Consider the following 51,926-nt stretch of genomic DNA (forward strand, 5'->3'; position numbering starts at 1 on the left):
CAGTTTCGGCGAGCTGTGCCAGCGCATCCACGCCGGCGGTCGCAGCGCCACCACGCAGGGTATGCAAGGCGCGCTCCAGATCCTGATCCGCAACCACCTCGGCATTGTCATGTGCGCGCGCTGCGAGCATCTGAAGCTCACCGGCCGCATCGTCCTTGAAGATCGCCATGACCTCTGCAGCATCGTCGTCACTGGTTTCACCCAGCGCCGCGCGTGCTTTTTGCTGCATCGGCTGAACCAGTTCCAGTGCTGATTCGCCTTCGGCGAAACGCCGCACGATTTCCGGCAACAAGCCCACGGCGTCGCTGATCAGGCTGGAAATCTCGCCGCTCAGCGGCAAGGCTCCGTCCAGACAACGATTGAGCATGTCCTCAATCGACCAGGCAAATTCACCGATCTCACTGGCCCCAACCATGCGGCCACTGCCCTTGAGGGTATGGAACGCACGGCGCACGGTGGCAAGCACATCAGGATCAGACGGATTTTGTGCCCAGCGTGGCATGGCGGCATCCAGCTCGGCCATCACCTCACGCGATTCTTCAATGAAGATTTCGCGGAATTCAGGATCAATATCCTGTGCAACCGGTGCCGCGCTGACTTCCTCAATCGGCTCAGCCGCCACACCCTGGTTAAGGGTGTCCTCGAAGGCGCTCAGATAACCTTCAACCTCATCCAGCAAATGCTCGGCATTGGGTTGCTTTTCCTTGAGCGCCTCAAGGTAGTACTCCACGCCGGCAATCACGTCCGCGAGACGGTCAGCCAGCACGCCACGTTGGCGCGCCGGCGCAACACGCTCGGCCACCAGCAGGCTTTGAATGCTGCGGATCACGCGGGTCGGATGGTCGCTACCGATCAACTCGAAACCGGAGGCCATTTCAACTAGCATGTCTCGGGCACTGGCCAACGAGGACTCCTGTCCACGCGCGATGTACTGATCCAGTTCGCTCTTGATACGACTGATGTTGACCAGTGATTCGCGCAACACGGCGCTGACACCCTCACGCAAGTCCTGGTGAGCGCTTTCGTCCACCAGCGTGTCACGCCCAGGCGGCATCAATTCCGCCTCCAGGCCCTGTTCGATGCGGATCAGGGTTTCAGCCACATCCAGCCAGGCTGCCTCGTCATTGCTGCCTTGCAGCGCCGCGACGGTTTCAGCTTGTGAACGGGCCAGCTGGCCGAGCGCATCCAGCCCCAGAACCATCAAGGTCGATGAAACGGACTCCAAACGCCCGACCAGACTTTCGCTGACATCACCCAGGGTTTGCGAGCGCAAGGCCAGGTCAATGCTGTCTTTGATGTCACTGAGGTTGTGGCGAATCTCGCGCGTCACCGTTTGCAGCGAGTCAATGCTGGGCTGCGACAAGCGCTCCCGCAAAGCCTGCAACCGGGTGTAGGTCACATCCGCGCCACCCAGTGCGAATTCCTCTCGAATCCGCTCAACAATGAGATTCGGCTCTTCGGCCAGAGTGCCCAGATGCATACATTGCGCACCCAGCCGGCCTGCCGCTTTGGCAATGGCATCCTCACCATTGGCCGCCAAGGCTTTGGCGCATTGCCCGGCCTTGGAAATTAACTTGTGGACGTCCGGGTTGGCCAGCTCGGGTTCTGTGGCCAACACTTCGCACATCAGCGTCACGCCCTGCCAGCACAGGTAAACCTGCGAGTCGCGCGCCACACTGGCCAGCTGCCCGGCTGCCTTGCCCAGAACCTGCAAGGACTTTTCCCGCTGCACATCGCGGATCACACCGAGCACGGCCTTCTGCATCACCGGCGCAGTCTTGCGCGCCAGCGCCTGAGACATGCCGGGTTTGCGACGGGCGGGATCATCCGGCGGCAATACCGCCACACCACGTACATCCATGAAACGGCTGAACAGTACGGCCCTTGATTGGCCCTGAGCACCGCGTGCAACCCTCAGATCATTGATATTCGGCGCAAACACCAGGGGGTGGTCGGTTTCGCCGTGAGCCAGCAACTCGATGTAATCGGAGACCTGCAACGTCGCCGCCACCAGCGCGGCAAAGTTAGCCTCGCCATCCTCGACCGGCGTGTTGATGGCGAATTGCACCGTCTCGACCATTTCGCTGGCGAGCAGATACACGCTGTAGCACTGAATGACGGAAGCAATGTTGGCGATCTGACGCAGCTCGCTGACACATTGTTCGAGCAGCGCAACATGCTCCGGGCCATCTTCCAGATAGCTCTCTATCAGACCGCGCGCCCGCTGAAGGCCTTGTCCCAGATCTCCTTGAACCCAGAACAGCCCCCGATTGACGTCGCTTTGGGGTCCTTTCACATTCATACCCACCCCCTACTCACGCGCTCGCGTTCTGGAACACATCAGCCAAAGCCAGCTTCATGAAGCTGAACACCAGATACGCCTGCTGATCGCGCACGAAACTGCCCAGCAGGAATTCCTGCCAGTTGGCCGATTGCTTGGTTACCAGGTCGTTACGCTGTTCATGACTGGCAAATCGCCGGTAGCCGCTGACGCTGTCAACCAGAAAACCGGCCGGAATTTCCTCGGAATTGAGCACCATGAAACGGCTGCTACGCGAAACCACGCTGGGCTCGCCGTCGAGCAGCTGGCGCAGATCAATCAGCGGCAACAAACTGCCGCGCACGTTCGCGATACCCAACAGCCAGGATTTGGCATTCGGCACACGCGAATAGGCGGGCACGGTAATCACTTCACGAATTTCACGCTGCGGTGCAAGCAGGGAAAACTCACCCAGCCGAAACCCCAACCCGACCCAGGCATCGCTGGCATCCGTGCCGCCCACGTCGGTAAAGCGTGTTTGTAAACGCTGATCCAGCTCAACCAGGAGGCGGAACGGTTGATCAGCCAGCGCCCGGAGTTCTTGAACGTCGGAACTGAGCATGACGCTATCCCGCGCGACTGGGTTTATGTGACTCGACCGCAGCGATCAGTTCATCGCGCGTGAAGGGCTTGGTCAGATAGTGATCCGAGCCGACGATGCGCCCGCGCGCCCGGTCAAAGAGCCCATCCTTGGAAGACAGCATGATCACCGGCGTTTTGGCAAAGCGCGGATTGCCCTTGATCAGCGCGCATGTCTGATAACCATCCAGACGCGGCATCATGATGTCGACGAAAATAAGATCCGGTTTGAGCTCGGCAATCTTGGCCAGGGCCTCATACCCATCGGTCGCCGCAGACACCTCACACCCGGCCCGGGACAGCAGGCTTTCGGCTGTCTTTCTGATGGTTTTGGAATCGTCCACCACCATCACGCGTACACCCGCCAAATCGTCCACTTGACTGTCTGCCACCGAAGCTCCCCCTTAACTCTTCCGTGTACGCCGATGGGCTTCAAACAAAGGCGCAATCGCAATTCCAGATTGCCTGTTTTAGCACAGGCGGCAACGCTCTGTCGCTGCCGCCGCAGCGCCGGGTTTTCTGTGCGCCAAGCGGTGTCCCGGTAGAATGCGCGGCCATGTTCCATCACACGCCCAGAAGCGACCGCCGATGAACGTCGAAAACACCTCCCGCTTGCGCCGCCTTGGCATCGTCATGGACCCGATCAGCGCGATCAAACCGGCCAAGGACACCAGCCTTGCATTGCTGCTTGAGGCCCAGGCTCGCGGTTACGAGCTGCACTATCTGGAAATGGCCGATCTGTTTCTTGATGGGGGTCGAGCCGGCGGCTCATCGCGCCCACTGCGCGTGCGCGACTCGCTGGATGACTGGTACAGCCTGGAAGACCGCCAATCGATATGGCTGGACGAACTTGATGTCATCCTGATGCGCAAGGATCCACCCTTCGATCAGGAATTCCTCTACGCCACGCAAATTCTCGACGTGGCTCAACGGGCTGGGGCACGGGTGGTCAACGACCCGGGTGCGCTACGCGATTTCAACGAAAAACTGGCCCTGGCACGTTATCCGCAGTTCACCGCACCCACCCGGGTGGATCGCGACATGGGGCGCTTGAGAGCCTTCGTTGCCGAACACGACGACACGGTCATCAAGCCACTGGATGGCATGGGCGGGGCCTCCATTTTTCGCCTGCGCAGTGACGACCCCAATCTGGGCGTGGTGCTGGAAACGCTGACTCACCATGGGCAGCGCTACGCGATGATTCAAAAATATCTGCCGGCCATCCGTGAAGGTGACAAGCGCATACTGGTCATCAACGGAGAACCCTGGCCCTACGCTCTGGCGCGCATTCCGGCCGAGGGCGAATCACGCGGCAATCTCGCTGCCGGCGGGCGTGGCGTTGGCCGTGAGTTGTCGCCCCGTGATCGCGAGATCGCCGAAACGCTGGGCCCTGATCTTCGTGCGCGCGGCTTGTTGTTTGTTGGCCTGGATGTGATCGGCGATCACCTGACCGAGGTTAATGTCACCAGCCCAACCTGCGTACGTGAGTTGGACAAGCAGTACGGCAGCAATATCAGTGCACGCTTGTTTGATGCGCTTGAGGCTGATCTCGACAGCGCTTCGCGCGCATGAAGCAAACAATCATCGGGCTGGCCCTGTGCGCAGTTCTGGCGTGGGGCGTTTGGCAGCAACGTCCGGAGCCGGTTCACAATGACGTTGTGCACCGCGAACTGTTCGCACTCGGCACGCTGATTCAGATTTCAGTCGCTGGCCACATCGAACCCGCAGTGATGAATCAGGCGCAAGCGGCACTGACCGACCTTGAGACGCGCTGGTCGGTGCTCGGCGACGGCGATCTGGCGCAGCTCAATAAGACACTCCAAACTCAAACGAGCGCGCCTCTGCCATCCACACTTCAGGCTGGATTCGCAGCAGCACGTCAGCTGTGCCTGGACAGCGGCGGCCGCTTCGACCCGGGCGTCGGCGACCTGGTTCGGTTGTGGGGCTTCGATGACGAGGACCACTTCCGAACCACGCCACCGCCAGCGGATCAACTCAACGCCGCGCTACAGCAACGCAGCAGCCTATGCGACAGCCACATCGACCCACAGACGGTGGTGGTGGATCAGGTGCCCGCGCGCTTCGATTTCGGAGCCTCGGCCAAAGGACGCGCGGTCGATGAGGTCATTGCCTTGCTTCAGGCTGCCGGCATCCACAACGCCATCATCAACGCAGGTGGCGATATCAAAGTAATCGGTCGACGCGCACAACGGGCATGGCGTATCGGCATCCGGCACCCACGCCCGGTGGACGGGCGCACCATGCTGGCTTCACTCCAAGTTCACGACGGCGAAGCCATCTTCACCTCCGGCGACTACGAGCGCTTCTTTATCGATAACGGGGTGCGTTACCACCACATTCTTGATCCACGCACCGGCTTACCCGCCATGGGCAGCCAATCGGCCACCGTCCTGCACAGCAGTGCGGAACGCGCCGACGCCGCGGCAACAGCCCTGTTTGTGGCCGGCGCACAGGATGCTGCCAGCGTGATGCAACAGATGGGCGTGGACAGCTGGCTGCTGGTCGACGCCAACGGCCGCCTTCACGCCAGTGATGCCATGCGCGCCCGAATTCCGGATCTGGCGAGCCAGTGACCCACGCAGACCGCATACTGCTGTTGCTGCTGCTGGTCGCGGTCGGAGCCTTGTTCCGGGTGTACTGGACGCCGCCCAAACCCGCCACCCAGGCTGTGCTGACCGGACCACAGCAACGCCTGAACCTAAACCTGGATGAGAATACTCAGGTGCATATCCATGGCCCGTTAGGCGATAGCGTGCTGGAGGTGGTCGATGGCGGCGTCCGCTTCGTATCATCACCGTGCCGGCACCAGATCTGCGTGCGTTCAGGCTGGCACCGCAGTGCCGGCGCGGTCGCCGCCTGTGTGCCCAATCGCATCAGCCTGGTTTTGAGCGGCGGCGAGCGTGAGTTCGATGCAATCAGCTACTGACTCTCGCTTCGACGGGCTGGTTGCCGGCTACGCGGCGCTGGCTATCGTGATTCATATTCTTGAAGCCGGCCTGCCCTCGCCCATCCCTGGCATCAAACCCGGCTTGGCCAATGTCGTCACTCTTGTGGTGCTGTTACGCCATGGCTGGGCACTGGCCGCCTGGGTTGTGGTTTTGCGCGTGCTGGTCAGCGCACTGCTGCTGGGTACCTTCCTGACCCCAACCTTCATACTGAGTCTGTCCGGCGCATGTGCCAGTCTGACCGCGCTGGGTCTGGTTCATCTGGTACAGCAGCGCCTGCCGCTATTCAGCGCATATGGCTACGCCATGCCGTCAGCGTGTGCGCACATGCTCGGCCAATTCCTGGTCGCCTACGCCTTGTTTGTGCCGCATGAAGGACTGCTCAAATTGCTACCTGTACTGAGCAGCGCGGCCTTGCTGTTCGGGCTGTGCACCGGCTGGCTGGCGATGCGCATACTCGCGGCCATGAGCCCGCTGCCGCGGGCTCCGAGTGACGAGCCGACATGAACTTGCCAGAAGCCCGCTTGCGGCCAGACCCTGCAAACACGGATACTGTAGCCATGCCCGAGGAATCGTTGCGCAATCAGTTCCTTATCGCCATGCCCAGCTTGGCGGACAGCAATTTTGAACGCTCGGTCAGCTTGTTATGTGAACACGGCGATGACGGCGCCCTGGGCTTGATCATCAACCGCCCCACCGATCTGACCGTTGGCGGCATGTTCGAGCATCTGGATATCGACTGCAGCGGTTTGAACCCAGCACAAACCCAGGGGCCGGTCTACTGGGGTGGTCCGGTGCAGTCAGAGCGTGGGTTTGTCCTGCACAGCCCACTGGGCCAATGGGAATCCAGCATTTTGGTCAGCCCGACGCTGGCGGTCTCGACATCGCGGGACATTCTGGCGGCGATTGGCGCCGGCCAAGGCCCCGACAAATTCCTCATCACACTGGGCTATGCTGGCTGGGAAAGCGGGCAGCTGGAACGTGAAATTATGGAAAACAGCTGGCTCAACACCGAGGCCAGCCCGTCGATCATTTTCGACACGGCCAGTGACATGCGCTGGGATGCGGCCACCCGATTGCTCGGCATCGACCCGTCCAGCCTCAGTCATGGCGCAGGGCACGCGTGAGCGTGGTTGCCCTGGGATTCGACTTCGGCGAAAAGCGCATCGGCATGGCCATTGGCAATCAGACCACCGGCACCAGCCGCGCCCTGGGCTGGATCGCAACGCCCCACAACGATGATGGCTGGCGCGATATCGAAACCGCTGTGCACGACTGGCAACCACAGGTTCTGCTGGTCGGCGTGCCTCTGACCGAAGATGGCGGCAAACAACCCATGACCCGCAAAGCACGCCATTTCGGCCACCAACTGCGCGAGCGCTTCCATTTGCCAGTCTGTGAAATCGACGAGCGTTACTCCTCGACGGCAGCCGACGCCGCTTTGGTCGAGGCGCGTCGTGGTGGCCAAAGAACCAGAAAACTCCAGCGCGGCGATACCGACAGCGCCGCCGCATCTCTTATTGTTCAGCAGTGGCTGGATCAGGCATGAACCCGCAAATCGACGAACACGGTCAATTCCGCCACCTGCTCACCATGCAGGGTTTGAGCGCGGACAACATACACAGCATCCTGGATCGCGCCGAGAGCTTCGTCAGCAGCCCGGGCAGCGGCCCGCGAACCAGTGCGGAGCTCAAGGGCAGGACTATCGTCAACCTGTTCTTCGAGGCCAGCACCCGCACACGCTCGGCCTTCGAGCTGGCAGGCAAGCGTCTGAGCGCTGACGTGCTCAATATGGATGTCGCGACCTCCTCCACCAGCAAAGGTGAGACCCTGCTGGACACGCTGAAGACGCTCGAGGCGATGGATGTCGATATGTTCATCGTGCGTCACCACGCCAGCGGCGCCGCGCAATTTATAGCCAATCAGGTTCGCCCGGGTGTCGCGGTGCTCAACGCAGGCGACGGGCGCCATGCGCACCCGACCCAGGCCTTGCTGGATGTCTTCACCATTCGCCGCCACAAGCCGGATTTCGCATCACTGTCAGTGGCCATTGTTGGCGACATTCTGCACTCCCGCGTGGCCCGTTCAGAAATCCGAGCCTTGCGCGCGCTCGGGGTTCGCGATCTGCGCGTCATCGGCCCGAGCACGCTGTTACCGAGTGGTCTGGCCGAGCTTGGTGCTCAGCCAGAGACCGATATGGACCGCGGGATCGAAGGGGCCGACGTCATCATCATGCTGCGCTTGCAAAAAGAGCGCATGAGCGGCCACTTCCTACCCAGCGCCGACGAGTTCTACCAACGCTACGGGCTGACCCAGTCACGTTTGGCCGGGGCCAGGGCCGACGCCCTGGTCATGCATCCGGGCCCGATCAATCGCGGAGTGGAAATCGAATCGCGTGTGGCCGACGGCCCGCAATCGGTGATCCTGCAGCAAGTCAATCACGGGGTTGCCGTCCGCATGGCCATCATGTCCATGATTCTTGGCCAGTCCGGAGCGCGCCGATGAGCCTCACACGTATCAGCAATGTTCAGTGGTTCAACCCGCATGCCGATACAGGCACCCAAGCGGTGTCGGTTGATGCTGACGCACAAGGCTTGCGCCTGAGTGATCACGCGCAGGCGGACGTCACCATGGATGGCCAGGGTCTGTGGCTCATGCCGGCGATGTATGACCTCGGGCAACACCTGCCCCGCGCCGGACGCGCGGCCAGCGCCATTTCGCACGAATTGCAGGCCGCCTGGACCAACGGCTTCGGGGCCGTTTGCGCGGCTCCGGATACCGATCCTCTGGTCGACAACCCGGCTGCCATGGAGTGGATCATGCAGCGCGTCGGCCACGATGCGCAGCCGCGCGCCCAGCTGCATCTGATCGGCGCTTTGACGCAGGGCCTGCAGGGCACGCAACTCAGCAATATGGCCAGCCTGCAACAAGCCGGCTGCCATGCCGTAGGCCAGGGAGACGGCCCCATGCCTGAGGTCGGCCTGCTACGCCAAGCGCTGCGCTACGCCGCCGACCTCGACCTTGGTGTCCATCTCACACCACAGCTCAACACCACCTTTGCCGGCTGCGCGCACGATGGCGCGGTGGCCAGCCGGCTTGGGCTCAGCGGCATCCCTGGCGTCAGTGAAACCCTCGCTGTTGCGATGATTGTTGCGCTGGTTGAAGACACCGGCTGTCGTGTCCACCTGACCAGACTGTCCAGCGCGGGTGCTGTTACACGCTTGCGCCAAGCCCAGGCAGCGGGTCTGCCGATTACGGCCGGCGTCTCCCTGTGGAATCTGCTGTACACCGACCAGGCCATAGCGGATTACGACGCCCGCTTTCACCTCAACCCACCGCTGCGAGATGAAACCGACCAGCGCGCACTTGTGGACGGCGTGCGCGACGGCACCATCGGCGTGATCAGTAGCGATCACCGCCCGCTTGGGCAGGACGCCAAGCTGGGCCCGTTTGCCGACACCCAAGCGGGCGCCAACGGTATTGACGGCTTCATCGCCGGCTTGGTCAAACTTGTGCATGAGCACAAGCTTCCCCCGGCACGTCTGGCGCAGAGCACCAGTCAGACACCACGGCGTGTGATCGGTGAAGAGCCGGACACCAAAGACTGGCTGCTCATCGACCCCAATCAAGCCTGGACAATGCAAGCGGATAACGTGCACAGTGCAAGCCGGCATACGCCATGGATGGGGCAATCGATGCATGGCGCACTGGCCGGACGCATCACGGATGGAGTCTGTGAAATCCACCAAGGCTGGCAAGGCCGGCTTGGTGTATAGTTTTTTGAATTTACAACGCACGCTGCAGGGAGAGACTTGAACATGGCACGCGTTCTTATCGTCGACGATTCGCCGACGGAATTGATGAAGTTGCGCGGATTTCTTGAGGCGGAAGGGTTTCAAGTGGTCGAAGCCAGTTCAGGGGACGATGCCATCGCAAAGTCCAAGGCCCAGCGCCCGGACATCATCGTCATGGACGTGGTAATGCCCGGCATGAACGGTTTTCAAGCCACGCGCACGCTGAGCCGTGACCCGGACACCAAAGATGTCCCGATCATCGTCTGCTCAAGCAAGAGTCAGGAAACCGACAAACTGTGGGCCAAGCGTCAAGGCGCTGCCGACTACGTGGTCAAGCCAGTCAAAGGGCCTGATCTTCTGTCCAAGATCAAGGCGCTACTGAACTAGCCAGTCAAGCACCTGCCAATCTGCTTCGGGGGGAACCATGGCACAAGCGAAAGGCGCAGCAGGAAGTCGACGCGAGTTTTTGCTGCTTATTCTGGCCGTCGTCTTTCTGGCCGCGACTCTGGGGGTATACGTTTACACCCAGGAAACCGCCCGTCACGACCAGGAATACGTCAATCTTGCGCGCTCTGCGCAGCAGCAGGCGACCGATCTGGGCAAGTTGGGTGCCGACGCCTCGCGCGGCATCACGCCTGACTTTCGCCTGCTTGAAGGCGCTCAGGCCAACCTGACCGATGCGATCGACTTCATCCGCAACGGCGACGAGTTGATCGACCTGCCTCCCGCACCGAAGGCCGTGCATGAGTCTCTCGACTTCCTGGAGGAATCCTGGGCCGAGATGAACGACGGCGTGAACACCATGCTTGATGGTCGCAGCGCCTTCCTCACCGCCGATCAATACGTCTATCAGATCGATGACACGGCGATTCAGATTGCCGAAGCCACCGAGCAGCTGGTTGAACGCCTGGTCGATATTCGCGCTCCCGGTAACGTGATCAGCCTGGCTGCCGAGCAGGCCTTGCTGCTGGAGCGCCTGCGCACCCGCGCACGCCGCGTGATCGGTGCCGGCCGTGGCGCTGACATCACCGCCGAGCGTCTGGCCGAAGACACCCAGGCATTTGCCAGCAACAACAACCAGTTGCGCAACAGCGTGGCAAACCGCGATGCGCGTGCGGCTGAACTGATCAAGCAATCGAGCAACCTGTTTACCCGTGTCAATGAAGGGGTTGCAGGCATCCAGGGTGTGGCCTCCGATATCGCCGAGGTTCAGGAATCATCAGCCCTGCTTTCGCGCTTGGGCACAGAAGTGCTGGCCTCAGCCATCGACGTCGAAGATTCGCTCACACAGCTGCGTCAGAACCGTCCGATCAAGCCGGTCCTGATCTACGTCTTCGCCGGATTGTCCGCACTGTCTCTGCTGTTATTCGTTGCCATCTTCCTGTTCAACGTACGTCGTCGTCAGGTTGCGGCAGAAACCTCTGAGCGCAAACAGCAGGAAGCCATTCTGACCCTGCTGGATGACATCTCCAACCTGGCAGATGGTGACCTCACCACCTCAGTGACAGTGACCGAGGACTTCACCGGCGCAATCGCAGACTCGATCAACTTCACCATCGAAACCCTGCGCACCCTGGTCGGCACGATTAACAACACAGCACGCCAGGTGACGGACGCCGCATCCTCGACCCTGGACACGGCAACCTCGCTGAACCAGGCAAGCCGCTCGCAGAACGATCAGATCGGTTCAGCGGCAGAGTCGATTACTCGCATGACCGAGAGCATGCAGGACATGTCGCGTGAGGCTGAACAGCTCGCCCAGCAGGCTGAAACCTCACTGCAGACGGCCCGTTCGGGTGGTGAAACGGTGCGCTCAACGATCACCGGCATGGAAGCCCTGCGCGAGCAGATCCAGGACACCTCCAAGCGCATCAAGCGCCTGGGTGAATCCTCGCAGGAAATCGGCAACATCATCGAGTTCATTAACGACATTTCCGAGCAGACCAACACCCTGGCGCTGAACGCATCGATCCAGGCCGCCATGGCCGGGGAATCGGGCAAAGGCTTCGCGGTGGTCGCAGACGAAGTCCAGCGTCTGGCAGAACGTGCCAGTTCGGCAACCAAACAGATTGAAGCCCTGGTCAAAACCATTCAGGCCGATACCAACGAAGCCATCATCTCGATGGAGCGTTCAACCGCCAACGTGGTCGCCGGGTCGAAGTCGGCACAGACCGCAGGTGGCGCGCTGGAGCGTATCGAGAGCTTCGCATCCGAGCTGGCTCGACTGATTCAACAGATCGCCGGGACCTCAAGCGAGCAGGCCAAGGTTGCTTTCGGCCTGAACGAAACGATGACCCAGCTGCGCACCATCGCCAACCAAACGGCTGATTCGGCTGACCTGACGGCATCGCGTACGCGTGAGCTGACCACCCTGTCGGAGCAGATGCGTGAGTCGGTCTCCGGTTTCCGCCTGCCTGGCGACGACATCGAAGACGATTTCAGCGATATGGCCGAATTCGACGACATGGATACCGAACAAGCGGCGTAACAAAAGCATCCAAAAAAAAACCGCCATACGGCGGTTTTTTTTCGTCTGCGTGTCGCCCATGCGAGTCAAGTGAACGCGATTCGCGACTCTAGGTTTGCCGCCGAATCTGCATTGCCTAACGCTTCTTCTTTGCTGATGCGCCCTTCCTTGTACAGGGCGAACAATGCATCGTCGAAGGTCTGCATAGCCCGGTCCTGACTGTCCGCCATGGTTTCCTTGATGCCATCCACCTCACCACGCAGAATCAGCTCAGCGATGTACGGTGTGTTGATCATGACCTCGACGGCTGCACAGCGCTTGCCTTCCACCGTGCGCACCAGCCGCTGGGAAATAATCGCGCGCAGATTGATCGACAAATCCATGTACAGCTGTGCACGCAGATCTTCAGGGAACATATTGATGATGCGCTGCAGCGTCTGATACGCATTGTTGGCGTGCAGGGTGGAGATACACAGGTGACCTGTACCGGCCAGCTGAATCGCCGCCTCCATGGTTTCGCGGTCGCGAATCTCACCGACCAGAATCACGTCAGGCGCTTCACGCAATGAGCTCTTCAGCGCCGCCGCATAGCTGTGCGTGTCCTGCCCGATTTCACGTTGGTTAACGATCGACTTCTTGTTGGGATGCAGAAATTCGATCGGATCTTCGATCGTCAGGATATGCCCACCGGCACTTTCGTTGCGGTGGTCCAACATGGCCGCCAGGGTGGTCGACTTGCCCGAACCGGTTGCGCCCACCATGAGAAGCAGACCACGCTTACGCATGATCAGATCCCGCAGCGCATCCGGCATACCGAGTTCGTCAATGGTCGGCACCTTGGACTGCACATAGCGCAGCACCATGGACACGTTGCCTCGCTGGTTGAAAATGTTGACGCGAAAACGCCCCAAACCGCCGGCTTCGGTGGCCAGGTCGATCTCCAGATTCTGTTCAAAGGTGGCCTGCTGGTCCGGCGTCATGATGCTGTAGGCCAGTTCTTTGATCAGATCCTTGGTCATCAGCTGCTTGCCGATGGCAAACATGTTGCCGTCGACCTTGAGCATGGCCGGTGAGCTGGTGGTGAAGAAGATGTCCGAAGCGTTTTTCTCAACCGCCAGCTTCAGATAAGGAATGAGCTTCATCATGGCGTTATTGCCCCAACGGACGTGAAGGCGCACGCCGCGCGGCGATCTCTTCCTCGTCCTCCAGCATGGTCATCTTGCGCACGCTTTCGTCGTCCATCAGGTCCGTCGATGCGCGCTTGCTTTCCAGCTTGATGCGCAGGCGCAGCTCGTTCTTCGAGTCGGCATTGCGCATCGCTTCTTCGTAGTTAATCTGGCCGGATTCAAACAACTCAAACAGCGCCTGATCGAAGGTCTGCATGCCCTGATCTGCGGAACGTTTCATGACATCTTTGATCTGCCCGACCTCACCCTTGAAGATCAGGTCCTGAATCAGCGGTGAGTTGATCATCACCTCAACCGCCGGCACGCGCCCTCCACCGTCTTTGCGCAGCAGACGCTGGGCAAGAATGCCCTTGAGGTTCAGCGACAGGTCCATGAGCAACTGCTCGCGCTTTTCTTCAGGGAAAAAGTTGATGATGCGATCCAGCGCCTGGTTGGCGCTGTTGGCGTGCAGCGTGGCCAGGCACAAATGCCCGGTTTCAGCAAAATTGATGGCATGTTCCATGGTTTCACGCGCCCGGATTTCCCCGATCAGGATGACGTCCGGGGCCTGGCGCAGCGTGTTCTTGAGCGCGGCTTCCCAGGAATCGGTATCTACGCCGACCTCGCGCTGGGTCACCACACAGCCGCGGTGGGGGTGCACATACTCAACCGGGTCCTCAATGGTGATGATGTGACCTTTGGTGCGTTCATTACGCACCCCGATCATGCCAGCCAAAGAAGTCGACTTACCCGAGCCGGTGCCCCCCACCATGAGCAGCAGGCCGCGTTTTTCAAGAATCAGATCGGCCAATATCGGCGGCAGTCCCAGATTGTCGAACTTGGGGATCTCAGTCTCGATCGTACGCATGACCGCACCAGCTGCGCCCTGCTGAACAAAGACATTTACACGGAAGCGACCGATATCGCCGGGACTGATGGCGAAGTTGCATTCGTTGGTCGCCTCAAACTCCTTGAGCTGGCGGTCATTCATGATCGCCCGAACGATCATGGCCGAGGCCTCGGCGTTGAGCGGCTTGTCCATCATCGGGGTCATCTGCCCGTCGATTTTCATCGCCGGCGGAAAGCCCGACGTGATGAACAGGTCGGATGCATTTTTCTGTTTCATCAGGCGCAGCAACTGCTGCACCAGACGTATCGCTTGATCGCGTTCCATGGGCCTCTCCGCGTCTGTGGCCTAGAAGTCGTTGGGGTTCATGGCCTTCTGCTTGGCCGCGTCGCGTGTAATCTGGCCTTTGCGAACCAGATCCTTGAGGCACTGATCGAGGGTCTGCATACCATCACGCTGCCCGGTCTGGATCGCCGAATACATCTGGGCGATCTTGTTCTCGCGGATCAGATTTCGAATGGCCGGCGTACCAATCATGATTTCATGCGCAGCAATACGCCCACCACCATTGCGCTTGAGCAGCGACTGCGAAATGACCGAGCGCAACGATTCAGACAGCATCGCGCGGATCATGTCTTTCTCAGCGGCCGGGAACACATCGACGATACGGTCGATGGTCTTGGCCGCCGAGCTGGTGTGCAGGGTCCCGAACACCAAGTGCCCCGTTTCAGCAGCGGTAAGAGCGAGGCGGATCGTTTCCAGGTCACGCATTTCGCCGACCAGAATCACGTCCGGGTCTTCACGCAGCGCTGAACGCAGCGCTTCGTTGAAGCCCAACGTGTCACGGTGAACTTCACGCTGGTTGATCAGGCAGCGCTTGGATTGGTGCACGAACTCGATCGGATCCTCAACCGTGAGGATATGGCCGTAGTCGTTTTCGTTGATGTAGTTGACGATCGCCGCCAGCGTGGTCGATTTACCGGAACCGGTCGGCCCGGTCACCAGCACGATGCCGCGCGGCGTTTTGGCGATGTCCTGAAAGATCTTCGGTGCATTGAGATCTTCCAGCGTAAGAATTTTTGACGGAATCGTACGAAACACCCCGCCGGCACCACGATTGTGGTTGAACGCATTCACACGAAAACGAGCAACACCAGGAATTTCAAAGGAAAAATCGGTTTCCAGAAATTCGTCAAAATCCTTGCGCTGCTTGTCGTTCATGATGTCATAGAGCATGTCGTGAACTTCTTTATGCTCCATGATCGGAACGTTGATGCGACGCATGTCACCATCCACGCGAATCATCGGTTCCATGCCCGCCGACAGATGTAGGTCCGACGCCCCCTGCTTGACGCCGAACGTCAACAACTGCGCAATATCCATGCTGTTCCCCACCAAAGCTTGAATGACTTCCACAAAGCTATCGGCAAACGCCGACACTGGCAACCAGATCACGCCTCGTCTTTGCCAATTGCGCGAACGCATCGAACGCGCCTGCGATGCCAGTCACAGAAACCCCACCGAGATCAGCCTGCTTGCGGTCAGCAAAACACAGCCGGCAGACGCGCTGATGGCTGCTTACAACAGCGGCCAACGCGCATTCGGCGAGAATTATCTGCAGGAAGCTGAAGGCAAGATTGATGCCCTGCCCAAGGACTGTGAATGGCATTTCATCGGCCCTATTCAATCGAATAAAACGCGCACCATTGCGGAACGCTTTGACTGGGTGCACAGCGTCGACCGCCTGAAGATTGCGCGCCGCCTGAGTGAACAGCGCCCTCCATCTGCGCCACCGCTGAAGATCTGCCTGCAAGTCAACATCAGCGGCGAGGCCAGCAAATCCGGCGTCGAGCCCGACCAACTGGCCGCGCTGTATCAGGCCGTAGCTGCACTGCCACAGCTGCAGGTCATGGGCCTGATGAGCCTGCCCCGCCCGACCGACGATCCCGAACTGCAACGCCAGGGCTTTCGCCAGTTGCGCGAGTTGCGGGACAATATCTGTCCGCAGGCGCCGGTGCTCTCCATGGGCATGTCACAGGATCTGGAGGCGGCGGTCGCCGAAGGCAGCACCCTGCTGCGCATCGGCACCGCTTTGTTCGGTCCGCGCGCGTCAAACCAAACCGCTCAGGATTCCCGCGCATGAACCAGGATGAGATGAAACAGGCCGCTGCCGAGGCCGCCATTCAACATGTCGAAGACGACACCATCGTCGGTGTTGGCACCGGTTCCACCGTCAACTTCTTTATTGATGCGCTGGCCCGGATCAAGGGGCGCATCGAAGGCGCGGTGTCCAGCTCGCAAGCCTCAACCGAGCGCATGCGCGCACTGGGTATCCGGGTTCTGGATCTGAACGAGGCGGGGCCGCTGCCGCTGTATGTCGATGGCGCAGATGAAACCAATGCGCATCGCCAACTGATCAAAGGTGGTGGTGGCGCGCTGACACGGGAAAAAATTGTCGCCGCCGCCAGCGAAAAGTTCGTCTGCGTGGTCGACGCGAGCAAAAAGGTTGGTGTGCTCGGTGAATTCCCGCTGCCGCTGGAAGTGATCCCGATGGCACGCAGCTATGTCGCCCGCGAAGTCGCCAAACTCGGCGCGCGCCCGGTGCTGCGCAGTGGCTTCGTCACCGACAACGGCAACGACATCCTTGATCTGCACGGACTGTCCATCGTCAATCCGCCGGAACTGGAAGAACGCATCAATCAGATCGTGGGTGTGGTGTGTTGCGGCCTGTTCGCCCAGCGCCCAGCCGACGAGGTGATCATGGCCACGCCCGACGGCCTGCAGGTTTTCTAGGGCCCCAGACGCTGGCGCAGCTGTTCGAGACGCTCAAGCGTTCCGACATCGGTCCACAGGCCGGTGTGATGTTCACCGCTAATCCGTCCTGATTGCATGGCCGCGCGCAGCAGCGGGGCCAGGGCAAAGCGCCCTGGTTGGCAGCCTTCAAACAGCCCCGGATCGAGCAGACTCAGGCCCGAGAAGGTCAGACGCGGGGCCTGATCAACCAGCCTGGAAGCCCTGTCCAGGCCAAAATCACCGTCCGGATGATGCGCCGGGTTGTCGACCAGCACGAGATGTGCGGCGTCATTCTCGGACCAGTGGCGTGCACGCTCGGCCAGCCGCTGCAAATCGAAATCGCTGTAGACATCGGCATTGGCGACGATGAACGGACCGGGACCAAGCGGGTCGAGCATCTTGAATATGCCACCTCCGGTTTCCAGACGCTCGCCTTGCTCTTCGGAGAATGTCACCCGCATCGGCCAACGCCACACCGCATTCAAATGCGTGCGAATCTGCTCACCCAGCCAGTTGAGATTGATCACACAATGCTCGACGCCAGCGGCTGCCAGCTTGTCCAGGGTGTGCTCGATCAGGGTCTGCCCACCGACCTCAACCAGAGGCTTGGGGCAGTGGTCGGTGAGCGGCCGCAGGCGCTCGCCACGACCGGCCGCCAGAACCATGGCATTCAGGCGTCCAGACATTGCTCAGCCAGCCGTGTCAGCGGCGCCAGCTCCGCATATTGCGCGGACACCTCACGCACATAGTTGAGAACGCGGGGAATGTCCTCAAGGTAACCAGCCTTGCCATCGCGATGATTGAGCCGGGCAAAAATACCAATGGCCTTGAGGTGGCGCTGCAGGCCCATCCAGTCGAAATCGCGCTGGAACGACTCACGCGATGGCATCGACCGACCCTGCGCGGCACTTTGCTGCAGAAAATAGTCGACCCAGGCATCAATCTTTGCGGCCGGCCAGGCGACATAGCAATCGCGCAGCAGCGACACCAGATCGTAGGTCACCGGACCATGCACCGCGTCCTGAAAATCCAGCACCCCAAGACCACCGCTGTCCGCCCACATCAGATTGCGTGAGTGGTAATCGCGATGCACGAAGGTGCGTGGCTGGGCCAGCGCCACCGCAATCAAGCGCTGGCACAGCTCATCCCAGTCGCGCTGCTCGGCGGCACTGAGCACGCGCTGCCGGTGCACGCCCAGATACCAGTTGTGAAACAAGGCCAACTCGCGGGCCAGCAACGCCTCGTCGTAGGGCGGCAAGGTCTGTGCATCAACCGCCTGCATGCTGACCAGCGCATCAATCGCACGGCGGTAAGCCGCATCGGCATCCACGCTGTCCAGCGCCTGCAGGAAGGTGAGCTTTCCCAGATCATCAAGCAGCAGAAAACCCTGCGCCAGATCCTGCTCGCGCACCACTGGAACCCGCACCCCGGCCTGATCCAGCCGGGCGCAAACATCGACAAACGGCTGGCTGTCTTCCTTGTCCGGCGGCGCGTCCATCACGATGTGACTGACACCTGCGCCCGCGTCCTGCGACAAAGTGTCTGAAAATACGCGAAAATAGCGGCGGAAGCTGGCATCACTGGAAGCCGGCTCCGGGGCACCATGGGCGGGCAGGACAACATCCAGCCATGCCTGCATCTGGACGTAGCGCTCGTCCTGGCGAGTGTCGCGGGTCATCAACGAAACCACGGGAAAAGGTTTGCGCGGATTCTACAGAATGTGCGGCGGCATGCTGCTCAGCCTGACGCCGGTGATCAGCACCGCGCAGGCGCTGTGCGAAGAATTGGGCTTCAAGCAGCGCAGCTACGCCGAGCAACTGCTCGACGACGCGGCACTGCACGCCGACGCCGGCGAGGTGGATTTGCAGGCCTATGGCGAATCGCGCCTGCAAGGTGGCGTACGCATGCGCTTCGGGCGCGACATTCTGTTTGCCGATGATGTGCGCTACCGGCACGCCGACCGCCAGCTGCGCGTGATCGGGCGCACTCTGTTCGAAACCGAGACCATTCAGGTCCAGGCCGAGGCCGCAGACATCGACCTCGACAGCGAAGAAGCCGACTTTGAGCAGGCCCGCTATGTCGCCTTTGCCGCAGGCGCGCGCGGCCATGCCGAGCAGCTCCACGTCAGCGGCTCGCAAAAAGCCCGGCTGCGCGGCGTACGTTACACCACCTGCTCACCAGAGCAGGAAGCCTGGGTGCTGGAAAGCGACGAAATTACGCTGGATTCCAAGCGCGGCCTGGGCTCGGCACGCAATGCCAAATTGCGCTTCATGGGTGTGCCGATTTTCTGGGCGCCGTTGTTCTACTTCCCGGTTGGCGACCAGCGCCAGACCGGGGTGCTACCACCGCGCATCGGTGACAACGCCACCACCGGCCTGGACATCAGTATTCCGCTGTACATCAATCTGGCGCCCAACTACGACCTGACCCTGACCCCACGGCACATGAGTGAGCGCGGCGAGCAGATCGCGGCCACCGGGCGCTACCTGTTCAGCCACAGCGAGGGCGACAGCACGGTTGAATGGCTGGAAGAGGACGAGCAGACCGGTGAGCGCCGCTATTTGCTCGATACCACGCTTGAGGGCGGCACAGCCGAGCACTGGAGCTGGCAGGTGGCCTACACCCGGGTCAGCGACGAAAGTTATGCCAGCGAGCTGGACACCACATTCACCGACGCCGCGCAAAGCCAGCTTCCGCAGTACGCCCGCCTGTCCTATCGACATCTTGATGCCGGACTGCGCGCCTCACTCGCTGCACATGAGTATCAAAGCCTCATCCGCACACTGGAAGAGCCCTATGCGCGCCTTCCAGAATTCAATCTGAACTGGCAACCGGCCTATCGCAACGGTCGTGTTCGCCCCTTCCTGAGCGCTCAAGCGGTCAATTTCCGGGACATTGATGAAACCCAGACCTGGCGCGAGGATGCGCGCATTGGGCTCGATTGGCGACTCGACCTGCCCCAGGCGTTTTTCACCGCCCACACCGATTACCGCTGGACCGGTTACCAGGCCCGCGAAGACGGCACCACCGTCGATACCATCGACCGTCACCTGGGTACCGTGCAGACCGGTTTCGGCCTGAACTTCGTGCGCCAGGGCCGTTTTGGGCGCTATCAAACGCTGACCCCTCAGGTCTACTACCTGTACGTGCCGTATACCGAGCAGGACGCGATCCCGCTGTTCGACACCAGCCAGCCTGACTTTTCCTTTGATCAGCTGTTTGCGCTCAACCGCTTCACCGGCGTCGATCGCATCGCCGATGCCAATCTGATCACCACCGCGGTGCGCACCGACTGGTACCGCGACTTCGGCCGGGAGCGCGTGGTCAGCGCCAAGCTGGGGGTGCAATGGCGCGCTGAGTCCTCGCAGGTCACCCTGCCCGGCGAAAGCGCCCCCGCCTCTGGCAGTTCCGACTGGCTGGGCGAGATCGACTACATGCTCAACGATCGCCTGCGCGCGCAACTGGTCGGCCAGTGGAACGCCGATGAAAACCGCATGGATCAAAGCTCGGTCGCCGCGCGGTACCAGTACAGCGAAGATCAGTTCATACACATCGCCTACCGCTTCCGGCGCGACAACTTCGAGCAGACCGACGCCATCGTCTCCATGCCGATCAACTCGCGTTGGAAGGTGGCCGGGCGCTGGACCTATTCGCTAGAAGATCATCGCAGCCTGGAAGCTCTGGGCGGGCTGGAATACAGCAGCTGTTGCTGGGGCGCGCAGATCGCCTGGCGGCGTTATCTGGCCGGCGACGGCGGGCGCTTTGACTCCTCGATCTACCTGCAGTTGGAACTCAACGGCCTGGGCAGGATCGGAGAGGGTCTGGATCGTCTCTTAACGCGTGATATTCTTTAGGATTGACTGCGCGACTGTAGCGCGCATCGACACATTATCCGGATGTACATGAATCCCATTTATCGCCATCGCCATGCGCTCGTTCTGGCCGCGCTCCTGCTGCTCGTCAGTCCGTTCTCCCGGGCCGCCCAGGTGCTCGATTACATCGTGGCCGTGGTCAACGACGAGGTGGTCCTGAGCAGCGAGCTCAACCAGGCCCTCGACCAGATCAAGCAACAGTTCGCCGGGCGCGGACCTTTGCCGGAAGAAGAGGTCCTGCGGCGTCAGGTCCTGGAACGCATCGTCGTCACCAAGGCGCAGGTTCAGCGCGCCCAGCAAGGCGGCTTGCGGGTTGGTGACGAACAGCTCAACCAGGCCATGGAAGACATCGCCGCGCGCAATGGCATGAGCCTGAATCAGTTTGCGCTGGCCCTGCGCCGGGAAGGTATCGACTACCTCCAGCTGCGCCAGCAGGTGCGTGACGAAATCCTGGTCAACCAGTTGCGCCAACGCGAAGTCGATTCACGCATCGTGGTCACCGAGGACGATGTGGACCTGCTGCTGGAACAGCAGGGCGAATCGGACAAAGTGGAATACCACCTGGCCCACATTCTGATCGCAATCCCCTCGGACGCGACATCGCAAGCGCGCGATGCGGCCACGCAGAAAGCGGCACAGGTTGTCAGCGAGGCCCGCGACGGTGCTGATTTTGCGCAGCTTGCCATCACCCACTCCGACAGCCCGCGTGCGCTGGACGGCGGTGATCTGGGCTGGCGGCGCGGCAATGCGCTGCCCACCCTGTTTGCCGACGTGGTGCCTGAGCTTGAGGTTGGCGGCGTCAGCGACCCGATCAATGCCAGCGGCGGCCTGCACATCGTCAAGCTGGTCGACAAACGCGGCACTTCAGGCGATGCGCTGGTCAAAGAAACCCATGCCCGCCACATCCTGCTCAAGCCCAACGTGCTGCGCAATCCGCAGCAAACCCGAGCCAAGCTGGAGGAAATTCGCCAGCAGATTGCCGATGGCGCTGACTTCACCAAACTGGCCAAGCAACACTCCGAGGACCCGGGTTCGGCCAACCAGGGTGGCGACATGGGCTGGCAGGGGCCAGAAACCTTTGTGCCGGAATTCCAGCGTGCACTGGATCTGCTGGAACCGGGCGAATTGAGCCCGGTATTCCAGACCCCGTTCGGCTGGCACATCGCCGAGGTCATCGACCGACGCGAACGCGACCGCACCGAAGACCTGCGCCGAGCCCAGGCACGCCAGGCCATTTTCCGGCGCAAGGCGGGCGAAGAACAGGAAGTCTGGTTGCGCCAGCTGCGTGACGAAGCCTACGTCGAATACCGGGAACAACCGGACGCCGGTTGAACCCGCTCATACTGCATACGCCGGGTGAACCGGCAGGCATAGGACCGGAACTGCTGATCAAGCTGGCCGCGCAACCCAGCGCGGCCTGCCGTGTGGCCGTGGCCGATGGCGCGCTGCTTGAGCGCACCGCCAAACACCTCGGCCTGTCGCTGACATTGCGTCGGTTTGACGGTGTGGCCCAGGCCACGCCCGCCAACACTCTATGGCATCTGCCTCAGACCATGCCGCAGCCCGTCACCTTCGGCCTGCCTTCACCGGACAATGCCGCCTACCTGCTGGCGTGTCTGCGTTGTGCGGCAGATCAGGCCCGCGTTAGCCAAGCCGCCATGGTCACCGGCCCGCTCAACAAGGCGGTCATCAACCAGGCCGGTATCGCCTTTACCGGACACACCGAATTCATTGCCGCGCACTGCGGTGGCATGACCCCGGTGATGATGCTCACGGCAGGTACGCTGCGCGTTGCGCTGGCCACAACCCATATGCCGCTGCGTGCGGTGGCCGATGCGATCACTCCCGAGAGCCTTGCTCACGTCATGCAGGTGCTGGAGCACGAACTGCGCGAGCGCTTCGGCATTCACAAGCCGCGCATTCAGGTTTGCGGACTCAACCCGCACGCTGGCGAAGGCGGACATCTGGGTGATGAAGAGCAGCGCGTGATCGAACCCGCGCTGACACAGCAACGGGCGCGCAGTGGCGAGGCTGCACAGTGGCTCGGGCCGGTGCCGGCAGACACCGCGTTCACGCGGGAGCGCCTAGCCCAGTGCGATGCTGTACTGGCGATGTACCACGACCAGGGTTTGCCCACATTGAAGCATGCCGGCTTCGGGCAGGCCGTGAACGTAACGCTGGGCCTGCCGATTATCCGCACCTCGGTGGATCACGGCACCGCCCTGGATATCGCCGGAAAAGGCACGGCTGATGTCGGCAGCCTGCGCGCGGCCGAGAACATGGCCATCACCCTGGCCACACAGGGCAAGCTCACCCATGGATAAGCACCGACCACGCAAGCGTTTCGGCCAGAACTTCCTGACCGACCGCAATATTATCGAGCGCATCGCCTCGGCCATTCGCCCTAGCGCGGACCAGCATCTGCTCGAGATCGGCCCCGGTCAGGCCGCACTCACCGAGGCGCTGCTGCCATATTGCGGCAAGCTCACTGCAGTGGAGATCGACCGTGATCTGGCCGCCACCCTGCGCCAGCGCTTTGCCGCTGAAGCGCGCTTCGAACTGATCGAAGCCGACGCCCTCAAGGTCGACTTCGCCACACTTGGTGACGCGCCGCTGCGGGTGGTGGGCAACCTGCCCTACAACATCTCCACGCCGCTGGTTTTTCACCTGCTGCAAAGCCGTGCGCGCATCATCGATTTCCACATCATGCTGCAGCGCGAAGTGGCCGAGCGCATGGCCGCACGACCGGGCAACAAAACCTACGGTCGCCTGAGCGTTGCGGTCAGCCTGGCGGCGCGCGCAGACATTCTGTTCGATGTGCCGCCGGGGGCCTTCTTTCCGCCACCCAAGGTCCGCTCATCAATTATCCGGCTGACCCCGCGCGACGTCGACCTACCCTGGCGCGCCCTCGACCGCGTGCTGCAGGCCGCCTTCTCGGCCCGGCGCAAAACCCTGCGCAACGCGCTCGGCAAGCTGTTTAGCGCCGAGCAGTTGCAGGCACATGGCCTCGACCCGCAACTGCGCCCGGAAAACCTCAGCCCTGATCAGTTTCTGGCCCTGGCCACCACGCTGCATCAGGCCTCCGCCGAAGCCGGTTAATCGTCCTGCTGTTGTGCGGCCAGATGGGTGTCGCGCATCAGGCTCTCCTGGGCCAGCGAGGCCACAAGCTCGCCATCACGGTTGTAAATCTGACCTTGGGTCAGACCGCGCGCGCCCTGTGCCGATGGGCTGTGCATGCTGTACAGCAGCCAGTCATCCAGGCGCGCGGGGCGGTGGAACCAGATCACATGATCAAGGGTCGCAGCGACCACATGGCGCTCGAACCAGCTCATGGCATGCGGACGCATAGCAGTGCCCAGAAAATTGAAGTCGGATGCGTAGGCCAACACCGACTGATGCAGACAGGGATCATCCGGCAAAGGGCCGGCTGCGCGAAACCAGATGTGCTGCTGCGGCGGCATCGACTCGGGGCGAAACGGATTGCGCGGGGTAACCGGCTTGAACTCGATGGCCAGTTCCTGCTGGTAGCCTGGTTTGAGCGGCGCCGGGCAATCCTCCAGCCAGCGGGTGCGCAATTCCGACTCCAGCACCAGCTCTTCCGGAGGTGGTACATCGGGCATGCTGTCCTGATGTTCATACCCCGGTTCAGGCTGCTGGAACGACGCCATCATGCTGAAGATCGGCCGCCCGTGCTGAATCGCATGCACCCGGCGCACGGCGAAGCTGCGCCCGTCACGAATGCGCTCAACGTCGTACACGATCGGCGCCTCCATATCCCCGGGGCGCACAAAGTAGGCATGCACCGAATGCGCCAGGCTGTGCTCAACCGTGCGACTGGCCGCAACCAGCGCCTGGCCCAGCACTTGGCCGCCGAACACGCTGCGTCCGCCCAGATTGCGGCTTTGGCCCCGGAACAGATGCTGCTCCAGGTTCTCCAGCTCGAGGACTTCAATCAGATCTTTCAATGCCGCATTCATGGCCTGTCCTTGATGACACCATCGACACCATCACTGGCCACTGGCATCCAGCGGCAAGGGGTCGATGCGTCGGGAAAATTGTGGGATAGTCGATCCCAACGGGATCGCATGTGGGGGGAATTTTGCCAAATCCCGGCAGCACGCGCCCTGAACGCTCGCGTTAGAGAACCAATCAATGTCACAAATTGAAGCCTTGATCGTGGATGACTCCATGTCGGCGCGCTTTGCTCTGAGCCGCAGTCTGGAACCGCACAATATGAACATTGTGCAGGCCAAGACCGGTGAGGAAGGCGTCGAAGTTGCGGCTCAAGCCACGTTTGATGTGATCTTTATGGATCACGTACTGCCAGGGATTGATGGCCTGCAAGCCATGGAGCAGATTCGCAATCTTCCCCAGTACCCCAGCACACCGATCATCATGTGCACCTCCAACGACTCGCAGGAGTACGTCGATGATGCCTTGGCACGCGGCGCCACCGACGTGCTGAGCAAGCCGCCGGACAGCGAAGCGCTGAATCAGCTGCTGGCCCGCCACTTGAGCGCGCCACAATCGGCCACAGCGGCCACCCCAGAACAACAAGCTGCACCCGCAGCGGAGAGCCCGAGCATGAGCGACGACGCCAAACTGCAAGCCATTGATGAACGCCTGGACCGTCTTGAGGCGATGCTGCAACGCCTGGAACAGAACGTGACGCAGATGGACACGCGCACACGCGCCGTGGCCCGCGCCATCGCCGATCAGGCCGGGCGCGACCTGTCGAACCGCTTGCTACGCGCGGTGGTCACGCTCAAGGGCGGCACGCCGAAATAAGCATGTCCAACCAGCCGGCCCCGCCCCGCGTAAGCCTGGTGGTGGGTCTGGTCGGCGCCTGCTGCGTCATGTATGTGCTGCAGCTGTCCGGCCAGAACTTTCTGCTTCAGCATTTTGCCCTGTGGCCGCCCGGCGAACGCAGCGTGCAGTTTGGTGCACAAGGTGCCTGGCAGTACCCACCGTTTCAGCTGTGGCAGCCCCTGAGCTATGCGTTTCTGCACGGCAGCCCCATGCACCTGCTGTTCAACATGTTCGGCCTGTGGATGTTTGGCCGCCCTGTTGAGCAAGCCCTTGGCACCGCGCGCTTTGCGCTCTTCTACAGCGTGTGCGTGCTTGGCGCGGCGGGCGCGCAGGTCCTAGCTGCCCAATACAGCGGCCAGATTGTCCCAACCATAGGGGCCTCTGGCGGCGTGCTGGGCCTGCTACCGGCTTTCGCCATCCTGTTCCCGCGGGCACGCATTCAGTTGCTGATTCCGCCGGTCAACTTACGCGCCCCGGTTTTCGTGTTGTTGTATGGAGCGGCCGAGCTGTTCTTCGGCGTTACCGGCACGCTGCCGGGCATTGCCCACTTTGCCCATCTGGGCGGCATGCTGTGCGGAGGCGTGCTGCTGTTGTGGTGGCTGCGACCGCGTCGATCACAGCCCTGAAGAGGCTTAAATCGCCTCGCGCCACTCGCGAAATTTCTTCTCCAGAACCTGCCAGGAACTGGGTTGCCGGCTGGCCAGCTCAGCATCGAGCTTTTTAAGCGCCAGAACACCGCCCCGATAACCCTCTGCAACCAGTTCCCGAACATCGCTGCCGTCGGTTCGGCAATAGTCGGCCAGGTCCAGGCTGATCAGCACGTCGGCCGCACGCAACTGCCCCTGGGTGGTGGTGTCGATGGCAATATCCATAGCATTGAGGATGACATCCACAACATTCTGCGGCTTGTCGTAGCGACGCCCGCCGTTGATATCCACGGCCAACAGCACTTCGGCACCCATGGCTTTAAGGGGCGACAAGGGCACATTTTCAACCAGACCGCCATCCACCAGCATGCGCCCGTCCAACTCCGCCGGAACGAAGATCCCGGGGATTGAGGTCGAGGCCACAATGGCATCGATCAGACGCCCTTCCTTGATCACCACCGGCTCGCCGCTGTGTATGTCCGTAGCAACGGCGGCGAATGGAATCGGCGCGTCCTCCAGCCGCTTGTCGCCGACGAAACGCGCCACCAACTTGCCCATTTCGGCGTTGCTCAACAGCCCATAACGCGACAGTGTGGCCGCAGCCATATCCACCCAGCGCAACCCCATGGCTGCCTTGCGCAGATCATCCAGATCCACGCCATAGGCGTACAAGCCACCAATCAACGCGCCAATGCTGGTACCAGTGATGTAATCCGGCTTGGTGCCATGCTCCTGCAAAGCACGCAGCACGCCTATATGGGCCGCACCGCGTGCTGCACCGCCGCCCAGCGCCACCCCAATGGTTGGCCGCTCACGTTGCGGGCGCGGCGCACTCATCGGGCACTTCTTGCGGTGTTCGCGGGGGTCGACGCAGACACATCGGCCTTGACCTCGGGGGTGCGAATCCAACCAAACCGGCTGGCCACAATCCGAGCCATCGATTCAGCCAGCGGTCGCGAGGGGAAGCCGTCGATGCGCAATTCATAGACCAGTTGCTGCGGCGCGCCGGTCTGGACGAGGCGGGCCTGAAAACCGGCCTGCTGCAGCTCGAGTAAAGCCGCCTGACCATCACTCTGACGTTCGAAGCGGTTAATCGTGAGCACGAAACCGTTCTCACCGGGCATCGGTTGATTGCCTTCTTCACGCGGTCCGACATAAGACGCCCGGGCCGGCAAGGGTGAAGCCGCAAGATCACGCGCCGGCGGCGCGCTGTATATCGGCAGCACACCGTGGGGCACTTCAAGATACTCCGGGTTGTATTTGATCAGCCCGCGCTTGCCGGCATCGTTTTCCACCACCAGAAAAAAGGGCCCGACCCCTTTGGCATGGGCGTAGCGATGCATGTCGATCCCTACCACTTTAAGCACCTGCCGGTCTGACAGACCAAACCAGCGCGAACGCTCAGAGGTATACAGGCGCTGGCGCGGCTCCAAACCTTCACCGCGCACGATGACGTCGTGATTGATCAAGCCGCGCGCCGCAGCATAGGTGTCGGCGAACACCACTTTGCCGTTGAACAACAGGTGCTCAAGCCGATTCAATTCGGAATGCGTGCTGGCATCCTCAGCATAGATACGGGTGCAGTCATCAAGCACGCCCGAAAACCAGACAATGCCGTCGCGCACCAGCAAGTCACCGGACAGTTTTCCACGCCGCCCCTGATGCAAGGAGTAATCAAGCGGCTCGGCAATCAGCGCAGGCTTGTTTTTCCACAAAATGTAGCCATATGACTGGAGAACCTCGTCCGCGGAAGGGAACTGGAACTCACGGCCGGGGCGAAACTCGAAATTGCAGTCGACCTCAACAATGGCTGCATAGTCGCTCAAACCGCCCGCCACGGAAAAAGCGGCCGCATAAACGTGCCCTGACAATGGCCAGAAAATGGCCATCAGACCTGCAAGAATCAGCTTGGTTAAACGCATAGGCAAAGTTTAACTGCAGCGACCCGTATAAAATAGCCACCCAACTCACTCAGCCAGCAGCATGCTCAACGCCGACACCGAAATCGTCAATCTCAAACGGGAAGTCATCGGCATTCTGGTTCCGGAAGGCCAGAAAGTCCGCTTACCGTCCGGTACCCAGTGCGGCATTACGCAGGCCTTGGGCGGTTCCTTCACGATTTATATCGAGGGCCGTTTGTTCCGCATCAATGGTGAAGACGCCGATGCACTGGGCAAACCACAACCACCCAAAATCAGCCTGCCCGAGAATGCCAGCGATGCCGAAGTTCAGGACATCGTGTGGCAGCAACTGCGCACCTGCTACGACCCGGAAATCCCCATCGACATCGTTGAGCTGGGCCTGGTCTACGAATGCGAGGTGGAAGCGCTGGGCGCCGAATCACGCAAGGCCATGGTGCGCATGACCCTGACCGCGCCCGGTTGCGGCATGGGTGACGTGCTGGTTGCCGACGTGCGGCACAAGCTCGAACAGATCCCGACCATCGACGAGACGGATGTCGAACTGGTGTTCGACCCGCCGTGGAATCAGTCGATGATGAGCGAAGCGGCGCGCTTGCAAACCGGGATGTACTACTAGCCTCGCTGCTTATTGGGCACTAAGCCTTGGCTTTGCGGGCGCGCTTGACCGCGGCCGCGGTGCGCAGCTCATTGCGGTAGTGCCACATCAGGTTGGCCAGAAGACGGATGCGCGTTTCCACCGGCAAACCCTGACCGATGCGAATCAGCTGCCGATAGTAATAGCCCTGAGCCCCCATCACATAGGTCATCTGGATGGCTTTTAGCGGGCTGAACGGGCTGAAGAAACCCTGCCGCTGCATGAGCTGCTGCTCGGGCGCCGGCAGCTGATCCAGGCTGCCATCGAGCAAGGGTTTGACGAAGTCATTGGCCACGCAAAACGGCCGCCCCAGCCCGATCATCTGACACACCCCGGATTCGATGGCCTGCTCCATCGTGGCCCGTGTGCGAAAGCCGCCAGTCACCATCAGCGGCATCTGGGCCAGCTCACGCACCTCCTCGGCATAGCGCAGAAAATACGCTTCGCGCTGGCTGGTCCGCTCCAGCTGTGCCTGATCCACATTCTTGTGCGTGGTCACCCCGAGCAGCCGCGGTTGCTCATAGTTGCCACCGGAAATCTCCAGCAGATCAATGCCCTCGTCGTTGAGCATGGCGATCACCGCCTGGCTGTCTTCGGGGCCGAAACCACCGCGCTGAAAATCGGCCGAATTGAGCTTGACCGACAATGCAAAACCGCTGCTCACGGTCTTGCGTATGGCGCGCACGGTTTCAATCAGGAAGCGCGCACGATTTTCGATGCTGCCACCCCAGCGGTCGCTGCGTCGATTGGCCAGCGGCGACAGGAACGAACTCAGCAGGTAGCCGTGTGCAGCATGCACCTGGGCACCTTTGAAGCCGGCCTGTTCCGCCCAGCGCGCAGCGCGCGCCCAGCGCTGGATGAAGTCCAGAATCTCGTGTTCTTCCAGCGCCCGCGGGGTCGCGATCTGGCCCATCATCTGCACCGGCACCGCCGACGGCCCCATTGGTTCGTTGGTCACATAGCGGAACGACTGGCGACCGGCATGCGAAATCTGCATCCACAGCTGGCTGCCCTGTGCATTGACGCCATCGGCCCAGGCCTTGAGCTGATCCAGGCCTGATTCGTCCTCCAGCACCACGTTGCCCGGCCGCTCCAGCACACGGTGATCAATCTGCACGTTGCCGCTGAGCAGCACGGCGGCGCCACTTTGCGCCCACCAGCCATACAGCCGTTGCAGCTCGGGTGTTGCATGCTGCTGCGCATCGGCCAGCCCCTCGGTCATGGCGGCCTTGACGATGCGGTTGGCTACGCTCAGCCCGCAGGGCAAGGTCAAAGGGGTGGCCAGAATGCTCATGGGTGACTCCTTGGGGATTCGTGTGATGAGCCAATTCTGCGACAATTTGCGGATGTCTGATACACACACCCAAGGCATCCGGATTGTGGTCGCACCGGAATATTTGCCGCAGCAGTCCGACCCTGACAGCCAGCGCTACCTGTTCGCCTACCACATTGAAATCCACAATGAAGGCGAGCATACGGTGCAGTTGCTCGACCGCCACTGGCGCATCACCAACGGCCGTGGCGAGGTCGAACTGGTCAACGGCGAAGGTGTGGTCGGCCTGCAACCGGTGATCCATCCGCAGGAAAGTTTTCGCTACAGCTCGGGCTGCCCGCTGGACACCCCGGTGGGCACCATGGAAGGCCACTACACCATGCAGCGCAGCGACGGCGAGCGTTTCGATGCCGCCATTGGGGTGTTCCGGCTGGTCTTGCCGGGCAGCCTGCACTAGCGCCGGCCCCTACTCTGGAGTGACACCATGAACACACAACAAGACGCCATTGAAGCAGCCGCCTTTCGCCGCCTGCTCAAGCACCTGGATGAACGCAAGGATGTGCAGAACATCGACCTCATGAATCTGGCCGGTTTCTGCCGCAACTGTCTATCACGCTGGTATGCCGAAGAGGCCGCGCAGCGTGGTGTCGAGATCGACAAGGACAGCGCAAGAGCGCACATTTACGGCATGCCATATGACGCGTGGAAGGCCAACTACCAGAAATAAACGGCCACCACAGACCATCACATCAGGGGGAGATGATGAAAAAACTACCGCTCACAGATGCGGCCTGGCTGATGCTGGAAAACCGCGAGCGGCCGATGCACGTTGGCGGCTTGCAGCTGTTCGAATACCCGGCCGATGCACCGGCGGATTTTCTCAACGGGATCGCCGAAGAGTTTCGTGCGGGCACGCTGGTCAAGAAACCGTTCAATCAGCGCCTGCGCAATCCGTACAGCCGCACCGGCAGCTTTCAATGGATTGAAGACGCCCAGTTCGACCTGGACTACCACTTCCGCCACTCCGCGCTACCCAATCCAGGGCGCGTACGTGAGCTGCTGATCCTGGTCTCGCGGCTGCACAGCACCCTGCTCGACCGACATCGCCCACTGTGGGAGTCGCATCTGATCGAAGGGCTGGAAGGCAACCGTTTCGCCATTTACACCAAGATTCACCATTCGGTCGTGGACGGCGTGGCGGCCATGAACCTGGCCATGAACTCGTTCACCAACGACCCCAGCATCCGCGACCTGCCGCCGCCCTGGGCCCGCAGCCGCAAGGATCTGCGCATCAGCCGCGAATTCAGCACGCGCGATGCACTGGATGCCAGTATTCAGCATGCCGGCTCACGCGCACGCGGCATCACCGGCGTGGTCAAAGCCCTGCGCGATCAATACAAGCAGGCCAAGATTCACGAATCCGAAGTCGTGCCCTATCAGGCGCCGCCGTCGATACTCAATCAGGCTATTACCGGCTCGCGCCGCTTCTCCGCGCAGTCGTTCCCGCTGGCCCGCATCAAAGCCGTGGCCAAAGCGCTGGACGGCACGCTCAACGACGTGGTCATGGCCATGTGCGCCAGCGCACTGCGCACCTACCTGATCAGCCAGCACGCCCTGCCGGACAAGCCGCTGATTTCCATCGTGCCGGTTTCTGTGCGCCCCAAGGGCGAGGAGAGCACCGGCAACGCCATCGGTTTTCTGCTCTGCAACCTGGCCACCAACCTGGGTGACCCGGCCGACCGCTTCACCCGCATCCAGGATTCCATGCGTCGTGGCAAGGCTCGCCTGTCACAACTCAGCCGCGAGCAGATCATCAACTACGCGCTAGCACTGACCAGCCCCATGGTGCTGGGGCAACTGGTGGGTATCAAGGGTGATCGACGGCCGATGTACAACATCACCATTTCCAACGTGCCAGGCCCGCGCGAAACCCTGTACTGGAATGGTTGCCGCATGACCGGCCTGTATCCGGCATCGCTGATGCTTGATGGCCAGGCGCTCAACATCACCATGGTGTCATACGCGGATTCGATGGAGTTCGGCATCACCGCCTGCCGCAAATCTCTGCCCAGCGCCCAGCGTCTGCTCGATTATCTCGAAGAAGCGCTGGATGAACTCGCCCAGATCGCCGGCCTCTAACGAGGCTATTTGTAGACCTACCGAGACCCTCGCCCATGCACCTTAAATCCTTGTGCATCGCCTTGCTGCTGCCGATGGCAGCGGCGGCCGCAGAGTCCGGCATCGTGCTGGACAATTTCGATCACAGCGTGCGTCCGCAGGACGATTTCTACCGTCACGTGAACGGCCAGTGGCTCAAGACCACAACGATTCCGGCAGACAAATCCAACTACAGCAGTTTCAGCGAGCTGAGCGACCGCACCGAAAAACAGTTGCTTGAAATTATCCGCGAAGCCGCTGCGCATGGCGGCGCAGGAGAAGCCCAGCAGGTCGGTGACCTGTATGCCAGCTTCATGGACGAAGCTGCTGTTCAGGACGCGGGCCTTGGGCCCCTGCAAGCTTATCTGTTCGAAATCGAAAAACTGAGCAGCCGCGAGCAGATTCCCACGCTGATGGGCACGTTGGAATGGATCGGTGCGGCCAGCCTGATCGAAACCGGCGTCTACGCCGACGCCAAAAACCCCGGCTTCAACACCGCTTATCTGGTTCAGGGGGGGCTGGGCTTGCCAGACCGTGAGTACTACCTCTCGGACAGTGACAAGTTCAAATCGGTGCGCAAAGCCTACGAGGACTACATCACACGTGTGCTCGGCCTGGCCGGCACGATTGAGGCCCGCAAGCATGCCCGCGCCATCCTTGCGTTGGAAACCCGCGTCGCCGAAAAGCACTGGACCAAAGTGGAAAACCGCGACGCGCAGAAAACCTACAACCGGCGCGATGTTGAAACCATCAACAGCAACACACCGGGCTTTGATCTGGCGGCATGGCTGGCCACCTTCGGGGTCAAAGACCTGGAAACCGTGGTCATCCAGCAGCCCAGCTACTTTGAGGCGCTGGGCTCACTGATCGACAGCGCCAGCCTGGAAACCTGGCGCGAGTACTTTCGTCTGCGCCTGATTGATGCCTACGCGCCATTTCTTAGCGAAGACTTTGTTGCCGCCCACTTCCAGCTGCACGGCCGCACCATACTGGGCATCGACAGCAACAAGCCGCGCTGGAAACGCGGGGTCGATCTGGTCGAAGACAAACTCGGGGAAGCCCTGGGCAAAATCTACGTCGAGAAGCACTTCCCGGCCCGCGCCAAAGTGCGCATGGGTGAGATGGTCGACAACCTGATCGAGGCTTATCGTCAGAGCATCAACCAGCTTGAGTGGATGGGTGAAGACACCCGCCAGCAGGCGCTCGACAAGCTCGACAGCTTCACCCCGAAAATTGGTTATCCGGATCGCTGGCGCGACTATTCCGCACTAACCATCGAGGCCGACGATCTGGTCGGCAACGTGATCCGCGCCAATCTGTTCACCAACCAGTACTACGTCAACAAGCTGGGCAAGCCGGTCGATCCAACCGAATGGTTTATGACCCCGCAGACGGTCAACGCCTACTACAACCCGGTGGCCAACGAGATCGTTTTTCCCGCCGCCATTTTGCAGCCGCCGTTCTTTAATCTGGAGGCGGACGATGCGGTCAATTACGGCGGCATTGGCGCGGTGATCGGTCACGAAATTGGCCACGGCTTCGACGATCAGGGCAGTCGATTCGATGGCCAGGGGCGCCTGCGTAACTGGTGGACCGACGAAGACCGCAACAACTTCGAGGCCCGCACGCATCAGCTGATCACCCAGTACAACGCCTATTCACCACTGCCGGGCTACACCGTCAACGGCGAGCTGACCATCGGCGAGAACATCGGTGATCTGGGCGGCCTGTCGATTGCGGCCAAGGCCTATCATTTGTCGCTCAAAGGCAAGCCTGCACCGGTGCTGGATGGTTACAGTGGCGACCAGCGGCTGCTCATTGGCTGGGCCCAGATCTGGCGTCGCCTGTATCGCGAGGATGCGCTGATCAACCGCCTCAAAACCGACCCGCACTCGCCGGGCGAGTACCGCTGCAATGGCATTGTCTCCAATGTGCCCGAGTTCTACCAGGCCTTCGAGGTCAAACCTGGCGACGCCATGTACCTGCCGCCGGACAAGCGGGTTCAGATCTGGTAGCTAAAACGGGCTAGCGCTTGCGGCACAGCGTCAGCCCGTCGGCAATCGGCACCAGGCTGAGTTCGATGCGTTTGTCTGCAGCAACATGCAGATTGAACGCGCGGATAGCCTTGGTGCCGTTTTCCTGATCCTGCGGGTCGATCACCCGCCCAGACCACAAGGTGTTGTCCACGGCAATCAATCCGCCAGGACGTAGTAGCTGCAGGCAGGCTTCGTAGTAGTCGATGTAGCCGCGCTTGTCGGCATCGATGAAAGCGAAATCGTAGGTCTCGGCCTCACCGGCATCCAGCCTTTGCGTCAGCGTCTCAAGCGCTGGCGCGATCTGCAGATCAATCTTGTGGTCCACGCCGGCGCGCTGCCAGTAACGCCGCGCGATATCGGTCCAGTCCTGACGAATATCACAGGCCAGCAGATAACCGTCGTCGGGCAGGGCCTGCGCCACACTCAAACTGCTGTAGCCGGTAAACACGCCGACCTCGATGCAGCGCCGGAAACCACCAACCCGAACCAGCAAGGCCATCAGCTGGCCCTGCTCCGGAGCAATCTGCATCCGGGCCATCGGATTGCTGGCCGTTTCAGCGCGTAAATCGCGCAAGACCTCGTGGTCGCGCAAACTCACCGACAGCAAATAGTCATAGAGTCCCTGGGACAGGGAAAAACTGCGATTGGTCATAGGTCACACCACGGCAAAGTGTCTGTGCAAGTTTAAGACCGTCGTACCCAGATGAGCCAAATTCCGCGTAGAATAAGGCCGTGGGGAAGTCACTGGACCATCTTGGCGTGTTGAAATCTGTACTCAATAGCTCCTATATTCCGAGCGCGGAAGGGGCACGACAGCGGATAAGATTCCTCGATGCCCAGATTCATGTTTTTCAAAGCAATTCACCAAATTCTTAACCGGGAGCTTCAACATGGGTAAACAAGGACTGATTGCCGGAACGGCTCTTGCACTGGCGGTAGGCGGTCAAGCCTTCGCACAGGACAGCGAGGACCGAGCCACATACATCACCATTCTGGGCACCTATTCCCAGATCGACGAGGACCGCAGTGCCCTGGGCAACATCGATGATGCGATGGGTGTTCAGTTCATTATCGGTCAGCAGCGCGCCAGCGGCCTGGGCTTCGAAGCCACGCTGTTCGGTGACGTCATCGAAACCGGTTCCGGCAACGGCACCGACTACTACCGTCCGGGCCTGGGTCTGGACCTGTTCTATGCCTTTGGCGATCGCAAGGGTTTCACCCCGTTCGTTCTGGTCGGCGCGGGTGGCACCTACAACGACGTGTTCCCGGATAGCGAAGACGACTACGACTGGTACGGCAACGCCGGCCTCGGTCTGGTCACCGGCCCGCTGAACAAGTACGACCTCAAGCTACGTGCTGAAGTGCGTTACATCTACGACAACTTCCAGGATGGCTACGACGACTACCGCGCCGGCCTGGGTCTGGAAATCCCGCTGTACGGCGAGCCGAAGACCATCGAGAAGATCGTTGAGAAGGTCAAAGTTGTTGAAGTTGCAGGCGAAGGCCTGGGCGATGCAGACGGCGACGGCATTGTTGACGGCAAAGACCAGTGCCCCAACACGCCAGCCGGCACCCGTGTTGATGGCGACGGCTGCCCGCTGGGTGACGTGGTTGCCTTGAACGGCGTGACCTTCGAAACCGATTCCAACCGCCTGCGTCCGGACGCGGTCACCATTCTCGACGAAGTCGCTGAAGTGCTGAACCGTTACCCGGAAATGCTGGTGGAAGTGGCCGGTCACACCGACAGCGTGGGCGCTGACGCCTACAACCAGCAGCTCTCCCAGCGTCGTGCCGAAGCTGTGGTTGAGTACCTGGTGGGTAAAGGTATCGCCGCAGACCGCATGACCGCTATGGGTTATGGCGAGTCCGAGCCGGTTGACAGCAACGACACCAAGGACGGCCGCGAGCGCAACCGTCGCGTGGAACTGCGCATCAAAAACTAAAGCGTCGTTCTGACACACAAAAAACCCCGGCATTGCCGGGGTTTTTTTATGCCCGAAGTACAGGCTCAGATTTTGAGCAGGCGGCGTTGCTAAGCTAACCCCATGCCCAGTGATTTGACTCTCACCGCCAGCGAAACTCAGGCCCGCGCCCTGCGCCGCAGCCACAATCTGCGTGCCCGCGATCACGGCGCCACAGTGTGGCTCGCTCCACAGATTCTGAGCCTGGATCAATATCTAAGACAGCGCTGGCTCGCCAGCTGGCCCGCTGAACAACTGCTCTCAGCCAGCCAGGAGCTGTGCCTTTGGCACGATGCCGTTGATGTCAGCCTGCGTGCAGATTCAACGCAAGAGGCGCCATTGATCGGTCAGCGAACACTGGCTCGCCAGTTCATGCAAACCGCACTGCTCGCCTCACGATGGAGCATAGACCCAACCCAGGGGCCGCTCTGGACAGCCGAACAGAAACTGTTCCGTGCGGCTTTTCTGTACGTTGAGGCGCAGCTCAAAGCGCGCAGCGCCATCAGTCTGCGTCAGCTACCTCAGGCCTTCATCGATGGACTGAACAACGCCACGATCGATGCACCACCGCAACTGGATTGGCGGCCACTCCCTGGCGTTCCACTGCCCTACCAGGGCCATGTGCTGCACGCCTTACGCGAGCGCGGCTGCACCATCCAAACAACGGCACCGCAAACCTCCGCCCCACCGGCGCTGCAATGCATGACCAGCGCGGATGATGAAGCCATGTGGCTGTCGCTGGGCCAGCGCCTGCTGCAACGCCTGGGTGATAATCCACAGCAGACATTGCTGGTCGCTGTTCCGCGACTGGACGATACGCTGCAACAGCGGATCAGCAGTGCGTGGCAGCAAATATTTGCCACTGAGATGCTGAGTGACGACTGCAGCGGCAACACACCACTGTGGGGCTTTCAGCGCAGCCCTTCGCTGGCGCAGCACCCAGCCGTCGATCTGGCACTGAAGATTCTTGAGCTGAAATCGCGCGATAACCGCTTCCAGACATTTTCCAACATGCTGCTCCATCCGTTGCTGTTCCGCGGACAGTGGCGCGACAACTGCGCCACGATGGAAGTGCGTCTGCGCAACCAGGGCACACGCCATGACATCGGCAACCTGTTGCGGCAATGCCCGGATGATGCCCCCGACGACTTGCGTGAACATCTGCAGCAATTGTACGAAGCGGTGCAGGCTGCGCCGGGCCGGGCCCGCGCACTCGACTGGCTGAGTCACTGGCGGCGCTGCTGGCTGGCTGTGGGCTACCACACCAGTGGTGCAGAGTGGCCGCTGCGCGAAGAATTCGACCAGGTCTTGCTGGAATTTGCCGGACTCGACGCCAGCCTGGGCGACATCAGCCAGAACGAGGCGACCGCCTGGTTAACCCAGATCTGCCAGCGTCAACGCTACCAACCCGAAGGTGCGCGTGATGCCCCCATCCAGGTGTGCGAGCTCAGCGACGCGTTAGACCAGGCACCAGATCATCTTTACATGGCTGATATGCATGCCCGCGCATGGCCACCGCCGGCACGCCCGGATCCTTTTCTCCGCCTCGAGGATCAGATCAGCGCCGGGCTGCCCATGGCCAGTGCCAATGGCCAGCTGCAGCATGCCCGAGACATCTGGCAAGCTTTGCTGAAACAGCATCCACACGCGCAGATCTGGTGCCCCTTAAGCAACAGCCAAGGCGCCGAATGCCATCCAAGCCCGCTGATCAGTGGCAGCTGGACAACAGCCGAGCGCCCCCGCCAGGGGGTCGAACGCAAAGCCGCTCAATGGCCGGAGAATGATCCTGCACCACCGCTGTCGAGCACGCGTCAGCGGGCGCAAACCGGTGCCGTCTCCATTGTTCAGGCTCAGGCCCATGGCGGGTTCTTTGCCTTTGCGCGCCATCGTCTGAAGCTACGCGCACTGGAGCGCCCCCTGGAAGGATTGTCTCCACTGGCGCAAGGCAACTGGATTCACCATGTGCTGCAAACGTTCTGGCAACAACACCGTTGCCAAAGTGCCTTGCTCGCCCTGGATGACACCGCGTTGCTGGCCGACCTGACCCCGCGCGTGGCAGCAGGCGCCTCAGACTTTGTTCCGCTCGGACGCTACGGCCGCCAACTTCAGGCCGCCGAATCGGACCGCGTGCTGCGTTGCTGCTTCAATTGGCTCACACACGAAAAACGCCGCCGCGATGACTTCGAGGTGATGTACTGCGAGGCAAGTCTGGACGATCGCATCGGGCCACTGGAATTCCGCATGCGTATCGATCGCATCGACCGTTGCCTCACGCCACATGGCCCTCGCTATCTGGTCATCGACTACAAGACCGGCGACGGTCTGGAAGAGCGCTTTTGGCGTACCCATCAATTCTATGAGCCGCAATTGCCACTGTATGCCACCAGCGACCGGCTGGTTGAACTGGATGTGCCGCACGTGGACGGCATCTGTTTCGCCCAGGTTGATGAAACCCACCCGGCCTTCATCGCCAGCCTGAACTGGCGTCGCAAACTGATCGAAGACGACACTAAAACCTTCCATGTCGATTGGGAGGACATTCTCCAAGACTGGCGCACGCGCCTGTCGGAACTGGTCGGCGCTTTCTGCACGGGCAGCGTGGAATACGACGCCAATCAGGATTATCGCCGTCGCTACCCGGTGGCCGATCTGCTGACGTTGATCGACCAGGCGAATGAGGATGACGACGCATGACGACACCGACGCCCGACGACCAGACGCGCCGGGACGCCTTGCGCCTGGATCACAGCGTGGTGCTGCGCGCACCCGCAGGCTCAGGAAAAACCGGACTTTTAATTCAGCGCATGCTGAGCGCCTTAGCGGTTGTCGATCAGCCAGAAAACGTGCTGGCCATCACCTTCACGCGTAAAGCGGCCGCTGAAATACAACATCGTCTGATTGAGGCGCTCAAGCTTGCTCGCAAGGACACGCCACCCGATGACACCTTTGCGGCCCAAACCTGGGCGCTTGCGCGTCAGGTCCGGGCGCGCGACCAGGCTCAGTCCTGGCACTTGATTGACAACCCCGCACGCATCAATGCCACCACCATTGATGCCCTCAACCGCGAGCTTGCCTCCAGCATGCCCGTACTCAGTGGGCTGGGTAGCGTACCCGAGCCACTGGAAGACGCCAGCGGCCTCTACCGCGAAGCCATCGCCAGTCTGTTTGCCCGGCTGGAGCAGCCCGGTACAGATGATGACGAGCGCAGGGCGCTGCAGCAGGTGCTCGCGCTCGGCCAGAACCGCCTGGACAAACTGCTTGATGGGCTTTCGAGCATGCTGGCAACACGCGAGCAATGGCTGCGCGCTTGCCTGAGCGCCCGCGGACAGGACCACGAAGTTGGCGAGCGCCTGATCCGTCAGCATGTGAACAGCATGCTGAAACAGGTCATGGACAGACTCCCCGACGCCCACTGCCGGCACGACTGGGTTGAAGCCCTGCGCAGCCTGGCTGCTGATGGCGCAGCGGGTCTTGAAATGGCCCTGGAACTGGATACCTGGCCAGCCGCCGACATGGCGCACCTGGCCCACTGGCAGTGGCTGAGCCGGACCCTGCTCACCACCACCGGGACCTGGCGCAGCCCGCGTGGCATGAATGTCAAAGGCGGTTTTATCAAAGGCCACCCAGCCACCGCGCAGGCCAAACAGCTGATCGAAAACTTCGCCGCTTATGGCGACACCACCGCCACGGCCCTACACAATCTGTCCAGCTTGCCGGATGGTTACCCGCAGGCGCTGAGCGAGACAGCGGCCGCCCTTAACCGCGTTCTGCTCCAGTTGTGTGGAGAGTTGCGCCTGATCTTTGCCAATCGGCAAAAGGCTGACTATGCCGAACTGGCGATCGCGGCTTTGGATGCCTTGGCTGACACCCGTAGCGGTGTCGCGGAACGTCAGCATGCACGCATTCAGCATTTGCTGGTCGACGAAATGCAGGACACCAGCGATGCTCAACATCAACTGCTGATCCAGCTGGTCTCTGATTGGGCCCCAGGCGATGGACGCAGCCTGTTCCTGGTGGGCGACCCGCAGCAATCGATTTATCTGTTCCGGCAGGCCCGTGTTGAGCTGTTTCAGCAGGTATTCGAGCGGGCTCGGCTGGGTCCGGTTGAGCTGACAGCACTGCAGCTCAGCAGCAATTTCCGAAGCCGGCCGGCGTTGGTGCAATGGTGCAACACCCATATGCACGCCTTGTTCACGCAGCGAAGCAGCCCGGTCAGCTTCGCCAGTTCAATGGCCCAGCGCAGTGCAGGCGGGGACGGCGTCGAGGTGGTGACCACCCAGACTGCGGATGAAGAAGCGCATTGCGCCGCGCAATGCATCGCGGCCAGCCTTGCGCAAGACAGCACACGCACTATCGGCGTGTTGGCACGCAGCCGGGCGCATTTTCAGCCCTTGATACAGGCCCTCTCCGAGCGCGGAATAGCCTACTGTGGCCAGGACCTCGACCCTCTCGCGCACACCCCGGTTGCACGCGATTACCTGGCCTGTGTTCAGGCCCTTCGCCACCCTGCAGATGACCTGGCCTGGGCCCGCTTGCTACGCAGTCCGGGTATTGGCCTCAGCTGGGCCACGTTGGATTCGCTTGCCGCGGAGTTTGCGCAAATGTCCTGGTCTCAGCGCGCACGGCGCGCAGATGAACCTCGCCTGGCACGCTTGCAAACCTGCCTGCACAGCGTGGAGCAACGCCCTGGTCTGAAAGACAACCTGCCGCTGGCCGCCAGCTGGCTGCACCGCCAACTGGGCATGCGCGACGATCTTACCGGACCTGAAACTGCGGACCTGCTGCGCCTGGAAACGCTGCTGCGCAGCCACTGCCCGAATGGCAGCCTGGAGGATGAGCACGCCTTTCAGGCTGCCGTGCAACGTTTGTTCAGCCAGGCTCCGCCGGCTCGTGTGGAGCTGATGACCGTTCATCGCTCCAAAGGCCTGGAGTTCGATCACGTCGTGTTGTTTGGATGCAACGCCGGGTTGCGTCGCGCCGACTCGCCGCTGCTGCGTTATGAGCAACGCGAGGCTGATTGGTTACTGGCACCACGACCACGCGAGTCGCTGAGCCAGGACACCCCCGCCACACGGGTTTACAAGCTGCTCAATGCTCAGGCGCAAGCTGATGATGCCGCAGAGGCGCTGCGACTTTTCTATGTCGCCTGCACGCGCGCGCGCGAGCGCCTGGATATCACCCTGAATACCAGCCAACGTGGTGACAAGCGCAACTTCGCAGCCCTGCTCGCGGACAGTGGTGAGACGCTGGAGCTCAAAGGTAAACGGCAAGAGCGCGAAGTGCTGTGGCGCCCTGTGATACACCCACGACTACCGCCCGAGCGTTGCCAGCCGCAACAACCAAGGCAGTTGCCACACCGGCAGCTCAGCCAAACCGCCAGCCCCAGCCGGCTCGCCAGCGTGCAGCGCGATCGTGTGGCTGCAGGCCTGGATTGGTCCCGTTTGCGTGCCAGTCTGATCGGCACCTTGGTGCATGAGTGTCTGGAACGCATCGCCCAGTTGCCCACGTTGCCTGACGCGGAGCAACTCGAGCGTTGGCGCGGCCCGCTGCGCGCGGGTTTGAGTCGCCGCGGCTTACCCGACAGTTACCTCGACGAAGCCTGCGATCACATCATTGAGCTGACCTTGCGTGCCCTGAACGGCTGGGGCAGCTGGTTACTCGCACCGCGCAGTTGGGCCCGGGACGAATTGGCCCTGGCCGGGTGGCAGAGCGATGAATGGGTCAGCGCCATCATTGACCGTTGCTTTGAAGATGATCAGCAACGCTGTTGGGTGGTGGATTACAAAACCAACGCAGCACCGTCGCAACAGGTCAGTGCCTGGCTACAGGAGCAATGCCAGCATTACGATCAGCAACTCGCGCGCTACGTCGCGCTAATGGGCGCGCTACGCCCTCAAAACCGGGCCATTGGCGCGCTCTATTTCATCGCCTGCGATGCACTGATGATACGAACCCAGCACGGCTGGCAGCAGGTCTTTACGCACGACGAAATCAGCGCATTGACGGCACCGGCAGATTGACCCGGCCCGGAGCAGCGGCGATCATCCCGGCCCCATATTCGTCCGGTAGGCCCCATGGCCGGCAAACCTGTCATTGAAGCCGAATTCGGCCCTCGTTTTCCTCGTCGCGGTAACGCGTTCTCCCGTGCATTCGGCCGTGTGCTGATGCGGTTGCTCGGCTGGCGCATCGTTGGATCACCACCCAATGAGCCCAAGCTGATGGTGGTTGCCATTCCGCACACATCCAACTGGGATGGGGTCATCCTGCTGCTGGCCATGCTCGCAGCCGGCCTGGATTTACGCTGGGTTGGCAAACACACACTGTTTCGCGGGTACACCGGCAAGCTGCTGCGCTGGGCCGGTGGCGTTTCGGTCAATCGCGCCAAGGCCCAAGATTTCGTCGGCAGCGTTGCACAAACCTACCGAGACAGCGACAGCCTGGCCTTGATCATCGCCCCTGAGGGCACGCGCAAACCCACCGCGCGCTGGAAAACCGGTTTTCATCGCATTGCCCAGCAAGCCGGCGTACCGATCGTGATCGGCTACATGGACTACGCACGCAAAACGGTGGGCTTCGGGCCGGGCATGGATGCGTCCGAAGACTTCGATGACTATGTCGCTCAGATGGCTCATTTCATTCGTGACGTGCGGCCTCGCCATCCGCAGAACTTCATCCTGCCGCAGCGCGAAAACGAGCCATCGGAGCAACGCTAAGGGCTTCGTTTTCAACGCAGGTGATTTCTCAGCTTATGCAGCTAAACGCCGGGAAATGAATAGGAAATCCCAGTCATGCACAGGGCCTGTGGATAACTCTGTGAATAGTGCCCACCTGAGCACACAAAAGCACACAACCACGGCCATTTTTGCGTTGCTGATCAATTCGTAACCAATTTGACTTGTTACTGAAAAAACAGTCACTTACGATTAGGCGGCTGGTCAGGACTGGGTCTTGACAGAGGATTTTCTACGTGATTGGACAAAAGCCAATTTTGTGCATAACAACAAAGCCTGACGCGCCGTGGTTTTGCCTGTAAATGCACCAACATGGGCCGCAGATTTTTCGCGCAGCGCACTGCGTGAGTGCTGCGTCCTGTGCGTGGGTGGCTTCGACCCCAGCGGCGGTGCCGGCATACTCGCTGATGCGCGCATGCTGAACGCGCTCGGCGGCCATGCCTGCGCGCTGGTCACGCTGAACACCAGTCAGGGTCGCGCCAGCTGGCGCAGCGCATCAGCCCAGCCGGTCGCACTGCTGCGCGAGCAGTGGCAAGGCCTGGCCGACAGTCTACCCATCCATGCGATCAAGATCGGCGCCGTGGCCAATGCCGAGCAGATCGCCTGGTTGACCGAGCTGATCACGGATCTCAAGGTGCCGGTGGTGTTGGACCCGGTCCTGACCAGCAGCAGCGGCGGCCACCTGTCCGCTGCGCAAGACCTGATGGCCCTGCTTGACCATTGCACAGTGATCACCCCCAATCGTGCCGAAGCCGAAACGCTGCTAGGCCCCACGAATCCGCACGATGCCCCCTGCGCGGTGCTGATCACCGGCAGCGACGCCGCGCAGCAGACCGGGCAAACCACAGCGCTCCATCAGCTGTATGCACAGGGCCAGCTGAGCCGCTGGGAGAGCCCTGTATTGCCCGGGCGCTATCGCGGCAGCGGCTGCATGCTGGCCAGCGCAATCGCCGGTTTTCTGGGGTGTGGTCTTACGCTTGAAGATGCGGTGGGCCACGGCCTGGCCGCAGTCCAACCCATGCTGCAACACGCCTGGCGGTTTGAAGACGGAGTGCACCTGCCCCGAGCGCCACAATGACGCTTCGCGGTGTGTATTTGCTGGCCGACGAGTCAGTCATGCCGTTCGCCCAATGGGCCGAGCATCTGGTGCCGTGTCTGAGCGCTGGCGTGGTGCTGGTCCAGTACCGGGCCAAGCAACAGGGCGCGGCAAGCCAACAGGCCCACGCCCGCTGCCTGCTCGAGTGGTGCCGCCAAGCCCGCGTGCCCATGCTGGTCAATGATGACGTGGCACTGGCGCAAAAGATCGGTGCCGACGGGGTCCATGTCGGTGCCAGCGATACCGCCGTGGCGCAGGCACGCGTGGCGCTGGGTGCGGATGCCTTGATCGGCAGTTCCTGCTACGACGATGTGGAACGCGCCCGCGCGATGCGCGACGCCGGTGCCAACTACGTGTCTTTCGGTCGTCTGTTCGGCTCACAAACCAAACCCGATGCGCCCCCGGCTGCGCTGCACACCCTGACCTTGGCGCAACAGACCTTGAACACCCGCATCTGTGCGATCGGCGGCATCCAGGCCGAAAACGCGCAAGCCGTGCTGCAAGCGGGCGCCGACCTGTTGTGCGCGGGCGGCGGCATCCTGCGCCAGCCCGATCCGCACGCAGCCACGCGCAAACTTGCGACAATAGCAGCGGCTGCCTTCGCGCAGCGCTCACTTCAGCCTTGATTGCCCAACCTATGAGCCACTCCGACCAACTCTTCGCCCGCGCCGCTGAACACATCCCTGGCGGCGTCAACTCGCCAGTTCGCGCCTTTGCCGGTGTCGGCGGTACGCCGCGCTTTATCCGCTCGGCCCAGGGTGCCTGGATCACCGATGAAGATGGCCAGCGCTACATCGACTACGTCGGCTCCTGGGGGCCGATGATCCTGGGACACCAGCACCCCAACGTTATCGCCGCACTGCAGGATCAGCTGACCCGTGGCGTCAGTTTTGGTGCGCCCACGGCCGGTGAGATCGAAATGGCTGAACTGGTGTGCGAGCTGTTGCCCGCCATGGACAGCGTGCGCATGGTCAACTCCGGCACCGAAGCCACCATGACGGCACTGCGTCTGGCGCGCGGCATCACCGGACGCGACGCCATCGTCAAGTTCGCTGGTTGTTATCACGGCCATGCCGACAGCCTGCTGGTCAATGCCGGGTCCGGCGCACTGACGCTGGGCGTGCCCAGTTCGCCGGGCGTGCCCGCAGACCTGGCCCAGCACACCCTGACCCTGGATTACAACGACAGCGCCGCTGTCGAGGCCCTGTTCGCCGAGCGCGGTCAGGACATCGCCGCGATCATCGTCGAGCCGGTTGCCGGCAACATGAACTGCGTGCTGCCGCAGCCCGGCTTTTTGCAAACCCTGCGCAAGGTCTGCGATGACTCCGGTGCGCTGCTCATTTTTGATGAAGTGATGACCGGTTTTCGGGTCGCGCTGGGCGGCGCGCAGGCGCACTTCGGGATCACCCCGGACCTGACCACGCTGGGCAAGATTATTGGTGGCGGGCTGCCGGTTGGCGCTCTGGGCGGCAAACGCGATTACATGAACGCGCTGGCGCCGGTGGGTTCGGTGTATCAGGCCGGCACCTTGTCCGGCAATCCGCTGGCCATGCAAGCCGGTCTGGCCACCCTGCACTATCTGCGTGAACATCAGCCGCATGCTGCACTGGCCGCCACCACCCAACGTCTGGTGGAAGGCATCGCTGCAGCGGCGGAAAAAACCGGCCTGAACTGTCCGGCGGTCAATGTTGGCGGGATGTTCGGGGTGTATCCCGGCCATGTCTCGGCTCCGACCAATCTGGACGAGGTCAAACGTGGCGACGTGGCGCTGTACCAGCGTTTCTTTCACGCCATGCTGGATCGCGGGGTGTACCTGGCACCATCGGCCTTCGAGGCCGGCTTTGTCTCGCTGGCGCACACGGACGCCGACATCGACGCCACGCTGGCTGCAGCAGCCGAAAGCTTCATGGCAATTCAGGCGTCATCCCCGGCATGAACCTGGAGGCGGCGCTTGAGGGCCCGCCATGGCTGATCTCAGCCCTGGGCTGGATTCAGGCACATCCGATCGAAGCCGCTCTGATCCTGGCGCTGGCGGCCGCTGTGGAAGGCTTGTTCCTGATCGGCATGCTGATCCCTGGCTCGCTGCTGATGTTCTCGGCCGGCGCCATTGCCGTCGCCGGCGAGATACCGCTGACCCCGGTCATGCTGGTTGCCGCCCTGGGCGCCTGGCTGGGTGATTGCTTCAGCTTTTATCTGGGCTGGCGCTATCGCCATCATCTGCCGGCCATTGCCGCCCGCTTGCGCGCCCCCGGCGCGATCGCCCGGGGCGAGCAATTCTTCGCCCGACACGGCGGGAAGAGCATCGTACTGGGGCGTTTGATCGGCCCTTTGCGCCCGTTGGTTCCGGCCATTGCCGGAGCCTCGGCCATGCGCCCCAGTCACTTCATGGCGATCGACCTGATCGCCGCACTGCTGTGGGCACCCGCTTACGCTCTGCCCGGTGTTTTGGTGGGCGCGACGATCAGTCTGGCCGCCGAGGTGACCACTCGTCTGGGTCTACTGGCCGCTCTCATCTTCGGCTTGATCTGGCTGGTGTGGTGGCTGGTGACCCACATGGTGCGCCTGTTCCAGAATCATGCCGAGCCGTGGCTGTTGCAGGCCATGGACTGGTCACACAAACACCGTCGCCTGCAACGCCTGGGGCCGGCGCTGGCCGATCCAGCACAGCCGGAAACCCCGGTGCTGCTGATCAGCCTGGCCGTACTGGGTAGCCTGACCTGGCTAAGCGGCGCCGTATGGTGGGGCGGGCTGGCCCATCCCGCACCGCCACTGGTTGACGATCTGGCGTATGACACACTCGCCGCGCTGCTGACCAGTTCGGTTCATCCTCTCGCCATCCATCTCAATGCCATCGCCAGCCAGCAAGTCACCTTGCTGGTCGGCGTTGGCATGCTGCTGCTGTTCGCCAGCCAGCGACAGGCCCGGCTTGCCGCGCACTGGTCTGCCGGTTTGCTTGGCGGCGGCCTGCTCGGATTGGCCTTGCCCGGCAGCGCCGGGCAACTGATCGGACCAGATACCTTGCTGAGTCCACCCACGCTGACGGCGGCAAGCCTGAGCGTATGGTTCAGTCTGGCCGGCTTGCTCACCACACGGCGTGGTTCCGGCGTCCGTATCAGCCTGTACCTCGCGGTCGGCTTCATCTGTGGCTTGATGCTTCTGGCGCGCCTGATGCTAGGACAGATCAGTTTCAGTCAATCCCTGCTCAGCGTTTTGATGTGTTTGTCCTGGGCCAGCCTGCTAACCCTGGGCTACCGTCGCCACCTGCGTGGCTCACGACCACCACCATTGAGCCCCACATTAGCCCTGGCCAGCCTGCTGTTGGTTGTTGGCGTCATTCTGGTACGTCCGCCCGCAGGCATGCCGCCGCATCTGAGCTGGGATGACCCAGAGCGCTCGCCAAGCCGCATCAATCTGATGTGGCAAGGTCCTTTGCCGCAGATTCGAGAAAGCCTGAGCACCAATGGCTGGAACGCTGAAGTCACCACACCCGCAAAGCTTTATATCAATTGGCTGCTGCCCGATTCCGCCACACGTCCGCCGGCGCCGCAATGGCTGGCAGGCCAGCGCCCTGCCCTGCGCTACATCCGCCAACTCGATAGCGGTGAGACGCTGATTGTGCGTCTTTGGCCAGATGGGGAGGACCGCTGGCTCGGCCAAGTGGGCCAGCTTTCGATGCGCCACTGGGCCGGCTTACTACACGTGCCAGTCACCGACCAGGAACCTCAAGCGGCGGCCTGGCTGGCGCAAAATCTAGCTGCTGAGTGGCGCGTCCACACCACGCAACGTCAGGTTCCGTTGTACCGACTCCAACCGCGCGCTGGCGAAAAGCTGAAATAGCCGCACACAGTGCGTAAACTGCCCGCTTTTCCGCCACAACATAAGCATGAGCGCGCAAGGGACTTCAACCGGCTTTATTGGCCGCATGCGGGCGCAGATCAACCGGGGTGATTCCTGGCTGACCTACGATCTGGCCAACCTGCTGCCGGGCGAAAAAATCGACGAAGACGCCCTCGAAGATTTCGAGGACCTTCTGATCCAGGCGGATCTGGGCATCGAGGCTGCTAGTGAGGTCTGCGAGAAACTCCGTGGCGGGATCAACAGTGGCCGCATCAAGCGCCCGGATCAGCTGCGCAAGGCGCTGCATGCCAGTCTGGTTGAACTGCTTTCGCCCAGCAGCATCCCTCTGGAGATTCCCGAATTCATTCGCCCCTTCGTGATCATGGCGGTGGGCGTCAACGGGGTGGGTAAGACCACGACCATGGGCAAGATTGGCGCGCGCCTGAAACAACAGGGCTTGTCGGTCATGTTTGCAGCTGGCGACACCTACCGTGCCGGTGCCGTGGCGCAACTCGAAACCTGGGCCGAGAAAGTCGATATTCCCATCGTCGGACAAGGCCAAAACGCCGATCCGGCTTCGGTTATTTTCGACGCATACAGTGCCGCCAAGGCCCGCAACGTCGACGTACTGATCGCCGACACAGCCGGCCGCCTGCACACCCAGGGCGGGCTGATGGAGGAGTTGCGCAAGATCAAGCGCGTGATGCAGAAGCACGACCAGTTCGCGCCGCATGAGTTGATGATCGTGGTTGATGCCACCGCCGGTCACAATGCGCTCAAACAAGCTCTGGAATTCCATGAGGCCGTCGGCCTGACCGGCATCACCCTGACCAAGCTGGACGGTACCGCCAAGGGTGGCGCCATCTTCGCCATCGCCAAACGCCTGGCTCTGCCCATCCGCTTCGTCGGTGTGGGCGAACAAGCCGAAGATCTGGGTGTGTTTGACGCCAACGAATTCGTCAGCGCGCTGCTCGGCGACACGGGCGACTGAACATGCTGGAACTGCAGGGCGTCAGCAAACAGTACCCCGACGGTCAGGTCGCGTTGGACAGCATCGACCTGAGTCTGGGCGAGGGCGAGATGGCTTTTCTGACCGGGCACTCCGGCGCGGGCAAAAGCACCCTGCTGAAACTGATCGCCCTGATCGAGCGTCCCAGCCAGGGACGCATCATCGTCAACGGCACCGACATCGGGCGTCTGCCGCGCGGCCACATCCCCTACTACCGTCAGAACATCGGCCTGATTTTTCAGAACGTGCAGCTGCTGCACGATCGCAGCGTGTTCGATAACGTGGCCCTGCCCTTGCTGATTCAGGGTTTCAGCCCGCGCGATCTGGGCAACCGGGTGCGTGCGGCGCTCGACACCGTCGGTCTGCTGGGCATGGAAGGCAAGGCCCCGGTGCAACTGTCCGGCGGTGAACAGCAACGTGTCGGTATCGCCCGCGCCCTGGTGGTGCGCCCGCGTCTGATTCTGGCGGATGAGCCGACCGGAAATCTGGACCCCGAGCTGTCCGAAGACATCATGGGCCTGTTCGGGCGCTTCAATGAACTTGGGGTCAGCCTGATGATCGCAACCCACGACATCGACCTGATCACCCGTCTCAACAAACGCCGCATCGTGCTGTCACGTGGTCTGCTTGAGGCCTCCGCATGAACACCGGACAAACCCTGAGTTTCAGTGGCTGGCTGCAGGCCCATGCACACGTCGCCAGAGACAGCCTGGCGCGGCTGCGGGTGAATGGTCTGTCCAGCCTGCTGACCATCCTCATGATGGGGTGTGCCTTGTCGCTGCCCACCACCTTGTGGGTGCTCACCCAGAACGCCACGCTGGCCAGCCATGACTGGCAGCGCCAGTTCAGCCTGACGCTGTACCTTAGCCAGCGCATCAATGAACGGCAGGGGCAGCAGCTGCTGGCCGAACTCAAACGCGACCCGCTTGTCGAGCGCGGCGAGTACCTGTCGCCCAAGGCAACCCTGGCCGAATTTCGTGACTATTCCGGCTTCGGCCGTGCGCTGGATCTGCTTGAAGACAATCCGCTGCCAGCGGTCATCGTGCTGTGGCCCAAGCCCGGCACGGACGCAGCGCAACTGGATGCGTTTCTGGCCAAGCAGCATGCGCGCACCGAAATTGATCTGGCCCAGGCCGACTCGGACTGGCTGGAACGTCTGTCCGCCCTGCTCGAATTTGGCACCCGACTGGTCCAGATCATGGGTTTGATGCTGGGGCTGACAGTCATCCTGGTGGTGGCGAACACGATTCGCCTGAACATCGAAAGCCGACGCGAAGAGATCGTGGTGATGAAACTGATCGGCGCACCGGATGGTTTCATTCAACGTCCCTTCCTGTACTCCGGCACCCTGTACGGCTTACTCAGTGGTGTGATTGCCTGTCTCGGCGTTGCCCTGACACTGAACGCGCTGACCCCGCATCTGGACGCACTAGCCGCAAGCTATGGGCGGGCCATGGATCTGCAGGGCCTGGCTCTGGGTGACGGGATAAAACTGGTTGGTCTGGCCGCGCTGATGGGCTGGGTTGGTGCCTGGCAAAGCGTGTGGCGCAACCTGCGCCACATCGAGCCCGAGTAAGCCTGACAGTCCATGTTGTGCAAGGTTTTGAAACAGCCTCTGGCAAATTGGCAAAGTCGCGGTTATGCGGGAACTTATGCCGGCCCTGCATCTCTAAGCTTTCAGACTTAGCACTCATATGGTGTGAGTGCTAAACTGAGTGTGGAAGGCTCCACCAAGGGAGATAGTCAATGTCGAATGCACTGACCTTGAAACAAGACACTATGCAGCTTGTCCCGCTGACAGGCAGCCTCGATGCGTACATCGCATCGGTCAATCGCATTCCTGTGCTTGAAGCCGGCGAAGAACGCCAGCTCGCAGAGAAATTGCGCGACGAAGAAGACCTGGGCGCGGCCCAGCAGTTGATCATGTCCAACCTGCGTCATGTGGTACACATTGCGCGCGGGTACATGGGCTACGGTTTGCCGCTGGCTGACCTGATTCAGGAAGGCAATGTCGGCCTCATGAAGGCGGTCAAGCGGTTTGACCCGGAAGTGGGCGTGCGCCTGATTTCCTTCGCCGTGCACTGGATCAAGGCCGAGATTCACGAGTTCATCCTCAAGAACTGGCGTATCGTCAAAGTCGCCACGACCAAGTCGCAGCGTAAATTGTTCTTCAATCTGCGCAGCAAGAAAAAACGCCTGGGCTGGATGAACCAGGAAGAAGTCAACGCGGTCGCACGGGACCTGAACGTCAAGCCGGAAACCGTGCTGCAGATGGAACGCCGTTTATCCGGCCAGGACATCGACTTCTCCAGCACCGGCAGCTCGGACGATGACGACGGCTACTACGCGCCGGAAGAGTACCTGGCCAGCGATCAGGCCAACCCTGCTGAGCAACTGGAAGAAGCCGACTGGCATGACCGCCAGTTCAGCATTATCCAATCCACGCTCAATACTCTGGACGAGCGTAGCCGCGACATCCTGCAACAACGCTGGATGCAAGAGGATGGCCAGAAAACCGGCCTTCAGGAACTGGCCGATGTTTACGGGGTATCTGCCGAACGCATTCGGCAGATCGAGGCCGCCGCGCTGAAAAAACTGCGTAAAGCCATCGAAGCCTGAGATCGAAGCCAGCCCGGGTCAATGCACCCGGAACGCTGGCTTCACTCTTTTGGATCAGCAATCCTGACTTCAGGCCACGCTTCACCAAGCCTGACTGCATGTGCCTTCAAAGGCGCCTCGCTGCCCCATAGCGCGTGCGCCTCAAGATAAGTCAGGCCTCTCAGCGGGCCGCCTCTCAAGCAGCGCCCTCGCGACGCTTCAGCACCTAGCGATCTGAGTTCACTGATTCCCCGCTCAACGTCACACCTCAAGCGTGTATAACGGGCCTTAAGCCTAACCATCTCCCGGGCTCGCTGACGCTGCGATCCCGAGACTTTCACTGAGCCGGGCGCAGGCATAAAAAACCCCGGACCTGAAAACAGGACCGGGGTCGGTGTTAAAGCCTGGCGAT

48 protein-coding genes (1 of these 48 cut by a window edge) are annotated in these 51,926 nt (G+C 61.3%); 35 read left to right on the top strand and 13 right to left on the bottom strand.

The window, feature by feature from the left end:
• The 3 genes in view from ATO7_RS10750 to pilG are tightly spaced (at most 13 nt apart) and all read right to left on the bottom strand, a layout consistent with a single transcriptional unit that may run on beyond the window.
• Positions 1–2,302, bottom strand: partial view of a hybrid sensor histidine kinase/response regulator gene (locus ATO7_RS10750; RefSeq protein WP_083561724.1) — the 5' end (the start) only. 3,650 nt of this gene lie to the left of the window's left edge; 2,302 of the gene's 5,952 nt are visible here — the first part of the coding sequence; the start codon lies at positions 2,300–2,302; the stop codon falls past the left edge of the window.
• 13 nt (positions 2,303–2,315) lie between these two features.
• Complete coding sequence (locus tag ATO7_RS10755; RefSeq protein WP_083561725.1) at positions 2,316–2,882, bottom strand: chemotaxis protein CheW; 567 nt, start codon at positions 2,880–2,882, stop codon at positions 2,316–2,318.
• Between the two features lie 4 nt (positions 2,883–2,886).
• On the bottom strand, positions 2,887–3,249 hold the full coding sequence (pilG, locus tag ATO7_RS10760; RefSeq protein ID WP_083561837.1) for a twitching motility response regulator PilG: 363 nt from the start codon (positions 3,247–3,249) through the stop codon (positions 2,887–2,889).
• A 238-nt stretch (positions 3,250–3,487) separates the two neighbouring features.
• Here pilG and gshB point away from each other — a divergent pair, with 238 nt between their 5' ends.
• From gshB to ATO7_RS10810, 10 genes are read left to right on the top strand one after another with little or no spacing between them, the layout of a single operon-like run.
• A complete protein-coding gene (gshB, locus tag ATO7_RS10765) occupies positions 3,488–4,471 on the top strand; it encodes a glutathione synthase (RefSeq protein WP_083561726.1) in 984 nt (327 codons plus the stop codon).
• Positions 4,468–5,493, top strand: coding sequence for an FAD:protein FMN transferase (locus ATO7_RS10770; protein WP_083561727.1), 1,026 nt, complete (start codon positions 4,468–4,470; stop codon positions 5,491–5,493). The genes gshB and ATO7_RS10770 overlap by 4 nt, the downstream gene beginning before the upstream one ends.
• On the top strand, positions 5,490–5,846 hold the full coding sequence (locus ATO7_RS10775) for a NusG domain II-containing protein (RefSeq protein ID WP_083561728.1): 357 nt from the start codon (positions 5,490–5,492) through the stop codon (positions 5,844–5,846). Before ATO7_RS10770 ends, ATO7_RS10775 begins: the two co-directional genes overlap by 4 nt.
• Positions 5,830–6,372 (top strand): Gx transporter family protein, encoded by a 543-nt coding sequence (locus ATO7_RS10780; protein WP_083561729.1) that lies wholly within the window; start codon positions 5,830–5,832, stop codon positions 6,370–6,372. The genes ATO7_RS10775 and ATO7_RS10780 overlap by 17 nt, the downstream gene beginning before the upstream one ends.
• A gap of 53 nt (positions 6,373–6,425) precedes the next feature.
• Positions 6,426–6,992: a YqgE/AlgH family protein gene (locus ATO7_RS10785; protein WP_083561730.1), complete on the top strand. Its 567-nt coding sequence runs from the start codon at positions 6,426–6,428 to the stop codon at positions 6,990–6,992.
• Entirely contained in the window at positions 6,989–7,414 is a 426-nt protein-coding gene (gene ruvX, locus ATO7_RS10790; protein WP_206044881.1) for a Holliday junction resolvase RuvX, read from the top strand. The genes ATO7_RS10785 and ruvX overlap by 4 nt, the downstream gene beginning before the upstream one ends.
• On the top strand, positions 7,411–8,370 hold the full coding sequence (locus ATO7_RS10795; protein ID WP_083561731.1) for an aspartate carbamoyltransferase catalytic subunit: 960 nt from the start codon (positions 7,411–7,413) through the stop codon (positions 8,368–8,370). Before ruvX ends, ATO7_RS10795 begins: the two co-directional genes overlap by 4 nt.
• Positions 8,367–9,641: a dihydroorotase gene (locus ATO7_RS10800; RefSeq protein WP_083561732.1), complete on the top strand. Its 1,275-nt coding sequence runs from the start codon at positions 8,367–8,369 to the stop codon at positions 9,639–9,641. The genes ATO7_RS10795 and ATO7_RS10800 overlap by 4 nt, the downstream gene beginning before the upstream one ends.
• 42 nt (positions 9,642–9,683) lie before the next feature.
• The gene (locus ATO7_RS10805) at positions 9,684–10,046 is read left to right on the top strand and encodes a response regulator (protein WP_206044882.1); all 363 of its coding nucleotides are present in this window, start codon (positions 9,684–9,686) and stop codon (positions 10,044–10,046) included.
• 37 nt (positions 10,047–10,083) lie between these two features.
• Positions 10,084–12,147, top strand: a complete 2,064-nt coding sequence (locus tag ATO7_RS10810; protein ID WP_083561734.1) for a methyl-accepting chemotaxis protein — start codon at positions 10,084–10,086, stop codon at positions 12,145–12,147.
• Between the two features lie 65 nt (positions 12,148–12,212).
• Here ATO7_RS10810 and ATO7_RS10815 read toward each other — a convergent pair whose 3' ends face one another.
• Genes ATO7_RS10815 through ATO7_RS10825 form a run of 3 tightly spaced genes read right to left on the bottom strand, consistent with a single transcriptional unit; the run spans position 12,213 to position 15,522 of the window.
• Positions 12,213–13,271, bottom strand: coding sequence for a PilT/PilU family type 4a pilus ATPase (locus ATO7_RS10815; protein WP_083561735.1), 1,059 nt, complete (start codon positions 13,269–13,271; stop codon positions 12,213–12,215).
• A gap of 4 nt (positions 13,272–13,275) precedes the next feature.
• Positions 13,276–14,466 (bottom strand): PilT/PilU family type 4a pilus ATPase, encoded by a 1,191-nt coding sequence (locus ATO7_RS10820; protein ID WP_083561736.1) that lies wholly within the window; start codon positions 14,464–14,466, stop codon positions 13,276–13,278.
• Positions 14,467–14,487: 21 nt separating this feature from the next.
• Positions 14,488–15,522, bottom strand: a complete 1,035-nt coding sequence (locus ATO7_RS10825; RefSeq protein ID WP_083561737.1) for a type IV pilus twitching motility protein PilT — start codon at positions 15,520–15,522, stop codon at positions 14,488–14,490.
• Positions 15,523–15,544: 22 nt separating this feature from the next.
• Here ATO7_RS10825 and ATO7_RS10830 point away from each other — a divergent pair, with 22 nt between their 5' ends.
• Together ATO7_RS10830 and rpiA are read left to right on the top strand one after the other, a co-directional pair.
• Positions 15,545–16,282, top strand: coding sequence for a YggS family pyridoxal phosphate-dependent enzyme (locus tag ATO7_RS10830; RefSeq protein WP_083561738.1), 738 nt, complete (start codon positions 15,545–15,547; stop codon positions 16,280–16,282).
• Positions 16,279–16,932 carry a ribose-5-phosphate isomerase RpiA gene (rpiA, locus tag ATO7_RS10835; protein WP_083561739.1) on the top strand — a complete coding sequence of 218 codons (654 nt, stop codon included), beginning with the start codon at positions 16,279–16,281 and terminating at the stop codon, positions 16,930–16,932. The genes ATO7_RS10830 and rpiA overlap by 4 nt, the downstream gene beginning before the upstream one ends.
• On the opposite strand, the gene murU is transcribed toward rpiA, so the two are convergent.
• Together murU and ATO7_RS10845 are read right to left on the bottom strand one after the other, a co-directional pair.
• The gene (gene murU / locus ATO7_RS10840) at positions 16,929–17,606 is read right to left on the bottom strand and encodes an N-acetylmuramate alpha-1-phosphate uridylyltransferase MurU (RefSeq protein WP_083561839.1); all 678 of its coding nucleotides are present in this window, start codon (positions 17,604–17,606) and stop codon (positions 16,929–16,931) included. The genes rpiA and murU overlap by 4 nt on opposite strands.
• On the bottom strand, positions 17,603–18,610 hold the full coding sequence (locus tag ATO7_RS10845; RefSeq protein WP_083561740.1) for an aminoglycoside phosphotransferase family protein: 1,008 nt from the start codon (positions 18,608–18,610) through the stop codon (positions 17,603–17,605). Before ATO7_RS10845 ends, murU begins: the two co-directional genes overlap by 4 nt.
• Positions 18,611–18,662: 52 nt before the next feature.
• Here ATO7_RS10845 and ATO7_RS10850 point away from each other — a divergent pair, with 52 nt between their 5' ends.
• From ATO7_RS10850 to rsmA, 4 genes are read left to right on the top strand one after another with little or no spacing between them, the layout of a single operon-like run.
• The gene (locus ATO7_RS10850; RefSeq protein WP_158523165.1) at positions 18,663–20,786 is read left to right on the top strand and encodes an LPS-assembly protein LptD; all 2,124 of its coding nucleotides are present in this window, start codon (positions 18,663–18,665) and stop codon (positions 20,784–20,786) included.
• 48 nt (positions 20,787–20,834) lie between these two features.
• The gene (locus tag ATO7_RS10855) at positions 20,835–22,136 is read left to right on the top strand and encodes a peptidylprolyl isomerase (RefSeq protein ID WP_083561840.1); all 1,302 of its coding nucleotides are present in this window, start codon (positions 20,835–20,837) and stop codon (positions 22,134–22,136) included.
• Positions 22,133–23,128 carry a 4-hydroxythreonine-4-phosphate dehydrogenase PdxA gene (pdxA, locus tag ATO7_RS10860; RefSeq protein ID WP_240499460.1) on the top strand — a complete coding sequence of 332 codons (996 nt, stop codon included), beginning with the start codon at positions 22,133–22,135 and terminating at the stop codon, positions 23,126–23,128. Before ATO7_RS10855 ends, pdxA begins: the two co-directional genes overlap by 4 nt.
• A complete protein-coding gene (gene rsmA / locus ATO7_RS10865) occupies positions 23,121–23,903 on the top strand; it encodes a 16S rRNA (adenine(1518)-N(6)/adenine(1519)-N(6))-dimethyltransferase RsmA (RefSeq protein WP_083561743.1) in 783 nt (260 codons plus the stop codon). The genes pdxA and rsmA overlap by 8 nt, the downstream gene beginning before the upstream one ends.
• Here rsmA and tesB read toward each other — a convergent pair.
• On the bottom strand, positions 23,900–24,781 hold the full coding sequence (gene tesB, locus ATO7_RS10870) for an acyl-CoA thioesterase II (protein ID WP_083561744.1): 882 nt from the start codon (positions 24,779–24,781) through the stop codon (positions 23,900–23,902). The two genes, rsmA and tesB, sit on opposite strands and share 4 nt — an antisense overlap.
• A gap of 175 nt (positions 24,782–24,956) precedes the next feature.
• Between tesB and ATO7_RS10875 the strand changes: the two genes are divergently transcribed.
• Entirely contained in the window at positions 24,957–25,592 is a 636-nt protein-coding gene (locus tag ATO7_RS10875; RefSeq protein WP_083561745.1) for a response regulator, read from the top strand.
• A 2-nt stretch (positions 25,593–25,594) separates the two neighbouring features.
• Entirely contained in the window at positions 25,595–26,239 is a 645-nt protein-coding gene (locus tag ATO7_RS10880; RefSeq protein WP_083561746.1) for a rhomboid family intramembrane serine protease, read from the top strand.
• Between the two features lie 6 nt (positions 26,240–26,245).
• Here ATO7_RS10880 and ATO7_RS10885 read toward each other — a convergent pair whose 3' ends face one another.
• On the bottom strand, positions 26,246–27,097 hold the full coding sequence (locus ATO7_RS10885; RefSeq protein ID WP_083561747.1) for a patatin-like phospholipase family protein: 852 nt from the start codon (positions 27,095–27,097) through the stop codon (positions 26,246–26,248).
• Complete coding sequence (locus ATO7_RS10890; RefSeq protein WP_083561748.1) at positions 27,094–28,182, bottom strand: SPOR domain-containing protein; 1,089 nt, start codon at positions 28,180–28,182, stop codon at positions 27,094–27,096. Before ATO7_RS10890 ends, ATO7_RS10885 begins: the two co-directional genes overlap by 4 nt.
• A 61-nt stretch (positions 28,183–28,243) precedes the next feature.
• Between ATO7_RS10890 and sufT the strand changes: the two genes are divergently transcribed.
• Positions 28,244–28,798, top strand: coding sequence for a putative Fe-S cluster assembly protein SufT (gene sufT, locus ATO7_RS10895; RefSeq protein WP_083561749.1), 555 nt, complete (start codon positions 28,244–28,246; stop codon positions 28,796–28,798).
• A gap of 19 nt (positions 28,799–28,817) precedes the next feature.
• Here the strand turns inward: sufT and ATO7_RS10900 are convergent, their stop codons facing one another.
• Positions 28,818–30,110 (bottom strand): NADH:flavin oxidoreductase/NADH oxidase family protein, encoded by a 1,293-nt coding sequence (locus tag ATO7_RS10900; protein WP_083561750.1) that lies wholly within the window; start codon positions 30,108–30,110, stop codon positions 28,818–28,820.
• Between the two features lie 25 nt (positions 30,111–30,135).
• Between ATO7_RS10900 and apaG the strand changes: the two genes are divergently transcribed.
• Genes apaG through ATO7_RS10920 form a run of 4 tightly spaced genes read left to right on the top strand, consistent with a single transcriptional unit; the run spans position 30,136 to position 34,261 of the window.
• The gene (gene apaG / locus ATO7_RS10905; RefSeq protein ID WP_240499461.1) at positions 30,136–30,546 is read left to right on the top strand and encodes a Co2+/Mg2+ efflux protein ApaG; all 411 of its coding nucleotides are present in this window, start codon (positions 30,136–30,138) and stop codon (positions 30,544–30,546) included.
• A 27-nt stretch (positions 30,547–30,573) separates the two neighbouring features.
• On the top strand, positions 30,574–30,816 hold the full coding sequence (locus ATO7_RS10910) for a DUF1244 domain-containing protein (RefSeq protein ID WP_083561751.1): 243 nt from the start codon (positions 30,574–30,576) through the stop codon (positions 30,814–30,816).
• A gap of 35 nt (positions 30,817–30,851) precedes the next feature.
• The gene (locus tag ATO7_RS10915; RefSeq protein WP_083561842.1) at positions 30,852–32,228 is read left to right on the top strand and encodes a WS/DGAT/MGAT family O-acyltransferase; all 1,377 of its coding nucleotides are present in this window, start codon (positions 30,852–30,854) and stop codon (positions 32,226–32,228) included.
• Positions 32,229–32,263: 35 nt separating this feature from the next.
• Complete coding sequence (locus ATO7_RS10920) at positions 32,264–34,261, top strand: M13 family metallopeptidase (RefSeq protein ID WP_083561752.1); 1,998 nt, start codon at positions 32,264–32,266, stop codon at positions 34,259–34,261.
• A 10-nt stretch (positions 34,262–34,271) separates the two neighbouring features.
• Here the strand turns inward: ATO7_RS10920 and ATO7_RS10925 are convergent, their stop codons facing one another.
• Positions 34,272–34,934 (bottom strand): class I SAM-dependent methyltransferase, encoded by a 663-nt coding sequence (locus ATO7_RS10925; protein ID WP_083561753.1) that lies wholly within the window; start codon positions 34,932–34,934, stop codon positions 34,272–34,274.
• 238 nt (positions 34,935–35,172) lie between these two features.
• Here ATO7_RS10925 and ATO7_RS17030 point away from each other — a divergent pair, with 238 nt between their 5' ends.
• The 12 genes from ATO7_RS17030 (at position 35,173) to rpoH (ending at position 51,535) form a co-directional block, all read left to right on the top strand.
• Positions 35,173–36,225, top strand: a complete 1,053-nt coding sequence (locus tag ATO7_RS17030) for an OmpA family protein (RefSeq protein ID WP_083561754.1) — start codon at positions 35,173–35,175, stop codon at positions 36,223–36,225.
• Positions 36,226–36,327: 102 nt separating this feature from the next.
• On the top strand, positions 36,328–38,937 hold the full coding sequence (locus ATO7_RS10935; RefSeq protein ID WP_083561755.1) for a PD-(D/E)XK nuclease family protein: 2,610 nt from the start codon (positions 36,328–36,330) through the stop codon (positions 38,935–38,937).
• Positions 38,934–42,263, top strand: coding sequence for a UvrD-helicase domain-containing protein (locus ATO7_RS10940; RefSeq protein WP_083561756.1), 3,330 nt, complete (start codon positions 38,934–38,936; stop codon positions 42,261–42,263). The genes ATO7_RS10935 and ATO7_RS10940 overlap by 4 nt, the downstream gene beginning before the upstream one ends.
• 54 nt (positions 42,264–42,317) lie before the next feature.
• Positions 42,318–42,956 (top strand): 1-acyl-sn-glycerol-3-phosphate acyltransferase, encoded by a 639-nt coding sequence (locus ATO7_RS10945; protein WP_083561757.1) that lies wholly within the window; start codon positions 42,318–42,320, stop codon positions 42,954–42,956.
• Positions 42,957–43,260: 304 nt separating this feature from the next.
• Positions 43,261–44,052, top strand: coding sequence for a bifunctional hydroxymethylpyrimidine kinase/phosphomethylpyrimidine kinase (thiD, locus tag ATO7_RS10950; RefSeq protein ID WP_083561758.1), 792 nt, complete (start codon positions 43,261–43,263; stop codon positions 44,050–44,052).
• On the top strand, positions 44,049–44,696 hold the full coding sequence (thiE, locus tag ATO7_RS10955; RefSeq protein WP_083561759.1) for a thiamine phosphate synthase: 648 nt from the start codon (positions 44,049–44,051) through the stop codon (positions 44,694–44,696). Before thiD ends, thiE begins: the two co-directional genes overlap by 4 nt.
• An 11-nt stretch (positions 44,697–44,707) precedes the next feature.
• Positions 44,708–46,006, top strand: coding sequence for a glutamate-1-semialdehyde 2,1-aminomutase (gene hemL / locus ATO7_RS10960; protein ID WP_083561760.1), 1,299 nt, complete (start codon positions 44,708–44,710; stop codon positions 46,004–46,006).
• Positions 46,003–47,907 (top strand): DedA family protein, encoded by a 1,905-nt coding sequence (locus tag ATO7_RS10965; RefSeq protein ID WP_083561761.1) that lies wholly within the window; start codon positions 46,003–46,005, stop codon positions 47,905–47,907. The genes hemL and ATO7_RS10965 overlap by 4 nt, the downstream gene beginning before the upstream one ends.
• Positions 47,908–47,953: 46 nt before the next feature.
• On the top strand, positions 47,954–48,898 hold the full coding sequence (gene ftsY / locus ATO7_RS10970) for a signal recognition particle-docking protein FtsY (protein ID WP_083561762.1): 945 nt from the start codon (positions 47,954–47,956) through the stop codon (positions 48,896–48,898).
• Between the two features lie 2 nt (positions 48,899–48,900).
• Complete coding sequence (locus ATO7_RS10975) at positions 48,901–49,560, top strand: cell division ATP-binding protein FtsE (RefSeq protein ID WP_083561763.1); 660 nt, start codon at positions 48,901–48,903, stop codon at positions 49,558–49,560.
• The gene (gene ftsX / locus ATO7_RS10980) at positions 49,557–50,492 is read left to right on the top strand and encodes a permease-like cell division protein FtsX (protein ID WP_083561764.1); all 936 of its coding nucleotides are present in this window, start codon (positions 49,557–49,559) and stop codon (positions 50,490–50,492) included. The genes ATO7_RS10975 and ftsX overlap by 4 nt, the downstream gene beginning before the upstream one ends.
• Before the next feature lie 170 nt (positions 50,493–50,662).
• Complete coding sequence (rpoH, locus tag ATO7_RS10985; protein WP_083561765.1) at positions 50,663–51,535, top strand: RNA polymerase sigma factor RpoH; 873 nt, start codon at positions 50,663–50,665, stop codon at positions 51,533–51,535.
• Positions 51,536–51,926 lie beyond the last annotated feature (391 nt).

The sequence above is a fragment of the Oceanococcus atlanticus genome, from assembly GCF_002088235.1.
GTDB lineage: Bacteria > Pseudomonadota > Gammaproteobacteria > Nevskiales > Oceanococcaceae > Oceanococcus > Oceanococcus atlanticus.

Bases quoted from the DNA above. Each gene is read 5' to 3' on its own strand.
- ATO7_RS10755 (WP_083561725.1), bottom strand. From the start codon at position 2,882: ATGCTCAGTTCCGACGTTCAAGAACTCCGGGCGCTGGCTGATCAACCG.
- pilG (WP_083561837.1), bottom strand. From the start codon at position 3,249: ATGGTGGTGGACGATTCCAAAACCATCAGAAAGACAGCCGAAAGCCTG.
- gshB (WP_083561726.1), top strand. From the start codon at position 3,488: ATGAACGTCGAAAACACCTCCCGCTTGCGCCGCCTTGGCATCGTCATG.
- ATO7_RS10770 (WP_083561727.1), top strand. From the start codon at position 4,468: ATGAAGCAAACAATCATCGGGCTGGCCCTGTGCGCAGTTCTGGCGTGG.
- ATO7_RS10780 (WP_083561729.1), top strand. From the start codon at position 5,830: ATGCAATCAGCTACTGACTCTCGCTTCGACGGGCTGGTTGCCGGCTAC.
- ATO7_RS10785 (WP_083561730.1), top strand. From the start codon at position 6,426: ATGCCCGAGGAATCGTTGCGCAATCAGTTCCTTATCGCCATGCCCAGC.
- ATO7_RS10795 (WP_083561731.1), top strand. From the start codon at position 7,411: ATGAACCCGCAAATCGACGAACACGGTCAATTCCGCCACCTGCTCACC.
- ATO7_RS10800 (WP_083561732.1), top strand. From the start codon at position 8,367: ATGAGCCTCACACGTATCAGCAATGTTCAGTGGTTCAACCCGCATGCC.
- ATO7_RS10805 (WP_206044882.1), top strand. From the start codon at position 9,684: ATGGCACGCGTTCTTATCGTCGACGATTCGCCGACGGAATTGATGAAG.
- ATO7_RS10810 (WP_083561734.1), top strand. From the start codon at position 10,084: ATGGCACAAGCGAAAGGCGCAGCAGGAAGTCGACGCGAGTTTTTGCTG.
- ATO7_RS10815 (WP_083561735.1), bottom strand. From the start codon at position 13,271: ATGATGAAGCTCATTCCTTATCTGAAGCTGGCGGTTGAGAAAAACGCT.
- ATO7_RS10820 (WP_083561736.1), bottom strand. From the start codon at position 14,466: ATGGAACGCGATCAAGCGATACGTCTGGTGCAGCAGTTGCTGCGCCTG.
- ATO7_RS10825 (WP_083561737.1), bottom strand. From the start codon at position 15,522: ATGGATATTGCGCAGTTGTTGACGTTCGGCGTCAAGCAGGGGGCGTCG.
- ATO7_RS10830 (WP_083561738.1), top strand. From the start codon at position 15,545: ATGACTTCCACAAAGCTATCGGCAAACGCCGACACTGGCAACCAGATC.
- rpiA (WP_083561739.1), top strand. From the start codon at position 16,279: ATGAACCAGGATGAGATGAAACAGGCCGCTGCCGAGGCCGCCATTCAA.
- ATO7_RS10845 (WP_083561740.1), bottom strand. From the start codon at position 18,610: ATGACCCGCGACACTCGCCAGGACGAGCGCTACGTCCAGATGCAGGCA.
- ATO7_RS10850 (WP_158523165.1), top strand. From the start codon at position 18,663: ATGCTGCTCAGCCTGACGCCGGTGATCAGCACCGCGCAGGCGCTGTGC.
- ATO7_RS10855 (WP_083561840.1), top strand. From the start codon at position 20,835: ATGAATCCCATTTATCGCCATCGCCATGCGCTCGTTCTGGCCGCGCTC.
- rsmA (WP_083561743.1), top strand. From the start codon at position 23,121: ATGGATAAGCACCGACCACGCAAGCGTTTCGGCCAGAACTTCCTGACC.
- tesB (WP_083561744.1), bottom strand. From the start codon at position 24,781: ATGAATGCGGCATTGAAAGATCTGATTGAAGTCCTCGAGCTGGAGAAC.
- ATO7_RS10875 (WP_083561745.1), top strand. From the start codon at position 24,957: ATGTCACAAATTGAAGCCTTGATCGTGGATGACTCCATGTCGGCGCGC.
- ATO7_RS10880 (WP_083561746.1), top strand. From the start codon at position 25,595: ATGTCCAACCAGCCGGCCCCGCCCCGCGTAAGCCTGGTGGTGGGTCTG.
- ATO7_RS10885 (WP_083561747.1), bottom strand. From the start codon at position 27,097: ATGAGTGCGCCGCGCCCGCAACGTGAGCGGCCAACCATTGGGGTGGCG.
- ATO7_RS10890 (WP_083561748.1), bottom strand. From the start codon at position 28,182: ATGCGTTTAACCAAGCTGATTCTTGCAGGTCTGATGGCCATTTTCTGG.
- sufT (WP_083561749.1), top strand. From the start codon at position 28,244: ATGCTCAACGCCGACACCGAAATCGTCAATCTCAAACGGGAAGTCATC.
- ATO7_RS10900 (WP_083561750.1), bottom strand. From the start codon at position 30,110: ATGAGCATTCTGGCCACCCCTTTGACCTTGCCCTGCGGGCTGAGCGTA.
- apaG (WP_240499461.1), top strand. From the start codon at position 30,136: ATGAGCCAATTCTGCGACAATTTGCGGATGTCTGATACACACACCCAA.
- ATO7_RS10910 (WP_083561751.1), top strand. From the start codon at position 30,574: ATGAACACACAACAAGACGCCATTGAAGCAGCCGCCTTTCGCCGCCTG.
- ATO7_RS10915 (WP_083561842.1), top strand. From the start codon at position 30,852: ATGAAAAAACTACCGCTCACAGATGCGGCCTGGCTGATGCTGGAAAAC.
- ATO7_RS10920 (WP_083561752.1), top strand. From the start codon at position 32,264: ATGCACCTTAAATCCTTGTGCATCGCCTTGCTGCTGCCGATGGCAGCG.
- ATO7_RS10925 (WP_083561753.1), bottom strand. From the start codon at position 34,934: ATGACCAATCGCAGTTTTTCCCTGTCCCAGGGACTCTATGACTATTTG.
- ATO7_RS17030 (WP_083561754.1), top strand. From the start codon at position 35,173: ATGGGTAAACAAGGACTGATTGCCGGAACGGCTCTTGCACTGGCGGTA.
- ATO7_RS10935 (WP_083561755.1), top strand. From the start codon at position 36,328: ATGCCCAGTGATTTGACTCTCACCGCCAGCGAAACTCAGGCCCGCGCC.
- ATO7_RS10940 (WP_083561756.1), top strand. From the start codon at position 38,934: ATGACGACACCGACGCCCGACGACCAGACGCGCCGGGACGCCTTGCGC.
- ATO7_RS10945 (WP_083561757.1), top strand. From the start codon at position 42,318: ATGGCCGGCAAACCTGTCATTGAAGCCGAATTCGGCCCTCGTTTTCCT.
- thiE (WP_083561759.1), top strand. From the start codon at position 44,049: ATGACGCTTCGCGGTGTGTATTTGCTGGCCGACGAGTCAGTCATGCCG.
- hemL (WP_083561760.1), top strand. From the start codon at position 44,708: ATGAGCCACTCCGACCAACTCTTCGCCCGCGCCGCTGAACACATCCCT.
- ATO7_RS10965 (WP_083561761.1), top strand. From the start codon at position 46,003: ATGAACCTGGAGGCGGCGCTTGAGGGCCCGCCATGGCTGATCTCAGCC.
- ftsY (WP_083561762.1), top strand. From the start codon at position 47,954: ATGAGCGCGCAAGGGACTTCAACCGGCTTTATTGGCCGCATGCGGGCG.
- ATO7_RS10975 (WP_083561763.1), top strand. From the start codon at position 48,901: ATGCTGGAACTGCAGGGCGTCAGCAAACAGTACCCCGACGGTCAGGTC.
- ftsX (WP_083561764.1), top strand. From the start codon at position 49,557: ATGAACACCGGACAAACCCTGAGTTTCAGTGGCTGGCTGCAGGCCCAT.
- rpoH (WP_083561765.1), top strand. From the start codon at position 50,663: ATGTCGAATGCACTGACCTTGAAACAAGACACTATGCAGCTTGTCCCG.